The 42,660-nt window shown below is 43.7% G+C and carries 37 protein-coding genes and 1 riboswitch; of the genes, 16 read left to right on the forward strand and 21 right to left on the reverse strand.

Annotation, left to right across the window (positions count from 1 at the left end; translation table 11 throughout):
- Window positions 1-345: 345 nt before the first annotated feature.
- The 9 genes from VPNCDNU1_RS01620 to VPNCDNU1_RS01660 form a co-directional block, all read right to left on the reverse strand.
- Window positions 346-1,146, reverse strand: a complete 801-nt coding sequence (locus tag VPNCDNU1_RS01620; RefSeq protein ID WP_104398737.1) for a helix-turn-helix domain-containing protein — start codon at window positions 1,144-1,146, stop codon at window positions 346-348.
- A gap of 190 nt (window positions 1,147-1,336) precedes the next feature.
- A complete protein-coding gene (locus VPNCDNU1_RS01625) occupies window positions 1,337-2,587 on the reverse strand; it encodes an HD-GYP domain-containing protein (protein WP_104398738.1) in 1,251 nt (416 codons plus the stop codon).
- Window positions 2,588-2,852: 265 nt separating this feature from the next.
- A complete protein-coding gene (locus VPNCDNU1_RS01630) occupies window positions 2,853-3,677 on the reverse strand; it encodes an HDOD domain-containing protein (RefSeq protein WP_104398739.1) in 825 nt (274 codons plus the stop codon).
- A gap of 120 nt (window positions 3,678-3,797) precedes the next feature.
- The gene (locus VPNCDNU1_RS01635; RefSeq protein ID WP_104398740.1) at window positions 3,798-4,793 is read right to left on the reverse strand and encodes a LacI family DNA-binding transcriptional regulator; all 996 of its coding nucleotides are present in this window, start codon (window positions 4,791-4,793) and stop codon (window positions 3,798-3,800) included.
- A 118-nt stretch (window positions 4,794-4,911) separates the two neighbouring features.
- Window positions 4,912-5,655, reverse strand: coding sequence for a chitin disaccharide deacetylase (gene chbG / locus VPNCDNU1_RS01640; protein ID WP_104398741.1), 744 nt, complete (start codon window positions 5,653-5,655; stop codon window positions 4,912-4,914).
- A gap of 30 nt (window positions 5,656-5,685) precedes the next feature.
- The gene (locus VPNCDNU1_RS01645) at window positions 5,686-7,005 is read right to left on the reverse strand and encodes a 6-phospho-beta-glucosidase (RefSeq protein ID WP_104398742.1); all 1,320 of its coding nucleotides are present in this window, start codon (window positions 7,003-7,005) and stop codon (window positions 5,686-5,688) included.
- Between the two features lie 9 nt (window positions 7,006-7,014).
- A complete protein-coding gene (locus VPNCDNU1_RS01650; protein ID WP_104398743.1) occupies window positions 7,015-7,326 on the reverse strand; it encodes a PTS lactose/cellobiose transporter subunit IIA in 312 nt (103 codons plus the stop codon).
- 57 nt (window positions 7,327-7,383) lie between these two features.
- Window positions 7,384-8,718 carry a PTS sugar transporter subunit IIC gene (locus tag VPNCDNU1_RS01655; protein WP_104398744.1) on the reverse strand — a complete coding sequence of 445 codons (1,335 nt, stop codon included), beginning with the start codon at window positions 8,716-8,718 and terminating at the stop codon, window positions 7,384-7,386.
- An 85-nt stretch (window positions 8,719-8,803) separates the two neighbouring features.
- The gene (locus tag VPNCDNU1_RS01660) at window positions 8,804-9,109 is read right to left on the reverse strand and encodes a PTS sugar transporter subunit IIB (protein WP_101111076.1); all 306 of its coding nucleotides are present in this window, start codon (window positions 9,107-9,109) and stop codon (window positions 8,804-8,806) included.
- Window positions 9,110-9,677: 568 nt separating this feature from the next.
- Here VPNCDNU1_RS01660 and VPNCDNU1_RS01665 point away from each other — a divergent pair.
- Complete coding sequence (locus VPNCDNU1_RS01665) at window positions 9,678-10,076, forward strand: DUF2170 family protein (protein WP_104398745.1); 399 nt, start codon at window positions 9,678-9,680, stop codon at window positions 10,074-10,076.
- Window position 10,077: 1 nt separating this feature from the next.
- On the opposite strand, the gene thiQ is transcribed toward VPNCDNU1_RS01665, so the two are convergent.
- The 5 genes from thiQ to mpl all read right to left on the reverse strand — a co-directional run bounded on the left by thiQ (window position 10,078) and on the right by mpl (window position 15,683).
- Window positions 10,078-10,782, reverse strand: a complete 705-nt coding sequence (gene thiQ, locus VPNCDNU1_RS01670) for a thiamine ABC transporter ATP-binding protein (RefSeq protein WP_167404699.1) — start codon at window positions 10,780-10,782, stop codon at window positions 10,078-10,080.
- Entirely contained in the window at window positions 10,775-12,370 is a 1,596-nt protein-coding gene (thiP, locus tag VPNCDNU1_RS01675) for a thiamine/thiamine pyrophosphate ABC transporter permease ThiP (protein WP_167404696.1), read from the reverse strand. Before thiP ends, thiQ begins: the two co-directional genes overlap by 8 nt.
- Window positions 12,371-12,437: 67 nt before the next feature.
- Complete coding sequence (thiB, locus tag VPNCDNU1_RS01680) at window positions 12,438-13,430, reverse strand: thiamine ABC transporter substrate binding subunit (protein ID WP_104398747.1); 993 nt, start codon at window positions 13,428-13,430, stop codon at window positions 12,438-12,440.
- 45 nt (window positions 13,431-13,475) lie between these two features.
- A riboswitch (TPP riboswitch) is annotated at window positions 13,476-13,607 on the reverse strand.
- A 54-nt stretch (window positions 13,608-13,661) separates the two neighbouring features.
- Window positions 13,662-14,285, reverse strand: coding sequence for a flavin prenyltransferase UbiX (locus tag VPNCDNU1_RS01685; protein ID WP_104398748.1), 624 nt, complete (start codon window positions 14,283-14,285; stop codon window positions 13,662-13,664).
- 33 nt (window positions 14,286-14,318) lie between these two features.
- Window positions 14,319-15,683 carry a UDP-N-acetylmuramate:L-alanyl-gamma-D-glutamyl-meso-diaminopimelate ligase gene (gene mpl / locus VPNCDNU1_RS01690; RefSeq protein WP_104398749.1) on the reverse strand — a complete coding sequence of 455 codons (1,365 nt, stop codon included), beginning with the start codon at window positions 15,681-15,683 and terminating at the stop codon, window positions 14,319-14,321.
- 349 nt (window positions 15,684-16,032) lie between these two features.
- Between mpl and fbp the strand changes: the two genes are divergently transcribed.
- Window positions 16,033-17,043, forward strand: a complete 1,011-nt coding sequence (gene fbp / locus VPNCDNU1_RS01695; RefSeq protein WP_104398750.1) for a class 1 fructose-bisphosphatase — start codon at window positions 16,033-16,035, stop codon at window positions 17,041-17,043.
- Window positions 17,044-17,291: 248 nt separating this feature from the next.
- Complete coding sequence (gene ppa / locus VPNCDNU1_RS01700; protein ID WP_104398751.1) at window positions 17,292-17,822, forward strand: inorganic diphosphatase; 531 nt, start codon at window positions 17,292-17,294, stop codon at window positions 17,820-17,822.
- Window positions 17,823-17,990: 168 nt separating this feature from the next.
- Here the strand turns inward: ppa and VPNCDNU1_RS01705 are convergent, their stop codons facing one another.
- The 4 genes from VPNCDNU1_RS01705 to VPNCDNU1_RS01720 all read right to left on the reverse strand — a co-directional run bounded on the left by VPNCDNU1_RS01705 (window position 17,991) and on the right by VPNCDNU1_RS01720 (window position 27,646).
- Entirely contained in the window at window positions 17,991-18,338 is a 348-nt protein-coding gene (locus VPNCDNU1_RS01705; protein WP_104398752.1) for a gamma-glutamylcyclotransferase family protein, read from the reverse strand.
- A gap of 24 nt (window positions 18,339-18,362) precedes the next feature.
- Complete coding sequence (tamB, locus tag VPNCDNU1_RS01710) at window positions 18,363-22,130, reverse strand: autotransporter assembly complex protein TamB (RefSeq protein ID WP_104398753.1); 3,768 nt, start codon at window positions 22,128-22,130, stop codon at window positions 18,363-18,365.
- The gene (tamA, locus tag VPNCDNU1_RS01715) at window positions 22,127-23,842 is read right to left on the reverse strand and encodes an autotransporter assembly complex protein TamA (protein ID WP_167404697.1); all 1,716 of its coding nucleotides are present in this window, start codon (window positions 23,840-23,842) and stop codon (window positions 22,127-22,129) included. Before tamA ends, tamB begins: the two co-directional genes overlap by 4 nt.
- Before the next feature lie 201 nt (window positions 23,843-24,043).
- Window positions 24,044-27,646, reverse strand: coding sequence for an FG-GAP repeat domain-containing protein (locus VPNCDNU1_RS01720; RefSeq protein ID WP_104398755.1), 3,603 nt, complete (start codon window positions 27,644-27,646; stop codon window positions 24,044-24,046).
- Between the two features lie 323 nt (window positions 27,647-27,969).
- Between VPNCDNU1_RS01720 and VPNCDNU1_RS01725 the strand changes: the two genes are divergently transcribed.
- The 4 genes from VPNCDNU1_RS01725 to VPNCDNU1_RS01740 all read left to right on the forward strand — a co-directional run bounded on the left by VPNCDNU1_RS01725 (window position 27,970) and on the right by VPNCDNU1_RS01740 (window position 32,241).
- On the forward strand, window positions 27,970-28,860 hold the full coding sequence (locus tag VPNCDNU1_RS01725; protein ID WP_104398756.1) for an N-acetylmuramidase family protein: 891 nt from the start codon (window positions 27,970-27,972) through the stop codon (window positions 28,858-28,860).
- A 59-nt stretch (window positions 28,861-28,919) separates the two neighbouring features.
- Window positions 28,920-29,693 carry a lamin tail domain-containing protein gene (locus VPNCDNU1_RS01730; RefSeq protein WP_104398757.1) on the forward strand — a complete coding sequence of 258 codons (774 nt, stop codon included), beginning with the start codon at window positions 28,920-28,922 and terminating at the stop codon, window positions 29,691-29,693.
- Window positions 29,694-29,750: 57 nt separating this feature from the next.
- A complete protein-coding gene (locus VPNCDNU1_RS01735; RefSeq protein ID WP_104398758.1) occupies window positions 29,751-30,707 on the forward strand; it encodes a hypothetical protein in 957 nt (318 codons plus the stop codon).
- A gap of 208 nt (window positions 30,708-30,915) precedes the next feature.
- Entirely contained in the window at window positions 30,916-32,241 is a 1,326-nt protein-coding gene (locus tag VPNCDNU1_RS01740; protein WP_104398759.1) for a DUF3644 domain-containing protein, read from the forward strand.
- Between the two features lie 279 nt (window positions 32,242-32,520).
- Here the strand turns inward: VPNCDNU1_RS01740 and VPNCDNU1_RS01745 are convergent, their stop codons facing one another.
- The 3 genes from VPNCDNU1_RS01745 to VPNCDNU1_RS01755 all read right to left on the reverse strand — a co-directional run bounded on the left by VPNCDNU1_RS01745 (window position 32,521) and on the right by VPNCDNU1_RS01755 (window position 34,108).
- On the reverse strand, window positions 32,521-33,129 hold the full coding sequence (locus tag VPNCDNU1_RS01745) for a mobile mystery protein B (RefSeq protein ID WP_104398760.1): 609 nt from the start codon (window positions 33,127-33,129) through the stop codon (window positions 32,521-32,523).
- 10 nt (window positions 33,130-33,139) lie between these two features.
- On the reverse strand, window positions 33,140-33,631 hold the full coding sequence (locus VPNCDNU1_RS01750) for a mobile mystery protein A (protein WP_201797100.1): 492 nt from the start codon (window positions 33,629-33,631) through the stop codon (window positions 33,140-33,142).
- Window positions 33,632-33,844: 213 nt separating this feature from the next.
- On the reverse strand, window positions 33,845-34,108 hold the full coding sequence (locus VPNCDNU1_RS01755; protein ID WP_104398761.1) for a hypothetical protein: 264 nt from the start codon (window positions 34,106-34,108) through the stop codon (window positions 33,845-33,847).
- Between the two features lie 143 nt (window positions 34,109-34,251).
- On the opposite strand from VPNCDNU1_RS01755, the gene VPNCDNU1_RS01760 reads away from it, so the two are divergent.
- The 9 genes from VPNCDNU1_RS01760 to VPNCDNU1_RS01800 all read left to right on the forward strand — a co-directional run.
- Window positions 34,252-34,677, forward strand: a complete 426-nt coding sequence (locus VPNCDNU1_RS01760) for a hypothetical protein (protein WP_237324057.1) — start codon at window positions 34,252-34,254, stop codon at window positions 34,675-34,677.
- Between the two features lie 15 nt (window positions 34,678-34,692).
- Window positions 34,693-34,992: a hypothetical protein gene (locus VPNCDNU1_RS01765; protein WP_104398762.1), complete on the forward strand. Its 300-nt coding sequence runs from the start codon at window positions 34,693-34,695 to the stop codon at window positions 34,990-34,992.
- Window positions 34,993-35,044: 52 nt separating this feature from the next.
- Window positions 35,045-35,977, forward strand: coding sequence for a hypothetical protein (locus tag VPNCDNU1_RS01770; protein WP_104398763.1), 933 nt, complete (start codon window positions 35,045-35,047; stop codon window positions 35,975-35,977).
- Window positions 35,978-36,061: 84 nt separating this feature from the next.
- Window positions 36,062-36,784, forward strand: a complete 723-nt coding sequence (locus VPNCDNU1_RS01775; RefSeq protein WP_104398764.1) for a hypothetical protein — start codon at window positions 36,062-36,064, stop codon at window positions 36,782-36,784.
- Window positions 36,785-36,788: 4 nt separating this feature from the next.
- Window positions 36,789-37,745 (forward strand): hypothetical protein, encoded by a 957-nt coding sequence (locus VPNCDNU1_RS01780; RefSeq protein ID WP_104398765.1) that lies wholly within the window; start codon window positions 36,789-36,791, stop codon window positions 37,743-37,745.
- Between the two features lie 207 nt (window positions 37,746-37,952).
- Window positions 37,953-39,491 (forward strand): pyridoxal-dependent decarboxylase, encoded by a 1,539-nt coding sequence (locus VPNCDNU1_RS01785; RefSeq protein WP_104398766.1) that lies wholly within the window; start codon window positions 37,953-37,955, stop codon window positions 39,489-39,491.
- Window positions 39,488-40,483 (forward strand): gamma-aminobutyric-acid receptor subunit beta, encoded by a 996-nt coding sequence (locus tag VPNCDNU1_RS01790; protein ID WP_104398767.1) that lies wholly within the window; start codon window positions 39,488-39,490, stop codon window positions 40,481-40,483. Before VPNCDNU1_RS01785 ends, VPNCDNU1_RS01790 begins: the two co-directional genes overlap by 4 nt.
- Window positions 40,480-41,817, forward strand: coding sequence for a cache domain-containing protein (locus VPNCDNU1_RS01795; RefSeq protein WP_104398768.1), 1,338 nt, complete (start codon window positions 40,480-40,482; stop codon window positions 41,815-41,817). Before VPNCDNU1_RS01790 ends, VPNCDNU1_RS01795 begins: the two co-directional genes overlap by 4 nt.
- On the forward strand, window positions 41,814-42,660 hold an 847-nt coding region (locus VPNCDNU1_RS01800; RefSeq protein WP_201797101.1), incomplete at its 3' end, for an MFS transporter. The genes VPNCDNU1_RS01795 and VPNCDNU1_RS01800, both read left to right, overlap by 4 nt.

Below are 42,660 nucleotides of genomic sequence, written 5' to 3' on the forward strand. Positions count from 1 at the left end.
TATATTGTTAAAGAGCTTTCTTCGTAAGTAGCTAAGCTTCCTTGTGAAGAGGCGGTCATTCTAGCGAGATAATTATCAGTGTCAAACACTTTTTCTTTTTAATTTTCCTTTTTTCAAAGGAGAAACAAATTATCTATTTTTGAGCTAGAAGCCTAACTAACATTTAACGCTGAAGCCTTGTGGCGTCTGCCGTGTCAGTGAGGCGGCATTATAGGGAGTAATTTGAAGTTGGCAATACTAAAAAGGTATTTTTTTGGAATTAAAGAGCCATGCGAGCAAGTTTTGTACGAATCTAATTTTACCCCCTTTGTTCACACAATTTACCCACATTTATCTGTGGATAAGTTAAAGGTTTCCATCTTCACTGATCATGTTTTTGACCCTATTGAGCACATCATTAGGTAAAGGTCCTATTCCATCAGAGAAAAGTACCTTCTTATACTTCGTTTCGAAGAACATCATATTGCGTAAATGTTGGGGTTCGGTTCTTCCATGTTCCATGTTTTCATTATGTGTTCGAAGAATCTCTTCATTTAACTTAGTTTCGATAGCTTCAAGCTGCTCATCTGATAAATACATTCGCCCACATATTACTTTCGCGGCATCTTTGGCTTCCAGTGCCTGTTGTTTTAAGCTTTTTAGATATTGTATTCCCAACTTAGAAGAGCTGGACATTTGATAATGATAAGGACCAATGAAAGAGAAGCGGTTGCTTTCACCTAGCTGAATAAGACCTAGGATTTCTAAAGCTCTCAAATAAAGATAAGTGCACGCATCATCTAGCCCATACTCTTCCTGCATAATGTGCAGCTCATTTTCTCTATGACGAAGCTCGCGGTAAAAGTCGTATAGCTGAGGAAATTCAAAAAATACGTCATCTTGAATCTCATTGAAGAAGTTCTCGTTCTTAAATTGCAACTTAAGCGCAACTTGGTGAAGTTCTGAAAGGTTGATTCCAGCACCTACGCAGTAGGTCAGTAACTTTTCTAGAGGAATGGAAGAATTATGAAGGTGTCTTTTTAAAGAAGAAAGTGGCACACCAAGCTGCTGTGCCAAAGTATTGTAGGTAATGCCTTCATCTTTTATTGTTTGTCGCAAAGCCATGAGCAAGTATTCTGGCTTTGCTGTTTGTGTCGTTGACTGCATAGTTACACTCCAATGTACAAAGGATTCCACAACGTCTCGTTGCTATGAATCCAAGCATCTATATAGATGGTTATAAAATCAGAGCATCTTTCGTTTGCCAAGTGTCTGCATTTAAAACTAAGGTTGAAGTCAAACACATGACAAACTAGTGACTACAATACATCCATTTTGTAGTCATTTTGAGAAGGCATCACGCATCATTCTCAAAGTAGTAAGATATCCGAGTCCTTGGATTTAAGTATTCCCTAACCTTGTCTGGAAGCTTGTGCGGCAATATCGCCGATACAATTTTCAGATCGCTATCTGCGAGATCAAGGATAGGAGCCTGATTTCGAGGTACGTTTGAATCATAAAGTAATACGTTTGGGTAGAGAATATTCTGGGCATTAACAGAAATGACCAACCCAACCATTTCATTAGACAACTGGACGACAGTTCCTGGTGGATACACTCCCATAAACTTGATGAGAATGTTCAGGTTTTCATTATTGTATAGGTGTTTGCATTTCTTATAGAGGTGAGAGAGCGCACTGAATGGAATCTTCTGCTCTGCCTCTATTCTTGGATGACATAAATTATCATAGGCATTAGCGAGCGCCACTATCTGCGCATAAGCATCGATTTGCTCACCCTTTAATCCCTCCGGATAACCACTGCCATCGACCCATTCATGGTGTTGAGTAATGATGCGCTTGGCACTCGAAGGGAAATCCTCAATTTTGTCCGCTATTTCTAAGCCATACTTAGTATGTAGCTTTAAATAGTTCACTTCTGGTGCCGACAATGTGGTTTTTTTATTAATTATTGCAGACGGAACCCGCACTTTACCCATATCGTGGAACAGAGCACCAAACGCAATTTCTTTGATTTGCTCGGCTTTGAATCCTTTGCTTTTGCTGATCATCATTGCAATAACCGCAACGTTCAATGAATGAAAGTAAATGTCTTGGAACTTACTTTTCCCATTCATTAAGTGCAGTGTTACGTTATTATCCGCCAGTAGTTTGTCGACAATTTCATCGACCATAATAGTGGCTTCATTAACGGCATCTGCTGGTCGATTGCGGATTTTACTCATCACCGAGCGAAGTTGTGATAGAGAACGTTCGAATTCTTTCTCACATTTACTTACACGCCGACGGTAAGCATTTAGCTTTTCAATTCGAGCTTGCTTCTCTTCCCACATTTTTTTCTTAGTTAGCTCAAGTTCACTTTCTTGTTCTAAGTTGTCTGAGCTTTCATTTGCAGGTAAAGGTTCTGAATCGCTTTGAAGTGGATTGATATAGACGTGCTTAATCCCCAAGTGACGAATTATGTCCACCTGATCTTGGGATTTGATCTTAAAGCTATTAAGGAGAAACGGGTGATCTTTCCAACTCACAGGTAATTTGACATGAAGACCTGGTTGTATGCGATCGACCGTTATTTTTATACTGGCCACACTGAGTCGATTTATTCCTAAGTTACGTATTTTCGCTATTAAGTTGAGCGGAATAGCAAATCTAACATCATTGTGAACAAAAGCTCTAACAGCGCTTTATATTAAGTTCACTTAGTTTGATTTTGGTAACATTATGAATATTTTTCAGTATGTTATTACCCGTTCAACACTCTTAAATTGGCTGAGGAGTTTACGAATCCTCTCCAATTGAGCATTGACATTATAAAGAAAAAAAGGGGTATCCAAACCCCTTTAATACATTTCGTTACACCATTTGAGCGGCGAGATCCCTTCCTTGCCCTCTAACATTTTCTAAAGTGGGCACAAAAGTGGTTGATAAGCCCAGTACTTTTGCGTCTTGGTTTGACTCAATATATTCGAGCCTTTCATCTTCCTCTTCAATATCATCCCAATCGAAATTTATTTGCCTAGCCAAATGCAAAGACCATGCAATTTTTGGCTCTTCTTCTGCTTTTTCTGGGTTAAGGCAGTGTGCGATTGAATCGACCAATTGAGGCGCAAACTTCCACGCTGTTGCTAGTTTAGCTCCTAGCTCACAGGCTGAAGTTCCAAGTACGTCACGTTGTACTGTTTCAGCATCTTCACCTTCACTCACTCGCTCTTGAATTTTTTTCGCTTCTTCAGGAGCTAGCGCGTGAATCATTAGCTCACCAATATTGTGAAGGATACCTGCGGTGAAAACTTGATTTGGCTCTAGACCAATTTCTTTCGCGATGTTACTCGCAATCGTGGCTACTTCAAATGTGTTGTTCCAATATTCGCTTACATCCATAGTTTCAAATTTAGGGAAAGCACTCGTCAATACTGACACCACAACCAACGTTCTGATCGGTTCTGTCCCTAAACGTATAACGGCTTCATCGATTGATGCTACCGTTCTGCTTCGTCCAAAGTGAACCGAGTTTGCTAACCTTAAAATACGTGCAGAGACTACCTGTTCCATAGCAATTTTTTGTGAAAGCTCCATCAGGTCAACTTCGTCTCGATTCACCATCTCGACAAGTTCCTGTAAGACTTTTCGAATTTTAGGCAATTCATTTATTCTTGATAGTAAGTTCGCTTGATCCATTGAATTCTCCCCAAATTAATGAATGTGCAGTTTTAACTATAGTCTAAGAATCGGATGTTATTGCTTTACCTACTTTTATAGTTTTTTCTAGAATCAGGAGTCTATTCACAGCCTTTATAATTAGAGGGGAAAAACACTTTTTCTACGGATCAATTCAGGCTCAAACTCTTGTGCAACGCTGATTTCTTGCTCCTGAATCTTAGCCGTTAGAATCTCTACGGCAGAGCGTGCCATTTTGCTAATGGGGAATTGGACAGATGAAACGGTTGGGTAAAAGCTTTCGCAAACATAAACGCTATCGAAGCTCACGATAGAAATATCCTGAGGTACTCGAATTTCATTTTCATGAAAATACTGCATAGCACCACTTGTCATTTCTTCGCTCGTGCAAAATACAGCCGTCAGCTCTGGGTTTTGGGATACCAGTTGTTTGGCTGCCAAATAACCGCTTTCACGCCCATAATTCCCTTCTGCTATCAAACTACTACCCCACGGAATAGTTCGAGAGTCCATCGCTTTTACAAAGCCAGACAATCGATTCTTAGCACTGACCCGTTCGCTGGGCCCTGCAATGCAACCAATGCAAGTGTGCCCATTTTCGATTAAATGTGAGGTAGCAATAAATGCCGCGTTTTCATGATCAAAGGTGATGCACCTGTCCTCTAGTCCTTCGACAAAACGGTCCAGTAAAACAAACGGGGTTGGTAAGGAAGCGAGTTCTCGCAACTCTTCGTCACTCATATAGCGACTATGAAGCACATATCCCTCACACCTTAAGTCATGAAAGCGTTGTATCGCTTCACGCTCGCCTTCCGCACTATGATGTCCTTGAGCTGTGATTAAAAACTTCTTGTGCTTATCAAGTTCATTTTGCACTTGATCCATCATCTCACCGAAGAATCCACCTGTATAAAATGTAACGAGAAGCCCCGTCATATTGCTGGAAGCGGTTGCCAAAGAACGTGCAATGGCGCTCGGTCTATAGTTAAGCTCCGCCATCGCTTGCTCTACTTTTCTTTTTGTTTCTTCTCTGAATTTCCCTTCACCGTTAATAATTCTAGAGACGGTAGAACGGTTCACGCCAGCCAACAAAGCAACGTCTTTGATTCTTGCCATGTTTTCTCGTTTTCCTTTTAAACTATTGGGACTCAATTTAACTGAGAAAAAAGCAAGCTGCCAGATTCAAACATTGGAATTAAGGTTTAGGGGGTTCCAAAGTGGCAGCTACTTTATTTTACTGGGTGAGCGCCTCCACCGACAATGTAACGGCAGAATAATCAGAAATCGTCACGCCCATATCTTTAAGAGAATTCGTTAGTTGGGGATCAGTCAAAACTGCTCGTTCTTTTTCGCGTGGAATCACATAGCTGGATATCTGTTCGAGATGCTCATCTATCCTTGCTGGGTGACACATCACTTCAAGCACATCACAACGATCTTTATAGGTGCTAATTAACGAAAGCAAAGCATCAATAGAGACGGTGTCGTCAAAAAACTTATCGGTAAATTGATATCGGCGTCCTTTGATAGATTGCTCTCTCAGCGGAACACCTCGCTCTGCAGCAATTCGTTCAACGATGGGGAGTATCTGTGGATGCCGATGGGCATGATGATGACTGTCAATATGACTCAACGTCAGACCTAGCTCATCAAAATATCGAAGCTGAGCCCGCACTTCCGATTCCACCGCGTCAGCGCAAAAATCTCTACGCTGCCAAAAGTCTGGTTGAATTGGAAAGTACTCGTCTACACCTTGTAGATTTGGTGAATTCGTTAGCGGTTTGCCGGCAGTAAAGCGCAGATGAATACCGACTTTTAAATTCGGTAACGCTTTTGCCATCTCTACCGCTTCTTTATCGGCACTCATCCCTACCATAAGTGTTGTAGAGTTCACGACACCATTTAAATGCGCGTCTTTGATTCCTTGGTTTACTCCATGAGTTAAACCAAAATCATCTGCATTGAATATTACTTGCATACTGTCCTCCTACTTCTGCCATCATACTGGCTAAAGTGCCCCCTTAAATTGAGGCAGATACGGTTTGTTAGTTTGTAATATTTCATCCAGTATCGCTTTTGCTTTCGCAATATCTGGAACCAGTGGGTTGTTTGCCAATGCCATTAGACTTTTCTCATAGCTACCTGATACTGCCGCTTCGACGGTAAGTTCTTCATACGCTTTTACTTGGTGTATCAAGCCGCGAATTTCAGCTGGAAACGGACCTACAGCAAGAGGTTTAGCACCAAAACTCCCCACAACAGCACTGCATTCAATCACCGCATCATCTGGCAATGTGTGAATCGTCCCATTGTTTCGAACATTAACGACATGAACTGCGTTCAGATTATTGTAAATCGCATCAACAAGATTGAGAGAAGCATCAGAATAATACGCACCACCTCTTTGCTCCAATTGCTCTGGCTTGTGAGCGAGATTGACATCACGATAAAGTTCAAACAGTTCTTTTTCCGTTTGCATGACTTGTTCTGCACGGGTGCCAATTTCTTGAGCAGACTGCTTTTCTTCTTCTAACATCGCCTCTGTTTGGTAAAAGTAACGATGATACGGACAAGGGATCACACCTAAGGCATATAAGAAATCTGGATCCCACGGTTCTTCAAAAATGTTTTTCATACTGAAGTTAGCGCCATCCCCTACTTTCTCCAATACGGTTTCGGTAATGTCCTCACCATGTAGCCAAACTTGGTGAACCCAAACAAGGTGATTTAACCCTGCGAATTCCAATTGGAGGTCTTCTGGCTGACAATCCATCATTTCTGCGACCATCATTTTCATGGAGACAGGCACATTACACAGACCAATGCTCTTTACGTTGGTATGTCGCTGCACAGCTTCAGTGACTAAGCCTGCAGGGTTTGTAAAATTCAGCATCCAAGCGTTAGGGGCTAGCTCTTCAATGTCTCGGCATATATCTAAGATCACCGGGATGGTTCTCAACGCTTTAGCAAAACCTCCTGGACCTGTGGTCTCTTGCCCTATCACATCGTATTTCAGTGGAATTCTTTCGTCATTCGCTCGAGCTTGAAGCCCACCCACTCGGAATTGGGTCATGACAAAGTCGGCATCTTTGATCGCGCTTCTTCGATCTAACGATGCTTTTATCTCAATGTCTGCACCTACTTTTTCAACCATACGCTTTGAAAGTGCCGCGATGATTTCCAGTTTTTCTTGCCCCTCTTCAACATCGACAAAATGGATTTCTTTTACAGGCAAACGATCGATACGCGTGAGTACACCTTCAACCAGTTCAGGGGTATAGCTGCTCCCGCCGCCAATAATCGCAAGTTTTAGAGCTTTTCTAGCCATTATCATTTCCTACCTTTTTGCCAACTGTTCGTGAAGTGCAACCATTTCTGTTGCCATTTCATGCGCCAATATTGTTGTCATTAAATGGTCTTGCGCGTGCACCATGACCAATGTCATCGGCACTTTTCCCTCACCTTGATCCGCCTCGATAAGCTGAGTTTGGGTAAGGTGTGCTTGGTTCAAGCATTCTTTTGCCTGATTAAGAGAAGATTTCGCGTGGCTCAAATCGCCCGCTCGGGCTTTTGCTAGCGCTTCAAAACACAAACTTCTGGCTTCACCTGCATTGCAGATAATGTCCATTACAACTGCTTCTTGTTCCATTTTTCTCTCCAGATTCTAGAGCCTGACGAACCGTCGCCAGACTCAAAATGCGATTAGTTAAGCGGTGACACCTTCTCCACGTGCCGGTGCTGACGATTCTTCTGTGTTATCAGATTGCTTTTCCTGAGCAAGAAGCTCGCGTTCGAATATTTTGAAGAACGGGTAGTAGAGAACGATATCGATAACAAACAGCACCGCGACAAGGAGCACTGGCGTTAATGTCCAGCCCGCCCCCCAAGACGCACCAATAATCGCTGGAGTCGTCCACGGCATAGTCGCAACCCCCATCCCAACAAAACCGGTGTGGACCGCAATATACGCAATCGTTGCATTAATGATCGGCACGACAACAAACGGTAAGAACAGTGTTGGGTTCATAACAATTGGGCTACCAAAAATAACCGGCTCGTTGATTTGGAATAAGCCCGGAACCGCACTCATTCTTCCCAAACTTTTCAGGTGAGCGGAACGGCTGAATGACATCAACGCAACTAACGCCAACGTTGCGCCAGAGCCGCCAATAAAGATGTAGAAATCCCAGAATGGCTGAGTAAAGACGTTAGGTACTTCTTCGCCTGCAACAAATGCTTCAATGTTAACGGTAAGGTTTGTGAGGAAAATAGGACCAAGTAAACCAACTACTATGGCCGCACCGTGAATACCAGCAAACCACAATAGCTGGCACAACAGCAAAGCGCCGATAATGGCTGGTAGCGTATTTGAGGCACTCACCAATGGTTTGAACGCTTCCATAATCGCTTGAGGAAGCAACATATCGTGTTGTGTTTGCAACCAAATACTCAATGGGTACAACGTTAGGAATACAACCAATACTGGGAGTAGTACTTCAAAAGATCGTTGAATCGCAGGCGGAACCTGTTCTGGCATTCGGATCGTAATGTTGTATTTCTTCATGACGCGATAAAGCTCTACAGCAAAGAACCCAGAAAGCACAGCGGTAAATACACCAGTACCACCAAGGTATTGCATAGACAACATGCCTTCTTTTGCAGGAGCTGCTACCAGTAAAAAACTCATTAATGCGAGAGCCGCACTGGTAATGCCATCCATTCCGTACGATTTCGCTAAGCTGTAAGCTACCCCCATCGATACAAATAACCCCATCAGAGCCATAGACATAAAGTGAGGCATCATAATGGTGTCGAAATGCGTCGAAGCAAAATTAAGCCAAGCACGCCCAAAACCATTCGTGGTGTCTTGATCAAATGGTGGAAACGCAAAAATTAAAATAAAACTTCCGACAATAATAAAGGGCATCGCGATAATAAAACCGTCTCTCATTGCCCTAACATGCCGTTGTGCTCCAACTTTTGCAGCCAAGGGCGCAATATGTTGTTCTACAACTTTCATCATTGCTTCATAAATTTTCATAATCTAAACCCATATTTTGGATATAAGAGCCCCTTCCCGATTATTTAATATAATCAGGTTATATAAGGCTCAAATTAATTTCGTTTTACTTGATAAGAGAGAGTGCTTGTTTTAAAACTTCATCACCTTTCATCATGCCGTAGGTTTGAGGTGGTATCGCCGCGATGTTAATACCATGCTGATCGGTAACTTTCTTCATTTCTTCCAGCTGGAAACGGACTTGAGGACCAAGGAGACAAACGTCGTAGTTTTGAATTTCACCTTCAAACGCACTGACAGACAACGCATCTATCTTGCATTCAATTCCCTGTTCCGTTGCGGCTGCTTCCATTTTCTTAACTAGCATACTCGTAGACATACCTGCGCTGCAGCAAAGCAATATCCTTTTCATAATTCACTCCAGTTGATCAATTAATGAACTATAAAAACTCTATCAAAAATTGGATTAACAAAAAAGCGCAACCGGTTGCATTTTGCGTGAAGAATATCCCAATTTAATAAATATTGGCGAATAAAGATCTGATAATTATTTATTTTGTTACCTAAAATAAATAAAGTTAGATAAAAGGTTTCAGATAATAATCTACAAAAGAAAAGTAATAAGCGAACAGCTAGTTATTCACGGGTTTTATGAAAAAAAATTAATTTTTATCGTAAAATTCTATGTTTATTCTATTTTAAGAAAAATGTGATTATGTCCCCATGTAATTCGTAAAAAGAGAATAAATAGTGATGCATATCCCAATATTTGTGACTACTGGAAAAAATATAAATATAAATTGGAAAGCAATATTTATAACTTGCTTAAAAATACACTTACTATAACAAGTAGATATATTGACACTATTCGTAACAATAGAGATTTCTTCGACCACGAGGCACAATAAAGGTGTGTTGCCATAGGCAACTTATTCTCTATACTCCATGCCCTTACCAACTGATTCTAAAGGATTATTATTGTGTCATGGACATTAGACGGACTGCAGAAACTAATCGACACGAGAAGAGGATGGGAGGTTGATTCCATTGATTCAGGAACGCTAATCATCAACAACAAAGAAGATAGTTTAATTGCTTACTTAAGTATTTCTGAACATCAGATCGTCATCGAAAGTATTTTGTTCCCCGAACGTAACGTAAAAGATGTTCACGCCCTCAATAAGGAAATCCTACAAACTCATAAACTGATTCCATTAACCAATGTCGGCATAAACAATGTAGACGAAGTGAGCTACTACACCGCATTTGGCTCGCTGTCTTCTCAAGCTAAAGAAGAAAGTGTCATCATTGAAGTGGCAACGCTTTTCACAAACGCCGAAGCCTTTATCGACATGTACAACCATCATCTAGAGTATTGATCTACTCACCTGCTTTAACAAACGCCGCTATTTCTCGGTTTGAGTTTGTTGCAACTAGTTCCTCGATAGGCAGCACAGCGCGAATTTCACCCTGAGACATATACGCAAATTGAGAGGCAATGGACTTCGCATCGCTGACGTGGTGCGTCACCATCACTATGGCTATGTTTCTCTCTTTGGCTAATGTTTGTACCAACGAGAGCATTTCTTCGCGAATAACGGGGTCAAGCGCAGAGAAAGGTTCATCTAAAAGCCAAATGGAATGAGGTTGAACAAAACATCGTGCCAATGCCACACGTTGTTTCTGCCCACCAGAAAGCTGCTCTGGAAGTCGATCCAAAAAGTCACCGATACCGACCATTGCCGCAGCTTCTTCTACCTGCCCTTTCTGTTCAGAAGAAAGCCTTAAACTAGGTTCTATGCCCAATCCTATGTTTTCACGCACGGTTAAGTGAGCAAATAGATTGTTTTCTTGGAATAACATAGACAAAGGAATCTGGTGTGGCGGTAACCCTAAAACCGATTGCCCCGCGACAAAGATCTGCCCTGACTGTGGCTGAATAAAACCTGCCACCAGCGACAATAACGTAGATTTTCCTGCGCCACTTGGCCCCATCAATGAAACGATATCGCCTTCACTCACATCTAAGTTAAACCTAAACAGCTCATCGTTATAGCGGTAATGCACATCTTGTAAACTAAGAATGGTCATGGGGAACTCTCTGTTTAAATAGGGATTCAACAAGTGAAAAGCTCAACACACTCAGAAGTAAAAGGCACAAAGAAACCACTGCTGCCGCTTCCATTTGGTAACTTCCAAGTAATTGAAATAAATACAAAGGCAGAGTCCTAAACTCTTGGCTACCAAACAGAGCAATCGCGCTAAGATCGCCCATAGATAGCATAAAGCTTATAGCGAAAGCATGGGCAAAGGGTTTTCGCAGTGCTCGCCACTCCATTAAGCGAAAATGATTCCACCCTCGAACACCTAAGCTTGCTGTTAGATATTGATACTGTTGAACCAATTGATACATAGAGAGCGACAATGTTTTGATAACGTAAGGCAATGCCATTAAACAGTTCACTGCAACGACAACCCAAAATGCTAGGCTAAATACGTCAGCTATTTCCCTGATCAATAAAAACAACCCGGTACTGATCACCAAGCCCGGTGTGACGAGGATAATGGTGCCCGCTAATTCTATTTTATCGGCACGAAAATGTTGTTTTTTGAGTCGCCATACTCGGCTAGTCGACAAAATCGCTGCGCCCAGTAGCAATGCAGAAATACTGGCTAATAAGGCAACCTGAAGAGAGGAAAGCACAGCGTTCCAAAAACGACCATCCGACAATACGATAAATACTTTGCTGTTAAGACCGCTCAGCACAACCATCAGTAATGGTGGTAAAACCAACGCCATCACTAAACCAATCCAAAAAGTGTCCCAAGCTTTGGCTTTGCGGCTATCAGAATACATAGGCAGTGATTTCAAGCTTCCCGAAGTGACAGATAAAGGCTTTGATAGCTTTTGAACACTGATGGCGAGCACGCCACACAACAGCATTTGCCACATAGCCAGTAATGCACCCGTTTGAAGATCAAAATCGAATTTTATCGCTTGATAGATAGCTAATTCGATCGTCGTTGATTTCGGCCCCCCACCTAGTGCCATAACGGTAGCAAAACTGGTGAAGCAAAGCATGAAGACCAATCCGCACACCTGAGGGAGCTGTGTTGCCAATCGAGGCCACTCTACCCAACGAAATTTATTCAAGCGAGACATCCCTAAATGGGCACATAATTTGTGTTGCTCTGGCGGGATACTCTCTAACGCTTGAAGCAGTAGCCGCGTTGCATACGGCAGGTTAAAAAACACATGGGCGAGCAAAATGCCGTTCAAACCATAAATTGAAAAAGGCAAAGACATCCCATTGTCTTTCAGCCAATCGGCAATCAAACCACTGTTGCCATATATGGCTAATATTCCGAATACCCCAACTAAGACTGGTAACACCAACGTGCTCGCAAACAGCTTAAGCAGTAAGCTTCTACCGGGAAATTGTCGGTAGGAAAGTGCGTGCGCAACAGGAACGGCAAACCCAACACTGAGTAATGTAGACAGAAAAGCTTGATAAAAGCTGAACTGGGTAACATGGCGATAATAAGGATCAGACCATATTTGAAGAGGATTCAGTGAAGGCGCGTTTGCCAATAGTGCCCACAAAGCTGAAACAACAAAAATTAGGATAACCGTCGCGACGACTATCCCGACTTTAGGTACATTTCGAATCACAACAGAATGAGCCTATGCATATACAAGCAAGCCATGCATTATGCATGGCTTGTCGATAATGTAAAACTTAGAAAGTCAGAGCGTTTTGCCATTCCTTAATCCACGTTTTTCTGCTCTCAGCAACGTCATCTGAAGAGAAGGACAAGGCTTTAGCTGGAACGGTTAACGTGTTGTAGCCTTCAGGAAGTTCAACACCAGTTACTGGGTACATCCAGTTGCCTGTTGGCATCGCAGATTGGAACTCATCGCTTAGAATGAACGCCATAAATTCGTCGGCTAATTTTTGATTCTCACTCACCTTCACTTTTGCCGCGACTTCAATCTGAGTGTAATGACCTTCAGCAAAATTCGCAGCTGCATATTTCGCGTCTTTTTCTGCAATTAAGTGATACGCCGGAGACGTTGTGTATGAAAGTACAAGATCGGACTCGCCTTCCAAGAACATTGAGTACGCTTCAGACCAACCTTTCGTTACAGTGACGGTTTTCTTGGCCAGTTGTTTCCACGCATCCGTCGTATTGTCGCCATACACCGACTTCATCCACAGCATTAAACCTTGACCAGGCGTCGAGGTGCGTGGATCTTGGTAAATCACTTTAAGATCATCACGCTTTTCAACCAATTCCTTTAGGCTCTTGGGTGGGTTGGTGAGTTTTTCTTTGTTGTAAACAAACGCAAAGTAGCCGTAATCGTAAGGAACAAAGGTGCTGTCTGTCCAACCACCTGGAATCGTCACGTTAGCCGTGTCTACACTGTGCTCGGCAAGCAAACCGCTTTTCTTTGCCTCAGCCATTAAATTGTTATCAAGACCAAGCACGATATCCGCTTTGCTGTTTTTACCTTCAAGGCGTAAGCGATTGAGAATGGTCACGCCATCGTCAAGTGCAACAAACTCTAGATTACAGCCGCATTGAGCTTCAAACGCTTTTTCGACCGTTGGACCCGGTCCCCAATCCGCAGCAAAAGAATCGTACGTGTAAACCGTTAGCGTGTTTTCTGCGGCGAATGCCGATGTGGCAGCAAGTGTAGCAAGTGCTACGGTAGTCAGTGCGTATTTCACTGGTCGCTCCTATCCATTGTTGAGCGGCACAGGTGTTGAGAGGGGTAAATTTCCGCGCTCAATTCCTACGCCAGTATTATCTGGTTCAGGTGTACGGGTTCAAACCAAAGGTTTATCTCAGCCATAAGAAAAGCGATGCAAACATCGCCTATTCATTTAGCACCCCGATGAGAGTGGTTCTATTTTATCGACTTCTATGAACTTAGCCATATGCAATTACTTCAATCGTTTCTAATTGCGCTGATCATATCCCCAACGAGGGACTAATCCTTGCTCAACACCTAAATGGTCAAGAATGCGTGCAACCATAAAGTCGACTAAGTCATCAATGCTGGTTGGTTGGTGATAAAACCCCGGTGCGGCAGGCATGATGGTGACACCCATTTGCGAGAGCTTATGCATATTTTCCAAATGAAGAGTAGAAAAAGGCGTTTCACGAACAACCAAAAGTAATTGCCCACGCTCTTTCATGACCACATCGGCAGCACGCTCTATAAGATTATCCGACATGCCGTGGGCGATGGCAGCCACACTGCCTGCGCTGCAAGGGCAAACCACCATTTGTTTCGGTGCTGCCGAACCTGAAGCTACGGGTGAAAACCAATCTTCTTTACCGCAAACGATGAGCTTATTCGCATCGCATTGAAGGTGTTCAACCAGCTTTTCTTTCGCGCCATCTGGAGAACCCGGTAGTTTCAGCCCGTGCTCCGTTGCCATCACCACTCGCGCGGCGGAAGATATCAACAAATAGACGGTGTAATCTGCGGCGAGTAGGCATTCCAGTAGCCGGAGCCCATAAGGTGCTCCGGATGCCCCTGTAAATGCCAACGTAATGGCTTTATTTTTTTGAGTCATTCTTACTTCTTGCGTTGAAAAATCAATCCACTCTTAGGTTAGCGTATCAGCTGCGAGTACATTGAGTAATTTATCATGAATCCCACCAAATCCCCCATTGCTCATCACCAATATCTGATCGCCTGGTTTAGCTTCTTCGACGATACGTGTAACCAGCGTATCTATGTCATCGCTGGTCTGTACCGGCTGGTGACATTGACTCGCAACATCGTCGACTGACCATTGGATATTATCTGGCTGGAACAAATAGACGGAATCGGCAGTACTTAGTGCATTGGCGAGTGTTTCTTTATGGACGCCCATTTTCATCGTGCTGGAGCGAGGTTCTAGCACTGCTAGAATTTTTCCTTCACCAACCTTATTACGTAATCCTTGTAACGTTAGTTCAATGGCGGTTGGGTGATGAGCAAAATCATCGTAAACCGTAATGCCATTCACTTCGCCTTTCAGCTCTAAACGTCTTTTTGTATTCACGAATAACGTCAGAGCTTCACATGCTAAGTCAGGCGTAACACCCACGTGCCTAGCCGCCGCAATCGCCATTAGTGCATTATCGACGTTGTGGTCACCAATGAGGTTCCAAGAAACCTTGCCAACATGCTTGCCTTGGAAGAGAACGTTAAATTCACTGCCGTCTGATTTGACTTTTTCAGCTCTCCAGTCGCCATTGAAGCCTGTCTTTTCTTGTTCGCTCCAGCAGCCCTGTTCAAGCACGCTTTCAAGCGCTTCGTCATTAATTGGGGAAAATATACGTCCATTTTCAGGCACGGTACGGATCAAATGATGGAACTGTCGCTTAATATCATCCAAGTCATCGAAGATATCTGCATGATCAAACTCAAGATTATTCATCACCAACGTTCGCGGGTGATAATGAACAAACTTAGAACGTTTATCAAAAAAAGCGCTGTCATACTCATCCGCTTCGACAACGAAAAACATACTTTCACCAAGACGAGACGAAACACCAAAATTGCCTAAAACGCCCCCTACTAAAAATCCGGGCTGGTAACCGCAGTGCTCAAGGATCCAAGTTAGCATGCTCGAAGTGGTCGTTTTGCCATGTGTTCCGGATACCGCCAATACCCAACGTTCGTGCAGCAAAAATTCTTGCAGCCATTGAGGACCTGATGTGTATTTAAGATTGCGATTCAATACATATTCTACACAAGGGTTTCCGCGACTCATTGCATTACCAATCACCACCAAGTCTGGCTTCGGCTCCAATTGCGATGGGTCAAACCCCTCGATAATTTCGATACCCTGAGATTCCAATAGCGTGCTCATTGGGGGGTAAACATTGGCATCGGAGCCTGTGACTTTATGCCCCATTTGACGAGCCAATACCGCGGCTCCGCCCATAAATGTCCCGCAAACCCCCAAAATATGAATATGCATAAATTACGATTCCTAGTCTGTTTTGACGTCTTTACTGGCTTCTTATCATGCCTGATATTTGTCAGCGAAATGTGAGTATAAAAGTGTGATGTCCAACTAAATTTATTCAAGGATCAGCAAGTTACTTCATTACCATTAAAAAGATTCAACTTATACAATAATAAATGAAACCCAGATGCCCCTACATTTATCGGGTAGGCAACCCAACTTAGATTGGGACTTTATTGTATCTGAGCTCGACCACACGACCTAGTTTCTTAACCGTGAACCCTTGAGAAACTTGACCTTCCCCAGTCAGCGTCGTCGGTAGCTTAGATCTCAGCCCAGGAAACTGAACAAAGGAACAAACATGTCTGAGATACGCACTCTAGGCGAGTTTATTGTTGAAAAGCAAAATGACTTCGCTCACGCCAGTGGCGATCTATCCTCTCTTCTCGGTTCAATTAAGCTTGCTGCCAAAATTGTAAACCGAGAAATCAACAAAGCGGGTCTTGTCGATATAACGGGTGCCGTCGGCACTGAAAACGTCCAGGGCGAAGCTCAGCAAAAGCTAGATGTCTACGCCAACGAAAAGTTCAAAGCCGCACTTGAAGCTCGCGATCAGGTTTGTGGTGTCGCCAGTGAAGAAGAAGATGAAGCGGTCGCATTCAATAAAGAACTCAATCAAAATGCGAAGTACGTTGTTTTAATGGATCCACTGGATGGTTCTTCAAACATTGACGTAAACGTTTCCGTCGGCACTATTTTCTCTATTTACAAACGCGTTTCACCTATTGGAACACCAGCAACAGAAGAAGATTTTTTCCAGCCCGGAGACAAGCAAGTCGCGGCAGGTTATATCATTTATGGTTCTTCAACCATGCTGGTGTACACCACAGGTAAAGGGGTTCATGGCTTTACTTATGACCCTTCTCTAGGCGTTTTTTGTTTGTCTCATGAAAATATGATGATTCCTGAAGACGGCCTAATTTACTCCATTAACGAGGGTAACTACATCCGTTTCCCAACGGGTGTGAAAAAATACATAAAGTACTGTCAGGAAAATTCGCCTGAAGAAGGTCGCCCTTATACGTCCCGTTACATTGGTTCGCTAGTTGCAGATTTCCACCGTAACTTGCTTAAAGGCGGCATCTACCTTTACCCAAGCACCCAAAGCCACCCGAATGGTAAATTGCGTTTGTTGTACGAGTGCAACCCTATGGCATTTTTGATAGAGCAAGCAGGTGGTTTGGCTTCCGATGGTGTTAACCGCATCATGGACATCAAACCAACCGAGCTGCACCAGCGTGTGCCTTTCTTTGTTGGTTCTAAGAATATGGTTCGCAAGGTTGAAGAATTTCTTGAACTGAATCAAGACTGAATCCGCCAAATATAAATACGAATAATCCCCGCCAGCTTTATTTAGTTAGGTGGGGATTTCTTGTTTTAGTCACTAAGCTAATTCTCCAAAACCGATTGGCTTCCGCTCTAATTTGGGCTCTGAGCCAGTCTAAAGTGGACTGTGTTTTAGTCTAAAGTGGATCGTGTTTTGGTCTAAAGTGGAATAGCAGGATACGGTAAATTCGCTTAAGCTATGTACAGTGAAATTCATTAGAAAAGGAAAGCACAATGAGTTTAAACAATGTACCAGCGGGTAAATCATTGCCTGATGACATCTATGTCGTAATCGAAATTCCAGCAAACGCAGATCCGATCAAATATGAAGTAGATAAAGATTCTGGCGCAGTTTTTGTGGACCGTTTTATGTCTGCGCCCATGTTCTACCCATGTAACTATGGTTATGTAAACCACACCTTATCCCTAGACGGTGATCCAGTGGATGTTCTTGTTCCGACACCGCACCCTCTGATTCCTGGCTCTGTTATCCGCTGTCGTCCGGTGGGGGTTTTGAAAATGACTGACGAGTCTGGGGAAGATGCCAAGATTGTGGCCGTACCTCACAGCAAACTATCGAAAGAGTATGAACACATCCAAGATGTGAATGACATCCCCGAATTGCTAAAAGCGCAGATCACGCACTTTTTTGATCGCTACAAAGAGCTTGAATCGGGTAAATGGGTAAAAGTCGATGGCTGGGCAGACGCTGCCGCCGCACGAGAAGAAATTCAGACCTCTTATGATCGAGCACAGAATAAATAACCTGAACTTGGAACTACTAACCTAAGCTTGGGAAAACATACTCTGCTTTGGATAACATTCCGCAAATAAAAAAACAGCCTAGTATCGACTGGGCTGTTTTACTTGAAATACATTAACGGATTCTGGATAGCCAAAGAACTCATTCACCGCCAATACAGTTCTACAGAACTAAAAGCGCTGGCACCAATCGCTCGAGTCGATTGGCTCCGATAACTGGCTGCCATCTTGATAGAGATAGACCCATGCCTCCCCAAATGGAGTCGACATTTTCTCACGGCGGTATTCGTATGGCACATCTTCAAGGTGGTCTAACTTTGCCAATATTTGCGCATTGATCCGGTAAATTTCACCGAAGATCTCTTGCTGACCTTGCACCATTCCTGGGTAATGACCTAAATCGTACAAAGCAAATGCAGGCCCTGTCCGAAACTGGGCGACCAACTCGCACCCTTCCAAGAAGTGGTGATTGTCTTCGCCTTGTCGCAACATCCCATACACAAACACCAGCTGTTCCATCGCACTCTCCATCAGGCTCACGCCTTAATCAAATTCGAACTGGTAAATCAAATCCACGGCACTATCAAGACCAGAAACCGCTTCAACATACAAATCCTGCATCAAGCGATAGCGCACGGTGAATTCACCAAGTGAGTTAAAAATACCCACTCCGTAAGTGACTTTCAAGCCGGGTAATATGTACCCGCTCACAGTTACTTGAGAGTCATCACCCGAACCCGCTGTATCCAATTGCAAATCCTGCACACCAAATGCTTGACCAATCTCTCCGATCACTTTTCCGCTTTTCGCTAAGCTCAATCCAATCAACGTGGTGGTCATTAAGTTTCCACCCGCTTCAGCATCTATGTCTCTACCTCGCAATAGGTAAGACAGCGCATTAGCTTGCGGCATGGCTGGATCTGAGAATATCGACACCTGCGGATTATCCGCTGGTCCATCGACACGAATACCCGCAGTTACATCATCTTGGATATTGTCTGGATTCCGAATGGCAGTGATCACAACATAAGGCTGATCCACAGGGCCATTCATTAATATCTTACCTGTTTGAATCAGCAGATCTTGACCGAACGAACGATAAGAACCATCAAGTATGTTGACCTCTCCGACGACAAAGGGTCCTTTGTCACGTTGAGAGACTTTTAAATCCCCTTTTAGATTGCCCAATAGACCAAAAGCACTTAACCGGAAATCATCACCAATTTTCACATTAACGTTGGTTTGAATGTTCATAGGCAATGGCTGCTTTTCTTCCACTGGTTTGAAGTTTTCATCCAGCAAGACTTCATCACTGGAGACGCCAACCGCACTTGGCGGTAGCTCTTCCACTTCAATACGCCCCCATGGTAAATGAATGTCGCCCTCAATTTTAGCGAGCTCAGGCGTCGCTGAAATTTTAAGGTCTGGTTTCACTTTAATGTGAACCATTGGCGGCAGCTTCACGTTCAACTCTTCAGCAAAAACCGCTAAATTACCACGCCACGCCTTTAAGTCCGCCCAATTACCATCACCATCTAAATTGAGCGTGCCATCAGGTGTGTGAATTTGCGCATCCAATACAGCGTCGTATCCATTAAAAGCAACGGATATTTGACCTTCATTGACGTCAACAGGAGTAATGTCGCCTTTGGCAATCAGCTTCTCGATAACGAAATCACCCTGCAATTTAGGATGAAGCAAGGGACCACTGAAAGTAAGATCGGAATGAATATTGGCATCCGCTTTACTGAATTCGCCCAACAAAGGCTTGAGCATACCGAGGTGGATCTCACGAATCCCCAATTTGCCGTCAATGGTTTGATTGTTGGATTGCACATTTGCAATATTCGCCTGACCATCAATCACACCGTTGTCAGCCAGATCCAACGACCAACGACTTCTTAGTCTATCGTTCTCTAACTCGGCATCCAACGTCACGCTGTTCCATCCTAGCGTGACTGGCGCATCTAAAGATTGTGTAACCTGCCCTTCAGGTAAAGAAACAGACACTTTTAGCTCAGGCTTGGCATTTGGTGCCCAGCTCGCCCACGCTGTCGCATTAACTTCACCTTGAAGGTCGGTTTCCTGTGGGACGAAGCGCTTAATCTGTTCAAAGTTAAACTGCTTGATAGCAATATTCGCCTCACCACTTTCTCCAGCAGATAGGTCCTTGGTCAAGCACAATGACGCACCTTGTTGATTCCAACAATGCGCTTGAACGCTTGCCAGATTAGTTGCCATGTTAAAACCTAATGCAGCCTTATCTTCTAACGTCCACGTACCTTGCTCGGATGTGATTTCTGCGCGCTGTAATTCACCTTGCCATACCATCTCGGGTTTCTCAGTTAGCCCACCGACTACCTTCAAACTTGTAGAAATCAAATCGGATAGCACATCTAACGTAAGCTGATGTGCTTCCTGTGTACCTGAAAATTCCAGATCCACATTATCAATGTATTGGTCTTGCGCTTTCACGTTTTTAACGACCAATGACAAATCGCCTTTCGGAGCAGGGAGAGGAGATATATCGCCAGATAGAGCAACGGATTCCACCGTCACTTCTTGCTTCCAATCGACTTCGTTAACACTCAATTCCACCTTGATTTGTGGCTCTTCAAACTCACCACGCAAGTTGACTTTGCCGTACATGTGCCCACGAAGTTCAGGAATCGACTTAACAAACTCAGGGAAGTTTAGCTCTACATCCAGCCCCCATTGTTTATCCAATGAGCCCGACACAAATAGGTTATTAGGACCATGAGATAGCTCCAGCCCTTCAGTATGAATGCTAGGTTCACCGCTTTTATTGATGTCTGCCGCATCCAATTGACCATTGATGTACAACGGGTAGTCGCGGATTAAACCTTGGATAGCCAATAGTGGAACACCCACTTTCCAACCACCATTTTCGGTTAAGGAACCATTGGTCGTAATGCTGCCACTGATATTGCCCTCGGCTTCTGGCCATTGTAACCCTGGCTGTATGCTGTCTAAACCGAGCGTAGTGTTCCATTTCACTAACTTGGACCAATCGGCTTCAACCTGACCAGAGACTCGACCACCTAACGTATTGAGAACTAAGCTGTGTACATCGATACTTTCTAATGTGCCGCTTGCTGACGTATCGAGGTCTAAATCCGGAATATCTTTGCCCTGCGCTTTTAACGCAAGGGAGATCTGATACGCATCCAGATTACCTTTAATATCAATGCTTTCAATGTCTGAACGATAATCGTATTTGCCAGTAAGAGGCCATTGCACTTCCCCTTGTGACAAAGACAGGTCGAAAGGCAACACAGCCTGTAGCGGCTTTAGGTTTCCTTCAAGGTGCGCTTTTATGACGCCCCCAAAATCAGCGTTGAGGTTGAGTTCCGCCACACTACCGTCTGCCTTTAGCGCCAAGGTTTGCCCTTTTAACTCTGTCTGATTGAGTTTGGCATTAAGGGTTAATTTCGGGAGGGAGTAATCTCCCTTCAGTTCGATTTCAGTGCTAGCGTCCGCGGTAACTTCTGGCATATCCAATACTAGCTTTTCAATGCTGACCACATGATCGCTCGCTTTCGCCTTCAATCCCAAGTGATGCACTTTTACTGGCGATTCACCGTGTAAAGTAAAATCACGAATATCAAAGCCTTCCACCACAACATCCAGCGGAATCAATACTTCTGGAAGTTCAATGTCTGCGGTTTTGTCCGTCGCAGCTTTGTCCGTCGATGCTTTTTCGACCGAAGCGTTGGTGTCGGTTGGAGCAAGTGTAATATCGATGTCATCCCACTTTGTTGGGTGCAACGTCAGCACTCGACCTTCCATTGTCGCCGCAGTAGAAAACGACTTCCACTTGATCTCTGTACCCAACACATCAAGCGCAATATCATTCAACTGAACACGGTTAACTGAGACAGGAACAGGTAACGTGATCTCGGTGAGTGGCTCTGAAGGTGTTGGTTCTTCCTGAGTAGGCGCTGTGCCTGTAAGAGCAAAGGATAACGATTCTAGAGCTAGATTATCGATACACACTCGGGGTTCAAATAAACATTCTGCATCCAGTTCGAGTTGCACTTGTTTAGCTTGTAGATCGATAAATAAATCGGGATCATTAAAATTGACTTGGTGAAGCGTTATACCCGTGAGTATCGCCCCTTCAGCTTCGTCTACTGTTAGTTGGGGCAATGCTTTTTGCGCCCCCCACATGGCAAGGTTCAGCCCCGCTTGTGTAAACAGTAAGCCACCCAATAGAAGTAACAGAACAAGAACAAAACACGGAATAAAAAGGGCAAAGCGCACTAGCCATTTAGCAACAGTACGGGTCATAGTTCAGGTCCCAACGTAAAGTGAATGGCAAATCTTTCGTCAGGTTTTTTATCCAATCCCCAAGCAAAATCTAACCGAATTGGACCCACAGGCGAAGCCCATCGAATACCCACGCCGACACCTTTTTTCCACTCGGGTGTATCTGTCCATGCATCACCGTAATCAACGAATGTTGCTGCCCACCAATTGCCATAAACGCGATATTGATACTCTAAGCTACTCACGGCTAAGTATTTACCACCACTGAACTTATCTTCTGGTTGAGTAGTAGGAATATCTTCATACCCATAACCACGGATACTGTTATCACCACCAGCAAAGAAGCGTAAGGAACGAGGGACTTTGTCAAATTCACCTGCAAATACACCGCCCGCATCGAAACGGGCTAATCCACGGTGATTTTCACCCACACTGCGTACAATGGCGGTTCGACCTTGTACTCTTAAAATACCAGTATCAGAAAGCAGGCTTTCATTTCCGGCTTCAACGGTGAGCAGGTGCTTGTCTCCCCACATGGGCATGGCGCCACCACGAACGCGTGCACGACTGAAGCTGAACCCCGGCAACACGAATTTAGAAATACGAGATTGACCACGCTCTTCTGAGTCGTCGTATAAAAATCTTACGGAAGCCGTTCTTTGCCACCCCGAATCTAATTTCCAGTGTCGTTTCACCGCTAAGTTATGCTCTAGGCTCTTGGTTTCATCTTTGTCGGTACGCTTCATTCCGTACTGGATTTCATAATATTCACGTAATACGTCTTCTAGCGGAATTTTGTAGCTCGCCGTAATGGCTTGTTCTGGCACAGAAAGGGACATGCTGCTGTTTAAGCTGTGCCCACGATCATTGAGCCACGGTTTTTTCCAGCTGACTTTCCCCCGAATGCCAATGTCTGTTGAGTAACCTAAGCCTGTTTCTATCTGATTTTCAGACTGTGGAGCAAGATTGATGTTCATGGGTAATTCGCGCTGTTTACCGATGTAACTAAGATCGGGCTCAACGTGCACAGAAGAAAACCATTCCGTATTAGATAAGCTTTGATTCAGCTCACCGATATTGGATGCCAGATAAGGATCGCCTGCTTCAAAGGGCACCAGAGATCGCACTCGGCTTTCGCGGATTTGGCTGCCAAAAACCCGAGTTTCACCAAAGTAATAGCGCTGACCACTGGTAAATTCTATGGTGATAAAGGCTTGTTTATGCTCGGGAGAGACTTCTAAACGAGTTTGACCAAACTCACCATCAAAATAACCTTTTCTTAATGCTAAATTTCGTAAGTTTGATTTGTAAGATTCATAGGCGCTGTGGTTCAACGGTTCACCAACCCCCAGTTTGGCATCGCTGCGAAGCTGAATGAAATCAGGATCCGTTGCTGCTTCCCCTGAAATGATCAAATCGCTGGTGCGAATCACCACCACAGGTCCTGGGTCAACCAATGCCGTAAGGGATTGAGAATCTTCCCCAACTTGAAAAGCAATCTCAGGCTGGTAATGACCTAGTGCCTTTAATGCCTTCTGAATATTGTCTTCCACTCGGGATTGAAACCGAAGTGACGTTGAGTATTCGCTGGGATCAATAGCAGACAGATAAGCAGACACGTTGGTGTCCAGCTCTCCTTCTAGTCCTTCTACTTCAAAATCGAAAGCGAATACGGGGAATCCAATAGTAAGTAAACCACACCCTAACAGGCGCGAAATTTGTTTCTTATTCATATCTGACAGCGCAATGTACAACCTTTTCCTCAAGACCGCTCAAAGCTATCAGAAATTACGTGCGCCACATAGTGTTAAACAGTGGAAACTGATATTGGCTCTAATTACAGAGAAAAGTATGGTGAGTATGATGTAAGTAGTAAGTAAACGATGAGCAGTTAAAAAGGCGAACCCTTCGGTTCACCTTTAGCTTGGTAAGTTCTATGGGTTGATTTGGTACATAGCTTGATCGGTAGAGACGAGCGCTTGCAGTCCTTTCTCGGGGTGAGTTCGAATCTTAATACCGTGACTACTTGGCTCTCCGATTAAAGGAGGGCTTTTCCAAATCGTATTGCCTTTGTTATCGGTTTTTCGAACATGGTATCTATCCGTTCCCCTAGGTGAAACATTCATGTCTTCTTCAGTTGTAAGGAGAAAGCCTTGCTCATCAGCTTTAGAGAGGTTAACTGCTATGCCTTTCGTATGAAATTTTAAAGAATACTGCTCTTTGAATATTAGAGTATTTCCTTCAACCTCAAACACTACAAGCTGATTACCCTTGCCAGTTGTCTGATCAGAAAAACACGCTATTTCCTTGCTACTGTCTGAGTCGTGGTTAAATACTAAAATATTTCGGCAACCGAAATTAGAGAGATTGTAAGTGGACTTTTTGATCATTGAACTACCAGTTACTTTAAGAAGAGATAACTTGTGTCCATGTGAGACAATAATAGACCCAGAAATTGCATCGTACACTTCAAATTCACGAATTTGCTCACCACTCTGTGAATGCTGATAAGATGCAATGGTTCTATCGTTCGTTACATCGTATATCGTCATCGCAGTACCATGAGCTAATACAACTTCCTTCTTTCCATCCTGGTTAAAATCGGAAGCTTTCACAATAATATCACCGTTATCTCCTGCTATATCAGGAGAATTCTTAACCAGCTCACCATCTAGTTGGATTAGCTCTATCTTTGAGACTCCATAATTAAATTTAGGTATAACGATTTCAGAATAGCCATCGCTATCAAAGTCGGTGTGCACTGTATTGAGTAATGAATAATTAGTGTAGCTTGTTCCAGAGCTAAAGTTGACCTTGCCTTCAGAGCTTACTGTCGTAAATTTATCTCTAACATCACTATTGCCGTACTTACCAACCAAAAACAGCGCTTTTTCTTTAACGGGTGTAATGTTTGCCCACCCTACTGTTCTAAATGCTGTCGAAGGCTTGACAATACTTGTATGTTTCAGCGTAACACTGTTGCCAGAAATATCCGCACTAGCAAAACCTCTGAGTGAATAACTATGGCTAGTCCCCCATAATAGCTCTAGATTGCTGTCGTTATCAAAATCGCCAATAGTTAGGGAACTTACGTCATATGAGCTAGAAGTAGGCAATTGCCACACCTGAGAAAGAGTCCCACCTTCTAATTTGAATGCTTTTACGCCATCATGTGAACAATTCATAACCAACAATTCGCTCACTCCGATCGTTGAATAAGATGTCTCTAAATCACATGGAGACAAGCTTTGAGTAGACGAGAGACTGATTAAAGTATTCGTTACGGCAGAGTAACTAGAAAAGTTACTGAAATTGTCTCTTCCAACGATTTCATTCACACCGTCTTGGTTGAAATCTTCAATGATCATTCTGTCTACAGAAAATCGTCCATTGTAATTCCATTGAATCGCCCATGTAGAGGTGTCGATAACTAAACCGCTATTTAATATAAGTTCAGGTGACTGATCATTATCAACATTCGAATACACAAGCTGAGTGGTTCCTGTTACATCAATCTCCGCTATTAAAGGGTTAGAAAAGTCATTCCAACTAAAAGCAGAAAGCTTGGGTTTATAATCCTCCCAATCATAATGCAAAACTGCCACTTCTAGCGTGCCATCATTATTGGTGTCTGCAAATGCTGCCCTCAAAATATTCTGAGAAGCTTCGAAAACCACTTTAGGCTTACTCGTTAGATCTTCTAGGGTAAGGATATTCTTTGAGGTAACTATAACGATTTCTTTTTTAAGATCATTATCGATATCTAAATAGTGCACCTGCTGTATTAAACCATTGCTTGGTAGCTGGTATGGATACATCCATTTTTGTTTGTATTGACCACTTTCAAAGTAGTAAAGGGATAGACCACTGCCATTGTCTGTCGTCAGGAATTCATTTAAGCCGTCACCATCAAAGTCATCGATAACAATGGAATCCTCTTTGAACGGACTGTACTCACCAGAACGAGCAATAGGCTCTGCTTTGCTGTCGCTTACTTCAACTTTCAATACGTATTCTTCATGGTCGTCATTGACCGATTTAAAAGTAAATTCAAAAGCTTGAGTTGGAAATAAGAAATCGGAAGGTGCCGTCCAAGAAATAACGCCATCACTGCTGATTGTTGCACCGTCGGGTCCAGATTCCATACGGATTCTTTCTGAATCATTGGTATCTAAATCAAACAACGATACGCCAAATTGTAATTCATCCCCTGAAAAAACTTGTGCGGGTAAGTTGTCCGTTTTGATTACTGGCTTAGTGTCATTAAGGAAAATATATGCCCATTCACTGGTTATTGAACTCGTTCCATCAAAAATGACTGCTTGAACTTTAACTTCATCACCATAAGCCGCCGTATAGGCAGGAAGGGTATTGGTTATTTCTCCCTCAACCAATTCATTATTGATATACCATCGATAGCTCAGTTGTACATTTTCCGCTGGTGTATCAGGGTCTGAAAATTCCGAGCTTTCAACAACAATGGTGTTAGCTGTACTCACATTATATGACAGCAGTGAGGGCATACCCGTAAATGCGGGTGGCTGTGTCAACGAATCCAATGGATAAAGCTCCATGGGTTGAGTTAACACAAACTGAAACCCACTCACTTTAGATAAGTGTGTACCTACATCGAAAGAACCATCACGTTCTATATCTTTCTTGTAGGTAAAGAACTTATCCGAAAATAATAGTTGCACTTCACTATCTGCATTAAAACTCATTGAACCTTCAAAAAAGTTAATGCCTCTACGTGCTTTTAGTCCTTGAGAAGAAACACTAACCTTCCCAGATTCACCTAGCCACACAGTTCCATCCACATTTACATTTATTTCTTCATAGTAGTCTGGAGTACGCATAGAATCGGTCTGGCTAACTTTGATTTTTCTTCCATTGTCGTAAGAATATAGAAGGCGACTTTCTTCAGTTCTCTCAAAACCACGCTCATCAAATTCAGAATAATGTACCTGGGTGTATCCGGTAACCTTCAATCCTTCGATATCTAAATTGTCAAAATAATAAGTTTTTTCATTTTTATCATTAAAGGATACTGCCAACATTCCAGAGAGAGATGTCTTATAGTCCTGGGTAATACAGTCATTAAAGTCTAGAGATACCGTCCCCAAGCTCTGTCCGTCTACCGTTGAGCTAATGTCAACAAAACCAGACTCCCCACAGGTAAACAACTTTCCATCGACATTCTCAATGGCGATGAAGTTATCAATTTGATCATCAAGAAAAATTAATCCATATTCACGGTTCAATATAGTGCTCGAAGCTTGCTTTACAATAGATGCATCGAGCAATGCAGCCTGTGATTCCCCAGAATAGCCCAGCTCAACAAGGTTTTTCGCCGCTACTTTCAATTCTGATTCTGAATGCTGAGTTGCATTTTTCAGTATCTTAGAATTACTGTTAATCTGTTCTGTCTTTGGCGCTGCATCACCGTTCTCAGAAGTAGAATCTCCACCACCTCCCCCACAGGCAGAAAGTAGAATAGCCATCCCTAGCGCTGACGACGCTTGTAGTTTACAAAGCATATGTTTCCTTTGATTGTATTTATAAGGGTTAAACCTATTAATTTTGAAGGAAATTTATCATATTCACTTGATGATGTTATTAGTAGAATCTTGCTCTACGTCGTATTTACAACACAAAGCTATTCACAGGTTTGATATTTGGTAACAAAAAGTACACCTAAAGACTCAACATGATTTCGCCTGCGTTTTTCACCAATACCTGAAACAGAAAACATGGCTCGGCTTTCGTAACTCTCCCTGTTTAATTAATAGTCCTCACCAATTACCTACACGGCTAGTTCGTTACATTAAGGGAAACGATCACACCCAACTAGGAGCCAACTATGAAAGACATCCCATTGACTTCCTCTGTCGGAAGCCATGCTGAAAACCAAAAAGAAGACGTACTGGCGATTCAAAAAGCGTTAAATGAAGCGGCAAAAGCCATCGGGCTGGATGGACCATTAGAAGAAGATGGCGTTATTGAAGGTGACGTAGAGCACTCCAAAACATGCCAAGCGATCTGCAAGATGCAGGCAACATTATTGGGATTCAAGAACCCTGACGGTCGTATCGACTGCAATGGCAAAAGCCACAAAGCATTGGCAGAAGCCGCTTCCGATGAACTGGGTTTTGCGCCAAGCCTATTTTTGCCTCGAATCGAGCCGGAAGAGGGCTTATCGGATGAAGATTTTGAAAAAGCCGCCGAGTCACTGGGTTGTGAAGTTGCCGCAGTAAAAGCCGTGTCTGAAGTGGAGTCGGCAGGCAGTGGATTTTTTGCCAGTGGGCCTCCTTGCATTCTGTTTGAAGCGCATATTTTCTCTAAATACAGCGGTCGAAAATTTGATGAGTCTCATCCAGAAATTTCTTCACGTAAATGGGACCGTTCGCTCTATGTTGGCGGCGAGAAAGAATATGAGCGCTTGCAAGAAGCAATGACGCTAGACCGAAGAGCTGCTTTAAAATCGGCGTCTTGGGGTCGCTATCAAATCATGGGATTTAACCACGCTGCAGCGGGTTATGACGATGTAGAAACCTTTGTCCGTGACATGTTTTTTGCTGAACATTTTCACCTATTTGCGTTTGTCAGTTTTATTAAATCAAATCCGAAATTGCACAATGCGATTCAAGAACTAGATTGGGCAACGTTCGCACGTTACTACAACGGTCCTGCTTACGCTGAAAATCGATACGATGAAAAACTGCTTTCGGCTTATCAAAAATACGCGGGATAATGGCGTTACTGACGTCAAAATATATCACTAGCTGCATTTCGCACACTAAGGAGAACAACGTGGCACTTACACTGCAAACTATCCAAAGCACATTAAAAAACTTAACGGATGAGATGCTTACCAAGCCCGCATCTTATAAGGATCTCGATAACTACTGGGAGAAGCTTAATCAGCTTCAGTGTCTATGCCAAGTTGAGATTGGTGAGTTGGATTTCAAAGGGCTTACCGACCACTTTGATGAGTCCATTACGCTGAATAACCTCGGCGGTCTTACCATTGATTTGTGCAATTGGACAATTCAGGCAGGCTCCCCGGATCAAGAGTTTACCTTTCCTAAAGGGTCGGTTTTGGCACCGCATGGAGAGCTTAAGGTAGCAACTGCTGGTGATAGTAAGTTCAGCTTCCAATCCAAAAAGCCGATTTGGAACAACCACGGCGATACAGCAACACTATTGACCCCAAATGGGCAAGTTGCCTCTAGATTGGTTTATGGCGGCGATGCCTACGCCGACGTGCTGATCAGTAATTTGCATTTTGATGGTGAAGAAAAATACACCGAAGCTGATGAGTTTGTCGAAATATCCAATATTTCAGATAACACTGTGGATATAAGCCTTTGGCGACTGGAATCCATTCGTAGCCAAACTGTATTTACCTTCCCTGAAGGTTCACGCATGCTCGCTCAATCATCCGTAAAAGTGTTTACAAACAAAACGAACCTTGGCGACAACGAGTTCAGCTTTAATAGCCCACGCGCGATTTGGAACAATGAAAGCGGTTGTTGCAAGTTATTTGATTACCTCGACCATGAAGTGGCGAGCTATCAGTATTAATCCTAGTAAAGGGTTTTTCCTTAGCATTTAGGTTTCCCAAACAATTAGGTTTTCCCCGTGTCGAATAAACCAGTGAAGACATTAGCGAATGACTCCCGCCCCCAATCAAGCAAGGATTTACAACGCCTTGCCAATGATGGGTGTCTTCTACTGCACTATGTGGCGCGGCACGGGGACCTTTCTATTGATGCCGATATCGCCATGGGCATCGCTCGTGCGAACGAGAAAATGGGCACAAAATACTGGAATACGGAAAACGAAATTCAATTACTGCACTGTTTTGATAGGCTCGCCAAACAAGTGTATCCCGTCACGGTTGAAAGTATAAAAGCTGTAGTTCCTAATGTGACCGATGGAAAAGCCTCTTTTAATGGGGCTGCACGTGTGATCACATGGTATCGACGCTACACCGTGCTCACACTGATTTGTTTGCTTGCCATTCAAATGTTCTACCTATTTGGTCACTCTCTTACTCAAACATTGGCCGACGCTCTGCCACAAGCCGAATTTCCACTTAGCCAAGATTTAGAAGCCAATTATCAGCTCCTAAAGAAATGGAACGGTATATGGATGTTTGGGCAAGGATTTCAATTCGATACCCAGTACAACATCGCCCCTCAGACCCACCCCGAGCTTGAATACCAAGCCAACCTGATTGCTGCGCAGTCTGTTCTTCAAATGCTGCAGAATTACGTTTTACCTTTGACGTACGGGCTTCTTGGCGCCTTTATTTTTGTGCTACGAAGTTTACTTCAGCAAGTTAGAAACCTCACCTACACCGCCAGCCGCGAAGTGGGATATCGGCTCAGGCTAACGTTAGGTTGCCTTGCCGGAATGATTACAGGCTGGTTATTAAAACCAGAAATGGGGGATATGACCCTTTCCCCTATGGCGTTGGCTTTTTTGGCGGGTTACAGCATTGAGGTTATGTTCACGCTACTGGACCGGTTGATTGATGGTATTAGAAAAAATACCGAAGTGGTGAGCGCTTCAACTGGGGGGAGGAAATCTTAGGTTGGGCTGGATACGTGTAACGCCTCAACAAATTGTGGACTTGCTGACTTGATAATTCAGGACTGGACATTTTTGAGCTAGCGTTTTTGCTAAATTGGTAGGATACGGATTAGGAGAGGTATTCATTTATTTGATGTCACTCTCTGATCATCTTAGTGGTACGCAATACAATGCATTGCAATAATGCTTATAAATTATTGGAAGTCAAATGGCTAAAGTCGAAATGCAGTTATTGCTGTACCAGTTCTTGCAGAAGCATCAAACAGAGAGTTCAACTTTCACCAAAGAAGAGCTTATCGAGCATGTAGGCTGGAAGCTAAGTACATTCAAATCTTACTATGGGAAGGGTCAAATAACTCAATTCTTAACAGAGATTGAAGTTAATACATACGAAGCAATAAATGTACTAGATGTAAGTTTTATCGAGTTTAAAAAGCGTTTATCTCAGAGTAAGCACTATCAAGAGCTAGGTCATAAATGTAAATCTAACTTAGCTAAAGCCCTGCTCAAAAAGTCCAAAGATAATATGATGCTTGCATTAGAGCTTTACAACAGACCATCACTTGAAAACAAATTAGATGGATTTGTAATGATGTACTCAACAGCTTGGGAGCAGCTTCTTAAGGCAATTATCATTGAGCGAGATGGTGAAGAAGCGGTATTCGAAAAAGCGAATAAGCAAGGCGTAAAGAAAACAATATCTTTAAGGCAATGTCTGGATAAGTTGTTCAAAGAAAATGACAATGTAAGAAAAAATATATCTCGTATAGCTGATTGGCGTGATGGTGCTGTTCATCTACTTATGCCTGAGCTTCAAGGGTTGGCTTCTCGTATATTCCAATCTGGCGTGCTTAATTATTCATCTAAGTTTCAAGCGTTTGCAGAGGTACCATTTATGCAATCTCAGCATGCTGGAATGATATCGCTAGTTGGTGATTTTAAGATGCCACCCGAGCCAGTGTTGCGTTCATTGTATGGTAAGGCTGCGGAAGATATGCTCGAACTAGCTCAAACGGTGCAAGATGAAATCGAGAAAGAAGATGATATTGAGTTCGCCATACCGATTAATGTATCACTTGTGTATGCTCGTGATGAGAAAGACAGTCAGATAATACTTGCTGCTGCTAACGGTAAAGCTCAGGACTTGGAGCAGTTGAAAAAGGCTCTTGTAGTTGAAAAGCAAGTAGACCCAGAGAAAACTCATACTTTCACTCAAAAGACTGCTATTGATGCTATCAATAAGAACCTTCAAGCTAACTACGATATGGCAAAACTAGAAAAGTGCTTAGTAGCTCGAGACAAAAAGGGAAAACCAACAATAAATAGTCACTGTTTCCAAGCGGCAGTATCAAAGCTGAACTGGAAAGCAACTTGTAACAAGCACCACCACTATCAAAAGATATCTAACACACATATTTATTCTCAAGATGCGGTTGATGAGCTCGTTAGGCAAATTACGGTGAAGGATAATTTTATCAAGCAAGCAAAGACTCAAGCTAAGAAGAAGAGAAGTAAACAGACTACTCTCACTTAAGTATTTGCGATATGGCTCCTTTTGATATTAGCTAGGAGCCAGTTATTGATCTCCCTCTAATTTTTAAACAGATTACTTGCATTAGAAAAAGTAAGTCGACTAACCGTCGTGTAAGGTGACAATGGCGTCAGTCTTAACACCGAATAGGACATGAACAAGCTGTCACAACTATCTTTACCTAGAAGGTAGGCAGACTCAGTCGCTCCCTCCCTCAGACTCACCAACCTCCCCCACCTTTGCCTTCTCTGCTGCTTCTTCAATAATAAGTCTCTACCAACTTTAATTACCGAGCTTTCGAAGGTATTCGACGAATTCACTAACATCACCACCATCTGCTTTTCTCAACCCTGAAATATATGCAGAACGCTCTGCTGTCATATCTTCTAGCTTTGCCTCTGCCCACTTCATAGGTCTTTCTTTCAACAGATAAACCCGAACGATATCAGTAAAGATTCGAGAATGTCGTCCGTTCCCGTTTACAAACGGATGAATCTGAACCAAGCGGTGTTGAATTCTGGCTGACAACTCTAGGGGCTCGAAATGATTGAACTCTATCCAGCACTTTGCGTCTTCAAGGAAATTATGCAACTCTACTAGGATATTGCGAGGTTCCACTCCGATATTAAGCTCTCTAATTCTGAATTGACCCGCCCAATCCCATACATCACCAAAAAGCTCCATATGAAGATGGGTGACAAAATCACGATCAAAAATCGTTTCTAAAGTTGGAGCTTTAAGTTTACTTGCCCAAATCTGCCCTTGGAGTATGTTAGCCGCCTCTAACTCATTGAGTTGCTCGCGAGTTTCGATATGCTTATGTTTCAAACCAAGCATGTCGTCAGGTGATAATGGCGTTGCACCCTCTGGGTCATTGATAAATTCTGTCAAAAGTTACGCCTTAATATTTTTGCCATATAACACGACCACCTGACGCAATAAGGTCTTCTTTAATTTGTTTGAGCAAGCGGGCTTGTGCTTCTTCATCGATAGACTGTGCTTCTAAAAACATGTTTTGAGCGTTGGAATCTAGACTTTGAGTCGCGATCTCTAAAGCTTTGTCTTCAATGATTTTTTCTACTGGCTTTCGAGGAACCAAGGCATACGTTAGGTCACAGTTGAGCTTTTCTGCAAGTACTCTTAATTGGTTAAGCGTAATCTCGCCTTCCGCTTCTTTTCGTTCCAGTACAGAGACTCTGTTTCTGCTAAAACCTAATCTCTCTGCGAGCTGGGCACCCGACATGCCAAGAGCTTTACGAACCGTTCGCACCCAGCCTTCTTTTGGTGTGTTGGGTAGCTTGCACCCAATAGATGAGTTGGCAATGGTTCTATATTGCTGAATCACTGTTTGCTTAACGGTATTTTTAGTATTTATCGATTTGAACATAGGCATGATATCGCCCTTTTTCTGAGTAACCACTTAAGTAAATGTAACCTTATTATAAGACATATATGACTTTACTGTAATCGTATATGATTACAGTAAAATTTAACTGTAATCGTATATGATTACAATAAAACTTAACTGTAATCATATAAGAGTACATACCTGACATTTTCAACACCTTACGTATACACTCACATATAACCAATATGATCAATATGATCAACAAGTTATATTAAGTTGCTTTACATTCCCCACCTTTGCCTTCTCTGCCGCTTCCTCAACAAATGTCTTTGCCAGCTTTATCAGCATTTCTTTGTTTTTGTCTGACAGGTCGTTGACGGTCTGTTTGCCCATTAAGATCTTTTCCATCTCTTTCTTTACTTTGGCGAGCTGTAGGAACTGTTCGGGGGTGAGTTTGGGCTTTTGTGGTCTCTTTTTCAGGGCTTTTTGGGCTATCTCCAACCCTTTGAGTAACTCTTCCATATCGTTACCTCCTTCCTCAAAGGCTACTCCATTACCTCTGTAAAAACTTGGCAAAAACAACGAAATAATTCGTCCATTACCCTGAGCTTTTCTCCCCTTATTGCGCCAAGATAAAAGCACTTTTCACCACTCTGGATTTGGTCATGAAAAACAAACTGCTCATTCTAAGCTGGTTCACACTTATGCTCGCACTGTCTGGCTGTGCGCTTCAATTTATCGCCAGTTACGACAACGAAACGCTAAAGCAAATCGAGGTGATCGATCGTGAAGTCGACAGGCTGTATATGGATTTATCTTTTACCCCCGTAGAAGAAAGACACTACCGTTTATTTGCCAAACGTTACCAAGAGGTTTTACTGCAAATTCGAAGTTTAGAAAGAAGACAAAAACGAAGAGAGAAAAACACAGAATCGCTCAAACAAACTCAAACTCTTTTAGGTTTCTGGATACAAGACGAAGCCACTCACAAGAAAAACAACACCCTCTCCGATTTTATTATCAGCCGCCGCACCAGCCAATACCGAAGGCTTTTTGATGCCTTGATCGAAGGCGAATTAGCCAAGAAATAACAAAAGGATATTGTCATGCAGGAAAGTATTAACTCAGTGATCGACACCATCACTTCTCAGCTAGAAACATCACCAATGAAAGATTTGCTCAGCAGCGCATTAAAGTCGTGCATTGATGAGCAAATGAATGAACTAGAAATGCTCCTTATGGCGAGAAAACAGGGGCAGATAAATGAAGAAGATTTCCAAATCGAATTGGAAAGAGAAATGCGAATCGTGGAAGCGGAAATGCTGACGTGGCAAATCGCCGCAAAAGCTGATGTTCAAAAAGTGGTGAACAAAACATTTCACGCACTGGTCAAAAGCATTCTTTAGTAGCGTCGGTAACCTATATTCCCATTACAAATCCCCGAGAGTGAGAGGCATCATGAAGCATCGAACACGTATAATTTGGGTTCCGTATGGTTATCGGCTGAAACCACGAGCCAAACTGAAAAAAGCGACCATCCGTCAGCGTGTTCCTGCTGCACCCATTAAAACGTCATCTCGCCACTCTCAAGGTCATCAACAACATCAAGCTCATAAAGAGCAAAAGAAAGATGAAATAGTCGCAGTGACACAAAGTGGCACCGTGAATAACCGTACAAATGAAGATTTAGCGGTTAGCCAACCTCACACAACAAAAAACCGAACTGACCATTCGTCCGAGGATAACATTGCAACTAAAAGCAACGGCTCAACCAAGAGCAACAGCGTCACCAAGAGCTACAACGTGACCAAGAGCAACAGCGCGACCAAGAACAGCGGTGCAAACACAGATACAAAATCAGCCATAGAAAAGCCGACGGAATCCGCTGAAGAAAGCCAAGTCGCCACCTTTGATGATGCGTTTAACCCTTACAAGAATTACCTGCAAGACATGTCGCTCTCACTGTCTGGTATGCCTGACGAAGCGTTTACTCGCAATGAAAATCAGAGGGAAAACTTTACCGAGCAAAGCATACTTTCAAAGGAGCCAGCCGAAGTAAGCGTAAGCACAAACGTGCCAGAGCTCATTTATCCAGAACAAGTTAACTCAAAGCAAGTCAACTCTGAGCAAGTCACCCCAAACTCAGCCAACCTAAAGGCGTGTAGAACGGAGCAAAATTCACTTAAAGACCACCCTCATATATCCAATTTTCCGGATGTTGAATTAGAAACCGCACGACAAGAACACACCTTTCTCCCTACGCCACCTGTTATAAAGTACGAAGAGCCTGAAGAAAGTGAAACATTCGAAGAAAAAAGAAAACACGTTGGTCCTCACCTTAGAAAATTGCCAGGTGTTGCGCCAAGCCTAATGTCTGAAAAATACCCATAACCCTTATCTTTTCGTCCATTACGCCAAGAACCCATTCCTAGGTTTCATTATTCTGTAGAGGTTATACCTCAACAGGAGATCACCATGAGACAACTACTTTTTCGCTTATGTGAAGCGTCTGACGGACGCCAATTCGCTTTTTTAACTGACCAACCTGACGTTGAAGACATGTTCGACAGTGGTTACAAAGTCGCCTACAAATTCAGAGATAACGGTAACGGGCAAGAATTACTCGCCAAATGGCGCGCTTCTTACTCGGTCACTTCACAAGAATTTGAACAGCTCCCCGACGACGATGAACTGCCAGAAGGTTTGCAATCGGCTTTTGACACCATGATTTCAAGCTTAATTCCGGGTGTAGACGTGTTCTTCTGCGACTACAACCTTGCCATAGAGGCCGACCTACCGATTTGCAATGACATGATGGAACGCTACCGCTCTACAGATTTCGTTCTCTTTTCTTGCGAAGATCTTATCGGTAACGATCCTAGCACTCAGCCTTATATGGTCTCTTACGCCTCTGCGCGTTACCCTGAAAGTGGCAACACAGGCAGCCAGCATCGTATTTATTGCAAAACCGATTCGTTTGCGTTTTGCCAAGCAGTACACGCGATTGTGATTCAAAGAGAAAAAGACGCCCTGACAGGTGGGCACATCCGCACAGAAGTGGATACTTACATCAATGAAAAACCCATAGAAGCCGCCACAGCGGAACAGGTCATCAATCGTTTTGTCGAAGCGTTGCCTCAATTTAACAGCAGTATCAAAGCGTTAAATGCGCCGGACTCTATCTCCAACAGGGAGTAATGCCATGAGTTCAGACGAAATGTACTATGCGGCGTTCAGCGCCGCATTAATGGCAGGGGCGGAGCCCGGAATTGCGCAGCAGTTGGCTTATCAGTTGGCGTACATCAACCTTTCGAGCCCACATTCAGATCCAAATTCTGTGCCCAATATAAAGCCCACTGCCATTGAACCTGAATCCGAGCCAATAAAATCGCATAGCGTGCATTCATGCGCAATTGTTGAACCTGAACCGCTTGCGACCAATGCGTTCGTTCGCCCGATTAACCCACTCAATCACGTAGACTGGTTGAGTGGAGGCACCCTAAACGAAAGAGGTTTGCGGCTTGGTTTGCGTCGGTCATCTTCGTTTTCGACCAAATCTGCTCGCAACACATCATCATTCACAACGAAGCAACCATTTACAACAAAGCCATCGTTCACAAAAAAGGCATCGAGCGATAAAAGTACATTGAAAGTGGCTAAAGCAATTCCACGCCCACATAAAATCAACCAAGCCATTATGTTGGCTATGATGGACACCGACAGCCAAGCGCAAAGCAAATTCATTGCTGCGCTCTATTTCTATTGGAAAAGCCACCAAAAACACAGCGGTGGAAACACCAAATCGACCTACTGGTTATTGATGCATGCCATTCGCTGTTATTTATTTGGCACCACTTTTCAATGGAAGGAAAGCTTTGCAAAAAGCATAGAGGACAGGCAGCAAAACAAACCGATGTACCCAACAGTGAAGGAACTATTAGAACATCTCAATTTCAATAGAGAGGAGTCGCACCATCTCCATTCTTTGAACGATCAGATCAGTTACTACCCATGTAATCAGCAAATTCAATGCATTGAGCTGGGCTTGGCATTTCGTCCCGAGATCATTTCCGATTTTGAATTAGCTAACGCAACACACCAACAAGCCCTCAATCTCCACAAAATGGAAGATGCTGCCCTATGGGCTATGGCGTCTTAAATCGGTTCGCTTCATAACCAGACCTGTCGGTATCAAAAGTACCGGCAGCCAATCTCTAACTCAATCTGATGCCAGAAGATCCCCCGAGAGATTCACAGTTATAACAGTTCCTTTTTAAACCCCGAGTTAAACGCAACATTGCCCACGTTTGAATCAATAAGCCTCGTTAAATTAACGAGACATTCGTTCAAATATTCTGAGGCACTTATGAGCTTTCCTCACTATTTATCCATCTGTGAAAATGGAATACCCGCATCTGAAAAAGCCAATATTTTAGGAAACTACTTGGATGAAATGCGCCTAAAAAAAACACACTTTTTAGGCTATCAAACGAACCAAGAGGTGATTTTCCCACCTGAAATACGCCCCTTTTTATCACTTAATTTACTCAACTTAGGCGATGGGTATGAAGAGGGTTCTTATCAAATCAATGCCAAGCAATTTGAGCGTGCTGTTCTCGATTATTACGCCCGATTGTGGGGTATGACCATGCCTAACTCGCAGCGAAACTATTGGGGTTACGTCACCGCAATGGGCTCCACAGAAGGCAACTTATATGCCCTATGGAATGCCAGAGACTACTTAAGCGGAAGCGCCGTCGAAGGGTATGAGAAATCGGTGCATGTACCGAACCCGCCAGTGTTAATTAGCTCCGCCTGTACGCATTACTCTATTTACAAAGCTTGCCAAATGTTAGGGATCCCCACCTTCAACCAAGTGGGTGAAAAACTCGGCGCTTGCCCTATCAACCAAGGGGATTGGCAGAAAAGCCTCGCAGTGGATGAATACGGGTCGGTTGTCGAGCAAGACTTATATCGTCTCACCGAATTTTTTGTAGAACGGCAGCATCCGGTTATTTTATTTTTGAATCACGGCACCACCTTCAGCGGTGGCAGTGACGCCATTTTTCAAATACTGACCACATTAAAGCCCCTATTAGGTGTCAACACAGAGCAGAATAGGCGCTATTGGGTTCATGTGGATGGCGCGCTCTCGGCCAATTTCTCGCCGTTTCTGCAATCGGATCCTTTTTCTGTCTCTTCTGAACCTTATGAATTTCGCCACCGAGAAGTGATGTCGATGTGTACCAGCCCTTATAAATGGCTAGGCGCACCTTGGAGCTGCGGTATTTACCTTATGCAGGAAAGGTACAAAGTCGGCTCGTCAAACCGCCCGACCTACATAGCCGGGCGCGACTCCACCATTGCCGGCTCTCGGCAAGGACTTTACTCCCTTTACCTCTGGGAACGGCTCACCTCTCTTGGTACTCAAGGGCTAAAACAGATCGCTCAGCAAAATGAAAACAACGCTGAATACTTGCAAGCCGCACTGCAACAGCTCTCCAATTCAAAACGACTGCAGCAACAAAAGTTCACCGTATTACCCCGAATGCCGGGTGCCAACATTGTTCGGTTCTCGTCGCCATGCGCTCACATCAATAAGAAATATTCCCTCGCGCAAGAAAATATATCGATAAATGGCAAGGCACAACGTTTCAGCCACGCCGTGTTACTGAGCCACGTTCAGCGCCCCTTAATTGATCAATTTTTGGCTGAGCTCTCCGCCTCTAATGCGTTTGACGCCCATACATTGCCGACACTCAACCCATTGGTCAGCCAGCCCAATTTTTATACACCTCAATCTCGCGTGGTTCACCTTCAATCCAACCTTGTTCACCCAAACACCAACCTTGTTCACCCAAACACCAACCTTGCTCATCCAAACACCCTAAAGGAGAGCCAATGAAATCCCTATTTTTTGCGCTGTGTGTACTGATTTTTTTATCTTTTTCAGCAAATGCACAGCACGTTATTCACACCTCGTTTTCGATCAATAAGATTTACGGTGTCAACACCATTGATCAAACCTACAAAATCGATGGTTACCTCGTAGCAACTTGGCAAGACGTTAAGCACCCTCTTAAGCCAAAATCAGGGGTTCGATTGATAGAAAACCAACACCTCGACAAGCTGCTTGAAGAAGGATCGTGGGTGCCAGCATTTGAATTCATCAACATCATAGGGCAGCGCCTCACCCCAAATAAACGCTTGGTGATCGCGAGCAATGGCGACATTACCTACAACGAACGATTTCAAGGCACCTTCACCACAGAGATGGATTTTCGCCGCTTCCCGTTTGATCGCCAATCTTTTGAAATCATCATGGAACCCTTTTCGTTCGATCAAGAACGCTTAAAGTTTGGTGACGCCAGCGTGTATGTGGAGGAGTTAACCAACAAAATCATCAGCGAATGGGATATGGAAAGCACCCCCACCGCGAAAGTGAGCCAACACAGCTACCACCATTTGGATGACGCCGAAAGCACCTACTACTCCCGCTTAACCGTAACCATCGATGCCAACAGAAAGCCGAACTATTACCTTTGGCAGTTTATTCTTCCGCTGTCGTTAATATTGGTCGCGAGCTGGGCGGTATTTTGGATTGAAGGGTTTTCTGAACGCCTGATGACGTCGTTTACCATGATGCTGACGGTCGTGGCGTATACCTTCTACACCAGTAGCCTGCTGCCACGGCTGCCCTACACCACATTTATTGAACGCATGATCATCATGGGGTACGTCAGTATTTTCGCCGCCATTTTGATCATCGTGTTCGTCAAAATCCGCGAAGAAAAAGGCAAAGCCGCCCACGCTCTGATTCCGTACTGCCGAACCGCGTTCCCTACCTTTTTTCTTGCCGCGATAGCCATCTTGATCGGAGTAAACAGCCAACTATGAGACCATCCAAATCTTTACAGACCATCATTGAAGCGGTGATCTGTTCATCCATCTTCATTTTACTGCTCGGGGTCACCACCTACTTGCTCTATTCCAAATCGCTCAATGCGTTGGAAGACCAAATCAAAATAGGGCTGATTTCGACAGTAAAAACCTCGGCTTCAACGCTCGATGGCGCAATGCACCTTACCTTTGATGAAAGCACCAAAGCGTCCGATGCAAGCTATCAAGCCATGGCCGAAAAAATGGAGAAGATCCGCCGTTCCGCTGCGGATGTTCGTTACATTTACACCAGCGTGCTCAAAGACGGCAACGTCTACTTTATGGTGAACCCGAGCCCACAGAACGATGCCGATGGCGATGGTTTGCCCGATCCTCCCCCCGCCCTGATGACCTTGTATGACGATGCTCCGATCGAGTTAAAACGATCGCTCGAACGATACAGTATTGAGATCAGCACCTACAGCGATCAATGGGGCAGTTTCATCAGTGCGTATGCACCCTTTTATAGCGACCAAGGAGACTTTGCCGGCATATTGGCAATGGATTTGGAAATCAGCGCTTTTCAGGAAAGGCTAGAAAGTATTGAGCGCGTGTTCGATAAAGCCAAGATCATCATTCTGTTTTTGGGGATGATTGTGGGTATGATCATCTGGTGGATACGCCGTTCGCAAGTCAATCACCTCAACACCATTCGCCATCGAGAAGCCAACGCCAAAGAAAAGCTTTCTCGTGCACATCATTTAAATGTACTGCTTTCTGGATTAACGACATATTTTTACAAGCGCATTCCAAGGGATCTGGTGAAGCACACACCACGCGTTCGAGCGCTTTATCATTACTCGCAAAGCTTGAGACCCTTAGCCTTTCAATCAGACAAGCAATCGGTTCAGGATTGGTTCCACTCATTGGATCAGCACACCTACAAACGTTGCAAAGGTTTTCATGACTGGCACATTCCAATGCAAACAGAAGCGGTGTTCACCAGCGATAAAATCACGGAAGAATTAACACAGCTGCACGCTCAACTGGCAAGAGCACAATCAGAACAGCTCAGAGCGGAGACCAGCTTATTAAAAGAACACCTCGATTGCTGGGCATTTTCTACTCATTTTTACTTGGATACGTCTTCTAAACTCATCGCCCTTCATTCGTTGATAGCCAACGAGTTTGAGCACATTACTGGCAGCGCCTATATGGCACAGCAAACCCCAGACGAGCTAGGCATCATGAGCACCATCAACCGCTTAAGACAAATGGGCTTCGACTTAGTCTCGGGTGAAAAAAACCGAATCGAGCTGATTTGGAAAGTGTATAAGGAGAATACAGAATGACGAAAATCGCCCCTTTTTTACTGATCATCGCGACCTTGTTTGTTCAGCTTTCCTCTGGCATTAACTACGTCACCATACCGCTCACTATGAGTGAGCAGGGCTATGGCAACACCTTAATCGGATTTGCCATGAGTTTTGAGATCATCGGTATCCTTTTACTTTATCGCCCCCTTTCTCGTTGTGTGGAAAAATGGGGGTTGTCTCCCTCCATTCTTCTGATGTCGGTACTTCGAGCTTCCAGCCTTATTTTACTCTCTCACAGCCAACATTATCCGTTATGGTTGATGGGTATTTTTTGCTACGGCGCATCCACGGGGATGATGCTGGTGATCATCCAAACCTCATTAAACACCTGTATTCAAGGCAAGCTAAAAGGTTTAGTTATGGGGTTATTTTCGGCGGCACTTTCAGGCGGGCTCGCACTGGGACCATTGCTGCTTCAACTGCCGTATATCGACCCCGAATGGCAACTGGAAACCAGTGCCATCATCACCAGCTTACCCTTTGTGCTTCTGCTGTTTGCTGGGCAAAAAGCGCAGTCTTCCGACAATGCAGGAACCGTTCGGGTAAGGTTTGCGCTGCGCCACGCCAAAGTCATTCTAGTCTCAGCGTTTGTTGGCGGCATCAGCTTCTTTGGTTTGCCCTCTTTTCTCACTTTATACGGAATGGAAAACGCGCTTACCGAATCACAGTCGCAACTTCTGCTGACCATGTTTATGTTTGGTAGCGTAACCCTTGGCATATTTGTTAGTACTGGGGCGTCTTTTCTCAACCGCAGCATTGTGGTGCTGGGTTGCATTTTTACTTCAGTGGTGTGCGCGGTGTACCTTTCACTGGCGGTTT

This window comes from Vibrio penaeicida (assembly GCF_002933855.1).
GTDB lineage: Bacteria > Pseudomonadota > Gammaproteobacteria > Enterobacterales > Vibrionaceae > Vibrio > Vibrio penaeicida_A.

Excerpts from the sequence above, each read along its gene's own strand:
- VPNCDNU1_RS01620 (WP_104398737.1), bottom strand. The coding sequence starts at position 1,146 with ATGCAGTCAACGACACAAACAGCAAAGCCAGAATACTTGCTCATGGCT.
- VPNCDNU1_RS01630 (WP_104398739.1), bottom strand. The coding sequence starts at position 3,677 with ATGGATCAAGCGAACTTACTATCAAGAATAAATGAATTGCCTAAAATT.
- VPNCDNU1_RS01635 (WP_104398740.1), bottom strand. The coding sequence starts at position 4,793 with ATGGCAAGAATCAAAGACGTTGCTTTGTTGGCTGGCGTGAACCGTTCT.
- chbG (WP_104398741.1), bottom strand. The coding sequence starts at position 5,655 with ATGCAAGTAATATTCAATGCAGATGATTTTGGTTTAACTCATGGAGTA.
- VPNCDNU1_RS01645 (WP_104398742.1), bottom strand. The coding sequence starts at position 7,005 with ATGGCTAGAAAAGCTCTAAAACTTGCGATTATTGGCGGCGGGAGCAGC.
- VPNCDNU1_RS01650 (WP_104398743.1), bottom strand. The coding sequence starts at position 7,326 with ATGGAACAAGAAGCAGTTGTAATGGACATTATCTGCAATGCAGGTGAA.
- VPNCDNU1_RS01655 (WP_104398744.1), bottom strand. The coding sequence starts at position 8,718 with ATGAAAATTTATGAAGCAATGATGAAAGTTGTAGAACAACATATTGCG.
- VPNCDNU1_RS01660 (WP_101111076.1), bottom strand. The coding sequence starts at position 9,109 with ATGAAAAGGATATTGCTTTGCTGCAGCGCAGGTATGTCTACGAGTATG.
- VPNCDNU1_RS01685 (WP_104398748.1), bottom strand. The coding sequence starts at position 14,285 with ATGACTCAAAAAAATAAAGCCATTACGTTGGCATTTACAGGGGCATCC.
- mpl (WP_104398749.1), bottom strand. The coding sequence starts at position 15,683 with ATGCATATTCATATTTTGGGGGTTTGCGGGACATTTATGGGCGGAGCC.
- fbp (WP_104398750.1), top strand. The coding sequence starts at position 16,033 with ATGTCTGAGATACGCACTCTAGGCGAGTTTATTGTTGAAAAGCAAAAT.
- ppa (WP_104398751.1), top strand. The coding sequence starts at position 17,292 with ATGAGTTTAAACAATGTACCAGCGGGTAAATCATTGCCTGATGACATC.
- VPNCDNU1_RS01705 (WP_104398752.1), bottom strand. The coding sequence starts at position 18,338 with ATGGAACAGCTGGTGTTTGTGTATGGGATGTTGCGACAAGGCGAAGAC.
- tamB (WP_104398753.1), bottom strand. The coding sequence starts at position 22,130 with ATGACCCGTACTGTTGCTAAATGGCTAGTGCGCTTTGCCCTTTTTATT.
- tamA (WP_167404697.1), bottom strand. The coding sequence starts at position 23,842 with ATGAATAAGAAACAAATTTCGCGCCTGTTAGGGTGTGGTTTACTTACT.
- VPNCDNU1_RS01720 (WP_104398755.1), bottom strand. The coding sequence starts at position 27,646 with ATGCTTTGTAAACTACAAGCGTCGTCAGCGCTAGGGATGGCTATTCTA.
- VPNCDNU1_RS01725 (WP_104398756.1), top strand. The coding sequence starts at position 27,970 with ATGAAAGACATCCCATTGACTTCCTCTGTCGGAAGCCATGCTGAAAAC.
- VPNCDNU1_RS01740 (WP_104398759.1), top strand. The coding sequence starts at position 30,916 with ATGGCTAAAGTCGAAATGCAGTTATTGCTGTACCAGTTCTTGCAGAAG.
- VPNCDNU1_RS01750 (WP_201797100.1), bottom strand. The coding sequence starts at position 33,631 with ATGCCTATGTTCAAATCGATAAATACTAAAAATACCGTTAAGCAAACA.
- VPNCDNU1_RS01755 (WP_104398761.1), bottom strand. The coding sequence starts at position 34,108 with ATGGAAGAGTTACTCAAAGGGTTGGAGATAGCCCAAAAAGCCCTGAAA.
- VPNCDNU1_RS01760 (WP_237324057.1), top strand. The coding sequence starts at position 34,252 with ATGAAAAACAAACTGCTCATTCTAAGCTGGTTCACACTTATGCTCGCA.
- VPNCDNU1_RS01765 (WP_104398762.1), top strand. The coding sequence starts at position 34,693 with ATGCAGGAAAGTATTAACTCAGTGATCGACACCATCACTTCTCAGCTA.
- VPNCDNU1_RS01770 (WP_104398763.1), top strand. The coding sequence starts at position 35,045 with ATGAAGCATCGAACACGTATAATTTGGGTTCCGTATGGTTATCGGCTG.
- VPNCDNU1_RS01775 (WP_104398764.1), top strand. The coding sequence starts at position 36,062 with ATGAGACAACTACTTTTTCGCTTATGTGAAGCGTCTGACGGACGCCAA.
- VPNCDNU1_RS01780 (WP_104398765.1), top strand. The coding sequence starts at position 36,789 with ATGAGTTCAGACGAAATGTACTATGCGGCGTTCAGCGCCGCATTAATG.
- VPNCDNU1_RS01785 (WP_104398766.1), top strand. The coding sequence starts at position 37,953 with ATGAGCTTTCCTCACTATTTATCCATCTGTGAAAATGGAATACCCGCA.
- VPNCDNU1_RS01790 (WP_104398767.1), top strand. The coding sequence starts at position 39,488 with ATGAAATCCCTATTTTTTGCGCTGTGTGTACTGATTTTTTTATCTTTT.
- VPNCDNU1_RS01795 (WP_104398768.1), top strand. The coding sequence starts at position 40,480 with ATGAGACCATCCAAATCTTTACAGACCATCATTGAAGCGGTGATCTGT.